This is a genomic window from Streptomyces sp. NPDC058231 (genome assembly GCF_042882275.1).
In the GTDB taxonomy this organism is placed as follows: Bacteria; Actinomycetota; Actinomycetes; order Streptomycetales; family Streptomycetaceae; genus Streptomyces.
This window is the reverse complement of the sequence record NZ_JBHVWN010000034.1, coordinates 1-56,972: the sequence shown is the minus strand read 5'-3', so window position 1 is coordinate 56,972 and position 56,972 is coordinate 1. Positions and strand designations below refer to the sequence as shown.

The 56,972-nt window shown below is 71.5% G+C and carries 53 protein-coding genes and 1 pseudogene (1 of these 54 running past the window's edge); 35 read left to right on the top strand and 19 right to left on the bottom strand.

The window, feature by feature from the left end:
* Positions 1-185: the 3' end of a dienelactone hydrolase family protein gene (locus ACFVXE_RS22475; RefSeq protein WP_389673454.1), read on the top strand. 385 nt of this gene lie to the left of the window's left edge; the window shows 185 of its 570 coding nt (coding positions 386-570); its start codon lies beyond the left edge, outside the window; it ends in the stop codon at positions 183-185.
* 132 nt (positions 186-317) lie between these two features.
* On the opposite strand, the gene ACFVXE_RS22470 is transcribed toward ACFVXE_RS22475, so the two are convergent.
* The 4 genes from ACFVXE_RS22470 to ACFVXE_RS22455 form a co-directional block, all read right to left on the bottom strand.
* On the bottom strand, positions 318-1,979 hold the full coding sequence (locus tag ACFVXE_RS22470; protein ID WP_389673453.1) for an alkaline phosphatase D family protein: 1,662 nt from the start codon (positions 1,977-1,979) through the stop codon (positions 318-320).
* A gap of 85 nt (positions 1,980-2,064) precedes the next feature.
* Positions 2,065-2,880: a DsbA family protein gene (locus ACFVXE_RS22465; protein WP_389673451.1), complete on the bottom strand. Its 816-nt coding sequence runs from the start codon at positions 2,878-2,880 to the stop codon at positions 2,065-2,067.
* A gap of 49 nt (positions 2,881-2,929) precedes the next feature.
* Entirely contained in the window at positions 2,930-3,658 is a 729-nt protein-coding gene (locus ACFVXE_RS22460) for a hypothetical protein (protein ID WP_389673449.1), read from the bottom strand.
* Between the two features lie 65 nt (positions 3,659-3,723).
* Positions 3,724-5,049: a DUF2252 domain-containing protein gene (locus ACFVXE_RS22455; protein ID WP_389673447.1), complete on the bottom strand. Its 1,326-nt coding sequence runs from the start codon at positions 5,047-5,049 to the stop codon at positions 3,724-3,726.
* 168 nt (positions 5,050-5,217) lie between these two features.
* On the opposite strand from ACFVXE_RS22455, the gene dnaE reads away from it, so the two are divergent.
* Positions 5,218-8,754, top strand: coding sequence for a DNA polymerase III subunit alpha (gene dnaE, locus ACFVXE_RS22450; protein ID WP_389673445.1), 3,537 nt, complete (start codon positions 5,218-5,220; stop codon positions 8,752-8,754).
* A gap of 89 nt (positions 8,755-8,843) precedes the next feature.
* On the opposite strand, the gene ACFVXE_RS22445 is transcribed toward dnaE, so the two are convergent.
* Positions 8,844-9,023 (bottom strand): hypothetical protein, encoded by a 180-nt coding sequence (locus ACFVXE_RS22445; RefSeq protein WP_389673443.1) that lies wholly within the window; start codon positions 9,021-9,023, stop codon positions 8,844-8,846.
* Between the two features lie 223 nt (positions 9,024-9,246).
* Here ACFVXE_RS22445 and ACFVXE_RS22440 point away from each other — a divergent pair, with 223 nt between their 5' ends.
* The 4 genes from ACFVXE_RS22440 to ACFVXE_RS22425 all read left to right on the top strand — a co-directional run bounded on the left by ACFVXE_RS22440 (position 9,247) and on the right by ACFVXE_RS22425 (position 13,260).
* Entirely contained in the window at positions 9,247-10,512 is a 1,266-nt protein-coding gene (locus ACFVXE_RS22440) for an NYN domain-containing protein (RefSeq protein ID WP_389673441.1), read from the top strand.
* A gap of 94 nt (positions 10,513-10,606) precedes the next feature.
* Positions 10,607-11,581, top strand: coding sequence for an ABC transporter ATP-binding protein (locus tag ACFVXE_RS22435; RefSeq protein WP_389673493.1), 975 nt, complete (start codon positions 10,607-10,609; stop codon positions 11,579-11,581).
* A 58-nt stretch (positions 11,582-11,639) separates the two neighbouring features.
* Positions 11,640-12,473, top strand: a complete 834-nt coding sequence (locus ACFVXE_RS22430; protein ID WP_389673439.1) for an ABC transporter permease — start codon at positions 11,640-11,642, stop codon at positions 12,471-12,473.
* 34 nt (positions 12,474-12,507) lie between these two features.
* Positions 12,508-13,260: an ABC transporter permease gene (locus ACFVXE_RS22425; RefSeq protein WP_389673437.1), complete on the top strand. Its 753-nt coding sequence runs from the start codon at positions 12,508-12,510 to the stop codon at positions 13,258-13,260.
* 103 nt (positions 13,261-13,363) lie between these two features.
* Here the strand turns inward: ACFVXE_RS22425 and ybaK are convergent, their stop codons facing one another.
* The 4 genes from ybaK to ACFVXE_RS22405 all read right to left on the bottom strand — a co-directional run bounded on the left by ybaK (position 13,364) and on the right by ACFVXE_RS22405 (position 17,515).
* Positions 13,364-13,873 (bottom strand): Cys-tRNA(Pro) deacylase, encoded by a 510-nt coding sequence (ybaK, locus tag ACFVXE_RS22420; RefSeq protein ID WP_389673435.1) that lies wholly within the window; start codon positions 13,871-13,873, stop codon positions 13,364-13,366.
* A 17-nt stretch (positions 13,874-13,890) separates the two neighbouring features.
* Positions 13,891-14,637 carry an LON peptidase substrate-binding domain-containing protein gene (locus tag ACFVXE_RS22415; protein WP_389673434.1) on the bottom strand — a complete coding sequence of 249 codons (747 nt, stop codon included), beginning with the start codon at positions 14,635-14,637 and terminating at the stop codon, positions 13,891-13,893.
* 5 nt (positions 14,638-14,642) lie between these two features.
* Positions 14,643-15,680 carry a hypothetical protein gene (locus tag ACFVXE_RS22410; RefSeq protein ID WP_389673432.1) on the bottom strand — a complete coding sequence of 346 codons (1,038 nt, stop codon included), beginning with the start codon at positions 15,678-15,680 and terminating at the stop codon, positions 14,643-14,645.
* A 233-nt stretch (positions 15,681-15,913) separates the two neighbouring features.
* On the bottom strand, positions 15,914-17,515 hold the full coding sequence (locus ACFVXE_RS22405) for an oxidoreductase (protein ID WP_389673430.1): 1,602 nt from the start codon (positions 17,513-17,515) through the stop codon (positions 15,914-15,916).
* 177 nt (positions 17,516-17,692) lie between these two features.
* On the opposite strand from ACFVXE_RS22405, the gene hisD reads away from it, so the two are divergent.
* The 10 genes and pseudogenes from hisD to ACFVXE_RS22355 all read left to right on the top strand — a co-directional run bounded on the left by hisD (position 17,693) and on the right by ACFVXE_RS22355 (position 25,807).
* A complete protein-coding gene (gene hisD / locus ACFVXE_RS22400) occupies positions 17,693-19,015 on the top strand; it encodes a histidinol dehydrogenase (protein WP_389673428.1) in 1,323 nt (440 codons plus the stop codon).
* A complete protein-coding gene (locus ACFVXE_RS22395) occupies positions 19,012-20,133 on the top strand; it encodes a histidinol-phosphate transaminase (protein WP_389673427.1) in 1,122 nt (373 codons plus the stop codon). Before hisD ends, ACFVXE_RS22395 begins: the two co-directional genes overlap by 4 nt.
* The gene (hisB, locus tag ACFVXE_RS22390) at positions 20,130-20,726 is read left to right on the top strand and encodes an imidazoleglycerol-phosphate dehydratase HisB (RefSeq protein WP_030919430.1); all 597 of its coding nucleotides are present in this window, start codon (positions 20,130-20,132) and stop codon (positions 20,724-20,726) included. The genes ACFVXE_RS22395 and hisB overlap by 4 nt, the downstream gene beginning before the upstream one ends.
* Positions 20,723-20,890 (top strand): hypothetical protein, encoded by a 168-nt coding sequence (locus ACFVXE_RS22385; protein WP_389673425.1) that lies wholly within the window; start codon positions 20,723-20,725, stop codon positions 20,888-20,890. Before hisB ends, ACFVXE_RS22385 begins: the two co-directional genes overlap by 4 nt.
* 9 nt (positions 20,891-20,899) lie before the next feature.
* The gene (gene hisH / locus ACFVXE_RS22380; RefSeq protein ID WP_389673423.1) at positions 20,900-21,541 is read left to right on the top strand and encodes an imidazole glycerol phosphate synthase subunit HisH; all 642 of its coding nucleotides are present in this window, start codon (positions 20,900-20,902) and stop codon (positions 21,539-21,541) included.
* Complete coding sequence (gene priA, locus ACFVXE_RS22375) at positions 21,541-22,269, top strand: bifunctional 1-(5-phosphoribosyl)-5-((5-phosphoribosylamino)methylideneamino)imidazole-4-carboxamide isomerase/phosphoribosylanthranilate isomerase PriA (protein WP_037699035.1); 729 nt, start codon at positions 21,541-21,543, stop codon at positions 22,267-22,269. Before hisH ends, priA begins: the two co-directional genes overlap by 1 nt.
* Positions 22,266-22,664, top strand: a complete 399-nt coding sequence (locus tag ACFVXE_RS22370; protein ID WP_389673421.1) for a RidA family protein — start codon at positions 22,266-22,268, stop codon at positions 22,662-22,664. Before priA ends, ACFVXE_RS22370 begins: the two co-directional genes overlap by 4 nt.
* Positions 22,661-23,416 (top strand): imidazole glycerol phosphate synthase subunit HisF, encoded by a 756-nt coding sequence (gene hisF / locus ACFVXE_RS22365; protein WP_389673419.1) that lies wholly within the window; start codon positions 22,661-22,663, stop codon positions 23,414-23,416. Before ACFVXE_RS22370 ends, hisF begins: the two co-directional genes overlap by 4 nt.
* Positions 23,417-23,728: 312 nt before the next feature.
* A pseudogene (locus ACFVXE_RS22360) lies at positions 23,729-24,199 on the top strand (LuxR C-terminal-related transcriptional regulator); the annotation flags it as partial.
* A 222-nt stretch (positions 24,200-24,421) separates the two neighbouring features.
* Positions 24,422-25,807 (top strand): PucR family transcriptional regulator, encoded by a 1,386-nt coding sequence (locus ACFVXE_RS22355; RefSeq protein ID WP_389673417.1) that lies wholly within the window; start codon positions 24,422-24,424, stop codon positions 25,805-25,807.
* A gap of 118 nt (positions 25,808-25,925) precedes the next feature.
* On the opposite strand, the gene ACFVXE_RS22350 is transcribed toward ACFVXE_RS22355, so the two are convergent.
* Entirely contained in the window at positions 25,926-26,558 is a 633-nt protein-coding gene (locus tag ACFVXE_RS22350; RefSeq protein ID WP_389673415.1) for a TIGR03085 family metal-binding protein, read from the bottom strand.
* A gap of 85 nt (positions 26,559-26,643) precedes the next feature.
* Here ACFVXE_RS22350 and hisI point away from each other — a divergent pair, with 85 nt between their 5' ends.
* The 11 genes from hisI to lgt all read left to right on the top strand — a co-directional run bounded on the left by hisI (position 26,644) and on the right by lgt (position 35,628).
* Positions 26,644-27,024, top strand: coding sequence for a phosphoribosyl-AMP cyclohydrolase (gene hisI / locus ACFVXE_RS22345; protein ID WP_389673414.1), 381 nt, complete (start codon positions 26,644-26,646; stop codon positions 27,022-27,024).
* Positions 27,025-27,035: 11 nt separating this feature from the next.
* The gene (locus ACFVXE_RS22340) at positions 27,036-28,523 is read left to right on the top strand and encodes an anthranilate synthase component I (RefSeq protein WP_389673412.1); all 1,488 of its coding nucleotides are present in this window, start codon (positions 27,036-27,038) and stop codon (positions 28,521-28,523) included.
* A 14-nt stretch (positions 28,524-28,537) separates the two neighbouring features.
* The gene (locus ACFVXE_RS22335) at positions 28,538-29,191 is read left to right on the top strand and encodes a TIGR02234 family membrane protein (RefSeq protein WP_389673410.1); all 654 of its coding nucleotides are present in this window, start codon (positions 28,538-28,540) and stop codon (positions 29,189-29,191) included.
* 173 nt (positions 29,192-29,364) lie between these two features.
* Entirely contained in the window at positions 29,365-29,616 is a 252-nt protein-coding gene (locus ACFVXE_RS22330; protein ID WP_389673408.1) for an HGxxPAAW family protein, read from the top strand.
* A gap of 78 nt (positions 29,617-29,694) precedes the next feature.
* Positions 29,695-30,204, top strand: coding sequence for a DUF2752 domain-containing protein (locus ACFVXE_RS22325; RefSeq protein ID WP_389673407.1), 510 nt, complete (start codon positions 29,695-29,697; stop codon positions 30,202-30,204).
* 115 nt (positions 30,205-30,319) lie between these two features.
* A complete protein-coding gene (gene trpC / locus ACFVXE_RS22320) occupies positions 30,320-31,129 on the top strand; it encodes an indole-3-glycerol phosphate synthase TrpC (RefSeq protein WP_389673405.1) in 810 nt (269 codons plus the stop codon).
* A 47-nt stretch (positions 31,130-31,176) separates the two neighbouring features.
* Positions 31,177-31,356 carry a tryptophan biosynthesis modulator TrpM gene (gene trpM / locus ACFVXE_RS22315; RefSeq protein WP_389673491.1) on the top strand — a complete coding sequence of 60 codons (180 nt, stop codon included), beginning with the start codon at positions 31,177-31,179 and terminating at the stop codon, positions 31,354-31,356.
* Positions 31,357-31,493: 137 nt separating this feature from the next.
* Positions 31,494-32,780, top strand: a complete 1,287-nt coding sequence (trpB, locus tag ACFVXE_RS22310; protein ID WP_389673404.1) for a tryptophan synthase subunit beta — start codon at positions 31,494-31,496, stop codon at positions 32,778-32,780.
* A complete protein-coding gene (trpA, locus tag ACFVXE_RS22305; protein ID WP_389673402.1) occupies positions 32,777-33,589 on the top strand; it encodes a tryptophan synthase subunit alpha in 813 nt (270 codons plus the stop codon). Before trpB ends, trpA begins: the two co-directional genes overlap by 4 nt.
* A gap of 90 nt (positions 33,590-33,679) precedes the next feature.
* Positions 33,680-34,507: a DsbA family protein gene (locus ACFVXE_RS22300; RefSeq protein WP_389673400.1), complete on the top strand. Its 828-nt coding sequence runs from the start codon at positions 33,680-33,682 to the stop codon at positions 34,505-34,507.
* 122 nt (positions 34,508-34,629) lie between these two features.
* On the top strand, positions 34,630-35,628 hold the full coding sequence (gene lgt, locus ACFVXE_RS22295) for a prolipoprotein diacylglyceryl transferase (RefSeq protein ID WP_389673398.1): 999 nt from the start codon (positions 34,630-34,632) through the stop codon (positions 35,626-35,628).
* A gap of 115 nt (positions 35,629-35,743) precedes the next feature.
* On the opposite strand, the gene ACFVXE_RS22290 is transcribed toward lgt, so the two are convergent.
* Genes ACFVXE_RS22290 through ACFVXE_RS22260 form a run of 7 tightly spaced genes read right to left on the bottom strand, consistent with a single transcriptional unit; the run spans position 35,744 to position 43,638 of the window.
* The gene (locus ACFVXE_RS22290) at positions 35,744-36,559 is read right to left on the bottom strand and encodes an HpcH/HpaI aldolase/citrate lyase family protein (RefSeq protein ID WP_389673396.1); all 816 of its coding nucleotides are present in this window, start codon (positions 36,557-36,559) and stop codon (positions 35,744-35,746) included.
* The gene (locus ACFVXE_RS22285) at positions 36,556-37,755 is read right to left on the bottom strand and encodes a CaiB/BaiF CoA transferase family protein (RefSeq protein ID WP_389673394.1); all 1,200 of its coding nucleotides are present in this window, start codon (positions 37,753-37,755) and stop codon (positions 36,556-36,558) included. The genes ACFVXE_RS22290 and ACFVXE_RS22285 overlap by 4 nt, the downstream gene beginning before the upstream one ends.
* Entirely contained in the window at positions 37,752-38,636 is an 885-nt protein-coding gene (gene rbsK, locus ACFVXE_RS22280; protein ID WP_389673392.1) for a ribokinase, read from the bottom strand. Before rbsK ends, ACFVXE_RS22285 begins: the two co-directional genes overlap by 4 nt.
* Entirely contained in the window at positions 38,633-40,021 is a 1,389-nt protein-coding gene (locus tag ACFVXE_RS22275; protein WP_389673390.1) for an ADP-ribosylglycohydrolase family protein, read from the bottom strand. Before ACFVXE_RS22275 ends, rbsK begins: the two co-directional genes overlap by 4 nt.
* Complete coding sequence (locus ACFVXE_RS22270; protein WP_389673389.1) at positions 40,018-41,211, bottom strand: ADP-ribosylglycohydrolase family protein; 1,194 nt, start codon at positions 41,209-41,211, stop codon at positions 40,018-40,020. The genes ACFVXE_RS22275 and ACFVXE_RS22270 overlap by 4 nt, the downstream gene beginning before the upstream one ends.
* Complete coding sequence (locus ACFVXE_RS22265) at positions 41,147-42,412, bottom strand: ADP-ribosylglycohydrolase family protein (RefSeq protein WP_389673387.1); 1,266 nt, start codon at positions 42,410-42,412, stop codon at positions 41,147-41,149. Before ACFVXE_RS22265 ends, ACFVXE_RS22270 begins: the two co-directional genes overlap by 65 nt.
* Positions 42,409-43,638 carry an ADP-ribosylglycohydrolase family protein gene (locus ACFVXE_RS22260; protein WP_389673385.1) on the bottom strand — a complete coding sequence of 410 codons (1,230 nt, stop codon included), beginning with the start codon at positions 43,636-43,638 and terminating at the stop codon, positions 42,409-42,411. Before ACFVXE_RS22260 ends, ACFVXE_RS22265 begins: the two co-directional genes overlap by 4 nt.
* Before the next feature lie 263 nt (positions 43,639-43,901).
* On the opposite strand from ACFVXE_RS22260, the gene ACFVXE_RS22255 reads away from it, so the two are divergent.
* From ACFVXE_RS22255 to ACFVXE_RS22245, 3 genes are all read left to right on the top strand, one after another.
* Positions 43,902-44,636: a VIT1/CCC1 transporter family protein gene (locus tag ACFVXE_RS22255; RefSeq protein ID WP_389673383.1), complete on the top strand. Its 735-nt coding sequence runs from the start codon at positions 43,902-43,904 to the stop codon at positions 44,634-44,636.
* Positions 44,637-45,165: 529 nt separating this feature from the next.
* Complete coding sequence (gltB, locus tag ACFVXE_RS22250; RefSeq protein ID WP_389673381.1) at positions 45,166-49,725, top strand: glutamate synthase large subunit; 4,560 nt, start codon at positions 45,166-45,168, stop codon at positions 49,723-49,725.
* Entirely contained in the window at positions 49,718-51,178 is a 1,461-nt protein-coding gene (locus tag ACFVXE_RS22245) for a glutamate synthase subunit beta (RefSeq protein WP_389673380.1), read from the top strand. The genes gltB and ACFVXE_RS22245 overlap by 8 nt, the downstream gene beginning before the upstream one ends.
* Before the next feature lie 184 nt (positions 51,179-51,362).
* Here the strand turns inward: ACFVXE_RS22245 and ACFVXE_RS22240 are convergent, their stop codons facing one another.
* Positions 51,363-52,295, bottom strand: coding sequence for a rhomboid family intramembrane serine protease (locus ACFVXE_RS22240; protein ID WP_389673379.1), 933 nt, complete (start codon positions 52,293-52,295; stop codon positions 51,363-51,365).
* 183 nt (positions 52,296-52,478) lie between these two features.
* Here ACFVXE_RS22240 and ACFVXE_RS22235 point away from each other — a divergent pair, with 183 nt between their 5' ends.
* Positions 52,479-53,198 carry a vWA domain-containing protein gene (locus ACFVXE_RS22235; RefSeq protein WP_389673378.1) on the top strand — a complete coding sequence of 240 codons (720 nt, stop codon included), beginning with the start codon at positions 52,479-52,481 and terminating at the stop codon, positions 53,196-53,198.
* Positions 53,195-53,761 carry a HutD family protein gene (locus ACFVXE_RS22230; RefSeq protein WP_389673376.1) on the top strand — a complete coding sequence of 189 codons (567 nt, stop codon included), beginning with the start codon at positions 53,195-53,197 and terminating at the stop codon, positions 53,759-53,761. The genes ACFVXE_RS22235 and ACFVXE_RS22230 overlap by 4 nt, the downstream gene beginning before the upstream one ends.
* Here the strand turns inward: ACFVXE_RS22230 and ACFVXE_RS22225 are convergent.
* Positions 53,742-54,056 carry a hypothetical protein gene (locus ACFVXE_RS22225; protein ID WP_389673374.1) on the bottom strand — a complete coding sequence of 105 codons (315 nt, stop codon included), beginning with the start codon at positions 54,054-54,056 and terminating at the stop codon, positions 53,742-53,744. The genes ACFVXE_RS22230 and ACFVXE_RS22225 overlap by 20 nt on opposite strands.
* 160 nt (positions 54,057-54,216) lie before the next feature.
* Between ACFVXE_RS22225 and ACFVXE_RS22220 the strand changes: the two genes are divergently transcribed.
* The 3 genes from ACFVXE_RS22220 to ACFVXE_RS22210 all read left to right on the top strand — a co-directional run.
* On the top strand, positions 54,217-54,687 hold the full coding sequence (locus ACFVXE_RS22220; RefSeq protein WP_389673373.1) for a pyridoxamine 5'-phosphate oxidase family protein: 471 nt from the start codon (positions 54,217-54,219) through the stop codon (positions 54,685-54,687).
* A gap of 317 nt (positions 54,688-55,004) precedes the next feature.
* A complete protein-coding gene (locus ACFVXE_RS22215; RefSeq protein WP_003969786.1) occupies positions 55,005-55,208 on the top strand; it encodes a cold-shock protein in 204 nt (67 codons plus the stop codon).
* Between the two features lie 240 nt (positions 55,209-55,448).
* The coding region (locus tag ACFVXE_RS22210; protein WP_389673372.1) for a DEAD/DEAH box helicase at positions 55,449-56,972 on the top strand (1,524 nt) is incomplete at its 3' end.

Here is a 56,972-nt window from a genome sequence, read left to right as displayed (position 1 = left end):
CGTTCGAGAGCGATGACTGGCTGAACTCCTGGTATCTCCAGATGCAGCGGACCGGCGCCGATGTCGAGGTCTACCGCTACCCCGGCGCGGGCCACCTCTTCACCGACCCGGACCTGCCGGACTACGACGCGACGTCGGCCGACCTGACCTGGAAGGTCGCGCTCGGCTTCCTCGCCACCCTGTAGACGGAGCGGGGCCCCGCACGGTGGACGGACCGGGCCCCCGCACGCCGTGACGGTGTGCGGGGGCCCGGGTCCGTCATGCGCTCCCGGCGCGGCTCCGAGCGGCGGCCACCGGGGGCTCGGCGCACCGGGTGTTCAACGCACCGGCCGGTCGACCCGCTCGACCTTCTGGGTCCCGCTGAGCGTCCGGTACGAACGAGTCCAGGCCGAGCCCGCGTCCCGCTTCGTCCGGTCGGAGACCACGTAGTAGTCCATCTGCGAGCGCTCGGCGGTCACATCGAGCACGCCGTAGCCGTGCGAGTCCATGTCGACCCACTTCACATGGCGGTTGGCGGCCCTCACCGCCGCGGCCGCGACCACCGAGACCGTCTGCGGCGCGACGTGCAGGATGTCGTCGAGGTTGTCCGAGGTCACCGACGTCACCACGAACTCCGTGGCTGCCGAGGCCGACAGCGGATATGTCGCCGCCTTCACCGGTACGTCGTTGGCCCACGCCATGTGGATGTCACCGGTCAGGAAGACCGTGTTGGTGATCGACCGGTCCCGCAGGTGCGAGACGAGTTCCTTGCGGTCGTCGGTGTAGCCGTCCCACTGGTCCACGTTGACCGCGAGCCCCTCCGTGGGCAGCCCCAGCAGTTCGGCCAGCGGCTCCAGCAGATGTGCGGGAACGGAACCGAAGGCGACGGGCGAGATCATCACCGACGTGCCGACCAGCTTCCACGTGGCGTCCGAACCGGCCAGGCCCGTCTTGAGCCAGTCCAGCTGCGCCCGGCCGGTGATGGTGCGGTCCGGGTCGTCGACCGAGCCGTTGCCGACCGTCGACTGCTGGGAGCGGAAGGTACGCAGATCGAGGAGGTGGAGATCGGCCAGCGTGCCGAAGCGCAGCCGCCGGTAGACGGTGCCCTCGGTGGAGGCGCGGACCGGCATCCACTCGAAGTACGCCTGCCTGGCGCCTGCCGCCCGGTCCGCCCAGGCGCCCTCGGTGCCCGGCGTGTGGTTCTCGGCCCCGCCGGACCAGGCGTCGTTGGCGAACTCGTGGTCGTCCCAGATCGCGATCACCGGATGGGCGGCGTGCAGGGACTGCAGATCGGCATCGGTCTTGTAGTGACCGTGCCGGGTCCGGTAGTCGGCGAGCGTGAGGATCTCGTTCCGCGGCTCGTGCTGCCGTACGACGTACTTCGTGTCCGGGTAGCTGCCCGACGCGTACTCGTATATGTAGTCGCCGAGATGGAGGACCGCGTCGAGATCGGCGCGGGCGGCGAGATGCCGGTACGGGGAGAAGTAGCCGGACTCCCAGTTGGCGCACGACACCACACCGAAGCGCACACCCGGCGTGGCCGCCCCGGCCGCGGGGGCCGTCCTGGTGCGGCCGGCCGGGGACCGTACCGCCCCGTCCTCGCCCGCCGAGAAGCGGAACCAGTACGCGGTCGCCGGGGCCAGGCCCCGCACGTCGGCCTTCACGGTGTGGTCGGAGGCGGCCCGCGCGACGGTGGAGCCCTGGGCGACGATCCGGGTGAACTCCCGGTCCTCGGCCATCTCCCAGCGCACCGCCGTGTCGGCGCCGAGACCGGAGCCGGGTACGGCCTCGGGGACGGGGGTGACGCGGGTCCACAGCAGGACCCCGTCGGGCAGCGGATCGCCGGAGGCGACGCCGTGCAGGAAGGCGGGACCGGCGGCGGCGCGGGCGTCGGTCGCGCCGCCGAGCACGGGGGCCGCGACGGCGGTGGCGGCGGCGGCCTTCACCAGGGTGCGGCGGCTGGGAGCGGAGAGGGACGAAGGAAGGTGTCGACTGGTCACGGAAGGAGAAACTACTGACCGGTAGAGCGAACGGGTGGGCGAACCGCGAAAGTTCGCCCACCCGTCGGGAGACCGCTGCCCGCAGTTAGCCCTTCAGCGCCTTGGTGATCGCGGTGTCGAAGTCGGCCACGGTCATCGGGGCGTTCTCGCTGCCCTCGCTGGTGAGGGTCTTGCCGTCCATCTTCAGCGTCGGGGTGCCCTGCACGCCGCTCTTGTCGAACGTCGCGGACATCTTCATCGCCCAGTTGTCGTACGTACCGTCGTTGACGTCCTTCTGGAACGCCTTGTTGTCCTTCAGTTCGGCCACCGTGTCCGCGACCTTGATCAGGTACGAGTCCTTGGCGAACTTGTCGACCGTCTCCTCCGGGTGGTACTTCGTGGAGTAGAGCGCGTACTTGTAGTCGAGGAACGCCTGGGGGCTGACGTTGAGCGCCGCACCCAGCGCGCTCAGCGCGTTCTTGGAGCCCTCACCGCCGCTGCGGTTGTCGATGAACGTCGCGCCGATGTACTTGACCTTGTACTTGCCGGCGTCGACATCCTTGTGGACCGTCTCTCCGACGGTCTGCTCGAACTGGGCGCAGATCGGGCAGCGCGAGTCCTCGTACAGTTCGAGGGTCTTCTTGGCGGTCGACTTGCCGATGACGACGGTCGTGCCGTCGGTGCCCGAGGTGTTCTTCGGCGCGGTGACGCTCTTCGCGTCCTTCGCGGCCTCCCAGTGCCCCGGCTTGTTCAGCTGCATCACGCCGTAGCTGACGCCGCCGGCGATCGCCAGCACGGCGACCACCGAGACGGCGACGACGACCTGCTTGCGTATCTTGGCCTTCTTGGCTTGGCGCTCGCGCTCCGCGCGGAGCCGCTCGCGGGCGGCTGCCTTGTTGGCCTGGCTGTTGCGCTGGCTCATGACTGTTTCTCCGTGGTGAACGAGGTACGTGGTAAGGGACTTTCCGTGCTCAGGCGGTGGCGCAGGCCGAGCGCGGCGGTCCCCTCCGTCCCACGGAGTGCACGAGGAGACGGGCGCGCGCCAGCAGGTGCGGGCGGTACGGGGCGGGCCGCGCGCCACGGCGTACCGCGCGGCGGCCCCCGCCCGCCACGGCCACCGCGGTCAGCAGCGGCCGGAACGCCGTGGCGGCGACCGCCCGCAGCAGACCCGCGAGCGCGGACTCGCCGCGCCGCAGCCACGCCGCGGCGAGCAGACCGACCGACACGTGGGCGGCGAGCAGCAGCCACGGCACCGCGGGGCCGGGGGAGGCCAGCAGCGCGGCCGTGCCGTGCCCGGCACCGGTCACCGAGGCGAGCGGGGTGCCGACGGCTCCGACGCCGCCGAGCCGCGTCCCACCGTCACCCGCCTCGCCGCCGCACAGCACATCGACGCCGACCGAACGCAGGGGGCCCGCGATCGGGCCGCCCGCAGCCCCGTAACAGAGGTGCTGGCCGGTGGTGAAGACGGTGTCGGCGGCCAGCTCCAGCGGAACCAGCAGCCCCGCGATCGCGCCGAAGCCGCGCTCCCGGCCGGCCAGCGCGTACGCCACCGCGAAGACGAGCGCGGCCAGCGCGCCGACGACGGTCAGGGGCAGCGGGACCCGGGAGAGCAGCACATGGGACGCAGCCGAGAGCGTCACGACGAGCGCTGTGAACAGCGCCGCGCGTACGACTCTGAGCTGCGTCCCGGATATGTCCATCGCCCGAGAGTGTGCCATGTGAACCTGTCAGCGCCGCCTAAAGGGGTGCGGCGCCGCGGAAGGACCTACAGCCCCGGGATGCGGCCGTTGCGGAAGAGATCCACGAAGATCTGGTGGTCGGCCCGCGCCCGCGCCCCGTAACTGTGCGCGAAGTCCACCAGGAGTGCGGCGAAGCCCTCCTCGTCCGCCGCGATCGCCGCGTCGATCGCCCGCTCGGTGGAGAACGGCACCAGCGAGTGGCCGCTCTCGTCGTCGGCCGCGGAGTGCATCGTGGCCGTCGCCCGGCCGAGATCGGCGACGACCGCCGCGATCTCGTCGGGCTCGTCGATGTCGGACCAGTCCAGGTCGACCGCGTACGGCGAGACCTCGGCCACCAGCTGCCCGGAGCCGTCCAGCTCGGTCCAGCCGAGCCACGGGTCGGCGTGCGCCTGCAGGGCGCGCTGCGAGATGACCGTGCGGTGTCCCTCGTGCTGGAAGTAGTCCCGCACGGCGGCATCGGTGATGTGCCGGGAGACCGCGGGGGTCTGCGCCTGCTTGAGGTAGATCACCACATCGTTCTCCAGGGCGTCGCTGTTGCCCTCCAGAAGGATGTTGTACGAGGGCAGGCCGGCCGAGCCGATGCCGATGCCGCGACGGCCGACGACGTCCTTCACCCGGTAGGAGTCCGGGCGGGTCAGGCTCGACTCGGGCAGCGTCTCCAGGTAGCCGTCGAACGCGGCCAGCACCTTGTACCGGGTCGCCGCGTCCAGGTCGATCGCGCCGCCGCCCGCCGCGAAGCGGCGCTCGAAGTCCCGGATCTCCGTCATCGAGTCGAGCAGCGAGAACCGGGTCAGCGACCGGGCGTCACGCAGCGCGCCCAGCAGCGGTCCCTCGGCGGTGTCCAGCGTGAACGGCGGTACCTCGTCGTTCTTCGCGCCCGTCGCCAGGGCGTGAATCCGCTCACGGTAGGCGGCCGCGTAGACCCGGACCAGCTCGCTGATCTGGTCGTCGCTCAGCGCCTTGGCGTACCCGATCAGCGCGACGGAGGCGGCGAACCGCTTGATGTCCCAGGTGAAGGGGCCGACGTAGGCCTCGTCGAAGTCGTTGACGTTGAAGACCAGCCGGCCGTTCGCGTCCATGTACGTGCCGAAGTTCTCCGCGTGCAGATCGCCGTGGATCCATACCCGGCCGGTCCGCTCGTCCAGATACGGGCCGCCGTGCCGCTCCCGCTCCAGGTCGTTGTAGAACAGGCACGCGGTGCCCCGGTAGAAGGCGAACGCCGAGCCCGCCATCTTCCGGAACTTCACCCGGAAGGCAGCCGGGTCGGCGGCCAGGAGCTCGCCGAAGGCGGTGTCGAAAACCTCAAGGATCTGCTCCCCGCGCTGCGCTGCGCCGGTCTGCGCTTCCGACATTTCTGGGTGCCTCCTGGTACCTGGCGTTCATGACAAATGGGGCTGGTGTCCCAGCCCTCCAACGCGCGACGGTACCCGTGAGTGCCCCTTGGCTGTCACTGCCGCCGCGTAGACTTCCACGCTGTCCCCCCAGTTCGTCATTGCTTGTTTCCCCGGAGGCCCGGCGCCGTGACCAAGCCGCCTTTCACGCACCTTCACGTCCACACCCAGTACTCGCTGCTGGACGGTGCCGCGCGGCTCAAGGACATGTTCGCTGCCTGCAATGAAATGGGCATGTCGCACATCGCGATGACGGACCACGGCAACCTGCACGGGGCGTACGACTTCTTCCACCAGGCGAAAAAGGCCGGGGTGACGCCGATCATCGGCATCGAGGCGTACGTCGCCCCGGAGTCGCGCAAGCACAAGCGGAAGATCCAGTGGGGCCAGCCGCACCAGAAGCGCGACGACGTCTCGGGCTCGGGCGGCTACACGCACAAGACGATCTGGGCGGCGAACAGCACCGGTCTGCACAATCTCTTCCGGCTCTCCTCGGACGCGTACGCCGAGGGCTGGCTGCAGAAGTGGCCGCGTATGGACAAGGAGACCATCGCCCGGTGGTCCGAGGGCCTGATCGCGTCCACCGGCTGCCCCTCGGGCGAGGTCCAGACCCGGCTGCGGCTCGGCCAGTTCGACGAGGCGGTCCAGGCGGCCTCCGACTACAAGGACATCTTCGGCGAGGGCAAGTACTTCCTGGAGCTCATGGACCACGGCATCGAGATCGAGCGCCGGGTCCGTGACGGGCTCCTCGAAATCGGCAAGAAGCTCGGCATCCCGCCGCTGGTGACCAACGACTCGCACTACACATACGCCAGCGAGGCCACCGCGCACGACGCGCTGCTCTGCATCCAGACCGGCAAGAACCTCTCCGATCCGGACCGCTTCCGCTTCGACGGCACGGGCTACTACCTGAAGACGGCGGACGAGATGTACGCCGTCGACTCCTCCGACGCCTGGCAGCAGGGGTGCGCCAACACCCTCCTGGTGGCCGAGCAGATCGACACCTCCGGGATGTTCGAGAAGCGCGACCTGATGCCGAAGTTCGACATCCCGGACGGCTTCACCGAGGTCACCTGGTTCCAGGAGGAGGTCCGGGTCGGCATGGGCCGGCGCTTCCCGGGCGGCGTCCCCGAGGACCGGCAGAAGCAGGCCGAGTACGAGATGGACGTCATCATCCAGATGGGGTTCCCGGGGTACTTCCTCGTCGTCGCCGACTTCATCATGTGGGCCAAGAACAACGGCATCGCGGTGGGCCCCGGACGTGGCTCCGCGGCCGGCTCGATCGTCGCGTACGCGATGGGCATCACCGACCTCGACCCGATCGAGCACGGACTGATCTTCGAGCGGTTCCTCAACCCCGAGCGTGTCTCCATGCCCGATGTCGACATCGACTTCGACGAGCGCCGGCGCGTCGAGGTGATCAGGTACGTGACGGAGAAGTACGGCGCCGACAAGGTCGCCATGATCGGTACGTACGGCAAGATCAAGGCCAAGAACGCGATCAAGGACTCCGCCCGCGTCCTCGGCTACCCGTACGCCATGGGCGACCGGCTCACCAAGGCCATGCCCGCCGACGTCCTCGGCAAGGGCATCGACCTGTCCGGGATCACCGACCCCAAGCACCCGCGCTACGGGGAGGCGGGCGAGATCCGGGGGATGTACGAGAACGAGCCGGACGTCAAGAAGGTCATCGACACCGCGAAGGGCGTCGAGGGACTGGTCCGGCAGATGGGCGTGCACGCCGCCGGCGTGATCATGTCCAGCGAGCCCATCGTCGACCACGCCCCGGTCTGGGTGCGGCACACCGACGGCGTCACCATCACGCAGTGGGACTACCCGCAGTGCGAGTCGCTCGGCCTGCTGAAGATGGACTTCCTCGGGCTGCGCAACCTCACGATCATGGACGACGCCATCAAGATGGTGAAGGCCAACAAGGGCATCGACCTGGAGATGCTCGCCCTCCCGCTGGACGACCCCAAGACGTACGAACTGCTCTGCCGCGGCGACACGCTCGGCGTCTTCCAGTTCGACGGCGGCCCGATGCGTTCGCTGCTGCGCCAGATGCAGCCCGACAACTTCGAGGACATCTCCGCCGTCTCGGCCCTGTACCGGCCGGGCCCGATGGGCATGAACTCGCACACGAACTACGCCGAGCGCAAGAACGGCCGCCAGGAGATCACCCCGATCCACCCCGAGCTGGCGGAACCGCTCAAGGAGACGCTCGGCCTGACCTACGGCCTGATCGTCTACCAGGAGCAGGTGCAGAAGGCCGCCCAGATCATCGCCGGTTACTCGCTCGGCGAGGCCGACATCCTGCGCCGCGTGATGGGCAAGAAGAAGCCCGACGAGCTGGCGAAGAACTTCGTGCTCTTCCAGGCGGGCGCCAAGAAGAACGGCTTCTCCGACGCGGCGATCCAGGCCCTGTGGGACGTGCTGGTCCCGTTCGCCGGATACGCCTTCAACAAGGCGCACTCCTCCGCGTACGGACTGGTCACCTACTGGACCGCGTACCTCAAGGCGAACTACCCGGCCGAGTACATGGCGGCGCTGCTGACCTCGGTCAAGGACGACAAGGACAAGTCCGCGGTCTACCTCAACGAGTGCCGCCGCATGCGCATCAAGGTGCTCCCGCCGAACGTCAACGAGTCCGAGTCGAACTTCGCCGCCCAGGGCGACGACGTCATCCTCTTCGGGCTGACCGCCATCCGTAACGTCGGTCAGAACGTCGTCGACTCGATCATCCGGTGCCGCAAGGCGAAGGGGAAGTACAGCAGCTTCCCCGACTTCCTCGACAAGGTCGAAGCGGTCGTCTGCAACAAGCGGACCGTCGAATCACTGATCAAGGCCGGCGCCTTCGACGAGATGGGCCACACCCGCAAGGGGCTCGTCGCCCACCACGAGCCGATGATCGACAACGTGGTGCAGGTCAAGCGCAAGGAGGCGGAGGGGCAGTTCGACCTCTTCGGCGGCGGCGAGGAGGACAGCGACGAACCGGGCTTCGGGCTCGACGTCGAGTTCTCCGACATCGAGTGGGAGAAGTCGTACCTGTTGGCCCAGGAGCGCGAAATGCTCGGGCTGTACGTCTCCGACCACCCGCTCTTCGGCATCGAACACGTACTGACCGACAAGTCCGACGCGGCGATCTCCCAGCTCACCGGCGGCGAACACGCCGACGGTGCGATCGTCACCATCGGCGGCATCATCTCCGGCCTCCAGCGGAAGATGACCAAGCAGGGCAACGCCTGGGCCATCGCCACCGTCGAGGACCTCGCCGGCTCCATCGAGTGCATGTTCTTCCCGGCCACCTACCAGCTGGTCTCCACCCAGCTCGTCGAGGACACCGTGGTCTTCGTCAAGGGACGGCTCGACAAGCGCGAGGACGTCCCGCGGCTGGTCGCCATGGAGATGCAGGTCCCCGACCTCTCGTCCGCCGGGACCAATGCACCGGTGGTGCTCACCATCCCCACCGTCAAGATCACGCCGCCGATGGTCGCCCGCCTCGGCGAGGTGCTCAGCAACCACCGCGGCAACACCGAGGTGCGGATCAAGCTCCAGGGCCCCCGGAAGACCACCGTTCTCCGGCTCGACCGGCACCGGGTCCAGCCCGACCCGGCGCTCTTCGGCGATCTGAAGGTGCTGCTCGGCCCGTCCTGCCTGGCCGGCTGAGCGAGCGGTGCACATACGAGAGGGGCGCCCCGCTCAAGCGGGAGCGCCCCTCTCGGTCATCGGCCGGTGGCCGGACCGGAGACGACCGGTCAGTTGTGGCCGAAGCGCCGCTGGTGCTTACGGGCAACATCAGCAGGGCTGCCCTGAGCCTGCGACTGAGGCTGTATGTGCGACTCGTAGGCGGTCGACTTCGCCTCGTCCGCACCACGCTCCGGTGCGGATGTGCGGCTCTGCTGGCTGCTCTGCTTGCGGTTCTTGTTCTTGGCCATGGTGTTCCTCCTGTGTGGAATCTCGGGGCCAGGACCGCTGTCAGACTCACATATGGTGATTTACCCCGCATGTTGGATCATTACCAAGCGTAGTAGGCGGGGTATCATGCGCCGTTTTCTGCATCCGCCACGCCGATGATCGAGTTCCGGCCGTTAACGCCCACGCCGTCGGGCAGACTTCGAGGAACCCTGAGCAGAACCCATTCCCGAATTCTGGAAGAGGGTGGAACGCGTGGACCGTTGCGTCGTCCTGGTGGACGCCGGCTACTTGCTGGGCGCAGCCGCGAGTCTGCTGGCCGGAGAGCCCGCCCGTTCCCGCATCACCGTCGACCACGCGGCCCTGATCCAGGGCCTGCGCGAACGCGCGGAGGCCGATACGGAGCAGCCGCTGCTGCGTATCTACTGGTTCGACGGCGCCCCCGACCGGGTGCCGCAGCCCGAACACCGCAGGCTGCGGGTCATGCCCAGGGTGACCGTACGGCTCGGGGCCCTCACCCGCAGTGACGGCCGATGGGCGCAGAAGGGCGTCGACGCCGCCATGCATGCCGAACTCACCGAACTGGCCAGGAATCGCGCCTGCTCCGATGTCGTCCTGGTGACCGGCGACGGCGATCTGCTGCCCGGCCTGATGTCCGCCAAGGAACACGGTGTCGCCGTCCATCTGTGGGCGGTGCAGGCCGCCGACGGCGACTACAACCAGTCCGAGGACCTGGTCGCCGAGGCCGATGAACGCAGGGTGCTCGACCGGGCCTGGATCACGCAGGCGGTACGGGCCAAGGACAACGCCGGCGCCTGCGCCCCGCCCCCCGCCCCCCGGCCCGAGATCGCCGCGATCCTGTCGGCGCCGCTGCCCGAGGCGGCCCTCGCCGCCTCCGCGGAGCGCGCCTCCGAGGCCCAGGCGGCCGCCGCCCGCAACGGGACGGCCCCGCTGCCCGTCGGGGACACCGCGCACGCCCCGTCCACGCACGCCGGCAAGGGTGTCCCGACCCCCAAGGACCTGGCGGGCAGCCTGCGCGGCCCCGGCACGCCGCTCACCGCGCAGCCGCCGTCCGTGCAGCCCGCGGCCGGCGCCACACTGCGCTGGTCGTCCGACAAGGGGTGGGTCGAGCGCGGCGGACCGCTCGGCGAACCCGCCGAGACCGCCTCGCTGCCCACCCTCGCCCAGCTCACCTCGGCCGAGCAGCGGTGGGCGGACCGCGAGGAGGACATCACCACGGTCGGCGGCGACCCCTTCGAGGTGGGTCAGGTCTTTGCCCGGCGCTGGATGGAACGGCTGCCGGAGACCGTCCATCTGCAGAAACTGTCGACCATGTACCCGCGGATTCCGCACCGCATCGACGGCGAGCTGCTGCGGTACGCGGCGCGGTTCGGCCTGCTCGCCCACAAGGACGACCAGATCGACGAGCACGACCGGTACGCGATCCGGGCGGGTTTCTGGCGCGAGATCGACGTACGGGCGGCGGCCGAACACGCCCCCGCCGTGGAGTAGTCCGGCGCCCCGGGCGCAATACGGGGCATCCGACCCCGTACCCTCGTACCTCGTGAGTACGGGCACAGCACAGGCGCAGACGGCGACCGGCACCGTGTGCGCGGTGCGTGATCTGGTCAAGACCTATCCCGCCGCCCGCGGCCGCCGCGGCGCACCCGCCACCCCCGAGGTGCGAGCCACCGACGGGATCACTCTCGAGGTCGGGCGCGGCGAGATCTTCGGACTGCTCGGGCCCAACGGAGCCGGCAAGTCCACCCTGGTACGGCAGCTCACCGGGCTGATGCGGCCCGACTCCGGCAGTGTCGAGATGCTCGGACACGATCTCGTGCGCCACCCCGAGCGGGCTTCCCGGCTGATCGGTTACCTCGGGCAGGAGTCCACCGCCCTCGACGAGCTGACCGTCTCGCTCGCCGCGGAGACCACAGGACGGCTGCGCGGACTCGCGGTCCGGGAGGCCCGCGCGGCGCGCGACGCCGTACTGGAGGAACTCGGCCTCACCGATCTCGCGGCGCGCCCCCTGAAGAAACTCTCCGGCGGGCAGCGAAGGCTCGCCTGCTTCGCCGCCGCCCTGGTCGGGGAACGGCCGGTCCTGGTACTCGACGAGCCGACCACCGGTATGGACCCCGTCGCCCGGCGCGCCGTCTGGGCCGCTGTCGACCGGCGCCGCGCCGAGTACGGCGCGACGGTGCTGCTGGTCACCCACAACGTGATCGAGGCCGAGACCGTCCTCGACCGGGTCGCCGTCATCGAGCGCGGCAAGGTCATCGCCTGCGACACGCCGGGCGGGCTCAAGGCACGGGTGGCGGGCGAGGTACGGGTCGAGCTGATGTGGCGCGAACGCGCGCCCCTGGACGTCCCCGAGGTGGCCGCGCTGCGGGAGTCGGCCCAGGAGTCCGGCCGCCGCTGGGTGCTCCGGCTCGGGCCGGACGAGGCACGCGCGGCGGTGGCCGCGGTGACCGGCGGGGCCGCGTTCGCCGCGCTCGACGACTTCACCCTGGCGACGCCGAGCCTGGAGGACGTCTACCTGGCGCTCGGCGGGAACGCGAAGCAGGGACTGGTGAAGGCGTGACCGGGGGGAACGGGTGCGGATGCATGGCCGGGCAGGGACCGAACAGGAGCAGTGCCAGGTGACGAGCGTCATTTCTGCGGAGGTGGCCGGCGCCGAGTCGGTGCCCGGAGGCGATGTGCTCGCCGAGAACCGCGATGCCGCGCCCCTCGCGCCGCGCGCCCGGCTGTTCCCCTCACTCGCGGCCGTCTACCGCGCCCAGCTGTCCCGGGCCAGGGTCGCCCGGATCCCGCTGCTCTTCGTGGCGACCTTCCAGTCCGTCGGAATCATGATCCTGATGCGCGGGGTCGTCGACGGCGGCTCCGAGGCGCGGGCCGTCGTCGCCGGATCCAGCGTTCTCGTCGTCGCGTTCGTCGCGCTCAATCTGCTCGCCCAGTACTTCGGCCAGCTGCGGGCCAGCGGCGGGCTCGACCACTACGCCACCCTGCCGGTGCCGCCCGCAGCGGTGGTGCTCGGTGCGGCGGGGGCGTACGCCTCCTTCACCGTGCCCGGCACGATCGTCACCGCGGTCACCGGGAGCGTGCTCTTCCAGCTGCCGATGACCCACCTGTGGGTGCTCGTCGCGGTGATCCCGCTCTCCGGGGCCGCGCTCTCCGGGCTGGGCGCCGCGCTCGGCCTGCTGGCACCCCGGCAGGAGCTGGCCACACTCCTCGGGCAGCTCGGCATGTCGGCGGCGCTGCTGCTCGGCGTGCTGCCCGCCGACCGGATGCCCGCGCCGATCGGCTGGGCCCGCGATCTGCTGCCCTCGACGTACGGGGTCGAGGCGCTGTCCCGGTCGTTCGACGCCCGTCCCGACTGGGCGGTCGTCGCTCTCGATCTCGCCGTCTGCGCCGTCGTCGGAGTCCTCTCGCTGGCCGTGGCGACCTGGGCGTACCGCAGGGCAGCGGTCCGGTGAGGCGTGGCACAGGGACGCCTGGCACGATGGCACGGTGACCGCACCTCTGACGCCGCCTCACCAGCCCTCGCCCGATGACCACTGGCAGACGCCGCCCAAGGGCGGTGGTTCCCCCACAGCGTCCCTCGGGTATCCGGAGGCGGGCGACATGCGGGCCGATGTACGACGGGCGGCCGTCGTCACCGTCCTGCTGGCGGTGGCCGGCGTCGGACTCGGGCTGCTGTGGCTGTGGCTGGCGCCGCGGGTTCCACTGATCTCCGACAGCCAGGCGGTCTTCCTCAACGACAGCGAGGGCGAGGAGGCGATCGGGGGCGACGGCACGTTCGTGCTGCTCGCGCTCGCCTTCGGCGCGGTGGCCGCGGCGCTGGTCTTCTGGTTCCAGCGCCGTGGCGGGATCGCGTCGGTGGTCGGGCTCGCCCTGGGCGGCCTGCTCGGCTCGCTGGTGGCCTGGAGGCTGGGCGTCTGGCTCGGGCCGTCGCAGGACGTGGTCGCCCACGCGCGTGCGGTCGGCAAGGGCGTGGTCTTCGATGCGCCGCTCGCGCTGCACGCCAAGGGGGCGCTGCTGGCGTGGCCGCTGGCGGCCATGGCCGTGCACCTGGCGCTGACCGCAGGATTCGGGCCGCGCGACCCGGAGCCCGAGTGGGTGAACTGGCACGTCCCCGGGGGGCCGGTCGCGGGCCAGGGAGGCGGATTCCCCTCGGGCCCCGCGCCCGCTCCTCCGGCGGCGCCCGCTCCTCCGACGACACCCGCTCCTCCGACGACACCCGCGCCGCCCACGAAGCCGTAGGTGCGGGTACGGGGACAGGGGCGTCCCGTCCGGATCGCCCGGCTCGCGTGCCCCGGTCCCGGGCGCCGCTCCCCGGAATGCGGCCCGGTCCGAACGGAAACCCCTAGGACCGGCCGATTGCCGCGAACACCGCTCCCGTCAGCGAGGCCAGATCCGCCGGGGCGAGTTCCACCTCCAGGCCGCGACGGCCCGCCGACACGCAGATCGTCTCGTGCGCCTGCGCCGATGCGTCCAGCACCGTCGGCAGCCGCTTCCGCTGGCCCAGGGGCGAGATGCCGCCCCGTACGTAGCCCGTCGTGCGTTCGGCGGCCGCCGGGTCCGCCATCGCGGCCCGCTTGCCGCCCACCGCCGAGGCCAGCGCCTTCAGGTCCAGGGAGCCGGCGACCGGGACGACCGCCACCGTCAGGTTCCCGTCCACGTCGGCCACCAGGGTCTTGAAGACCCGGTCGGGGGAGACGCCGAGCGCCTGCGCCGCCTCCTCGCCGTACGAGGGAGAGGCAGGGTCGTGGTCGTAGGCATGCGTCGTGAAGGGCGTGCCCGCCGCGGTCAGGGCGACCGTCGCGGGGGTGCCGCCGGAGCCGGACTGCTGCTGCTTCTTCGGCTTCTTCGCCACGGGGCGGGTTCCTCGGATCAGTTGGGGTGAGTGGGCGCCCTGGTCAGTTCCACCGCGGGCAGGGACGGCAGGTGACGGATGACGGCCGTCTCCGAGCGCAGCAGGGTCAGCTCCTCGCGCAGGCGCGTGGCCGTGTCCGGTGCCTGCAGCAGGCGCTGCTTCGACGGGATGTCGAGGACGGCCGCCGCAGCCACCAGGTACGAGACGACCGACGGCTCGTCCGGCAGGTCCGCGCCCGTGGTCAGGGAACGCTCACTCGCGCCGGCCAGCCGCTTCTGGTAGCTCCGGAAGGCCCGCAGCACACCCTCGGAGAGCGCGCCCGCCTCGTCGCCGGGATCCTCGTCGAGCTCTTCGAGTTCGGCGGTCAGGTAGGGGCCGCTCGCATCGACCGAGAGCAGCTTGACCCGGGTGGTGCCGGTCGCCAGGACCTCGAAGCTGCCGTCCGGCCGCTCCCGGATCTTCGCCGCGTCCGCGATGCAGCCGACCCGGTGGAAGGTCTGGACAGGATCAGGGCCGAAGCCGTCCGCCGGACCGCGTTCGGCGGCGGTCGCGGTGATGGTGTCCGGCATTCCGGCGGCGGTCGGGGCGATCTCGCGGCCGTCGCGGATCGCCACCACGGCGAAGCGGCGCGGTTCGTCCTCATCGGTCTTCAGCAGCTCGCGCATCATGGCGCGATACCGCTCCTCGAAGACGTTGAGCGGCAGCACGAGGCCGGGGAACAGCACCGCGTTCAGCGGGAAGAGGGGCAGGCGAGCGGTGGTCACAACGCTCAAGCGTAATGGCCGCGCGACCCACCGCGGTCGGCCCGGGAGCGCAAAGGCGTTCCGGATGCCACCTGAAGTCGAGCACCGTCCCGCGCATCGAGGAACTGGCCGAGCGGGTCGTCGGACACCATCGACCACGGAAACGACGTCGCGTGCGTGCCGATCAGCCGGAACTGTTCCAGCGCCTCGTCCCAGCGCCCGCGGACGACCAGCACGTACGCGAGCAGATTGCGGACCTCGGCCGGCCACGGATCGCTCGGTCCGTACGCGGCGGACAGGGTGATCGCCAGATCCGCGGCCGCGTCGATACGTTCCTGCATCACCGATGTCGTCGGCACGTCCGGGCCGGCGATCAGCAGGGCGAACGCCGCCCGCACCGGCAGCGCCTGCACCAGCGAGCTGGGCAGTGAGTCCTCGGCGGCCCGCTCGGCGAAGTCGAAGCACTCGCGGTGCGAGCCGTACCAGGCGGCCGAGAGGTACTTCAGCGCCGCGACATGGCAGCCGTAGTGGTGCGAGGAGCGCCGTATCGCCTGCTCCCACAGCGCCTCGAACGCGGTGTGCGAGGCATGGGCGCCGCGGGCGTGGTCGAGCGCGAGCCGCCAGGGCACCGGGTCGCGCGGGTCGCTCTCGGCCGCGGCGGTGATCAGGGGCGCCACGTCGCGCAGCCGTTCGGCGCGGGCGGGCGACTCCCAGGCCCGGCGCACCGCCAGCTCGGCCTTGACGAGCAGCGCGTCCGGATCGTGCGGCGCGGCGGCGAGCCAGTCGTCCAGCCAGCCGTCCCGGTGACGGGCGAAGGTGACGAGGCGGCCGAGATACCGGTCCCGGTCCTCCCACTCGGCAGAGTCCCGGGTGGTGGCAAGGAGCTTGGCGGCCGGTTCGTACTCCCCGAGCGCGGCGGCGACGAGCGCGGGGGAGAGCCGTTCGTCGGGGGCGTCGAGCAGCACCGCATGGTCCGCCGGCAGCCCGGTGGACAGCTGCGGCGAGTACCGGATCATGCGCGCGGTACGGAGCAGAGCGCGAAGGAATGGCATGGTGCAGACCATTGAAAAGCGCTGGTGGAGACCGCGCCAGAGGGGTGCTGTGAAGCTTTGGTGCCGAGTACATGGGTTGCCCTGGGAAGGGTCAATTAAGGGTAAAGGAAATGGTGGAATCTGGCTTGATCCTGCCGCCCCGCTCCTCGGCGCAGATGTCTTGGGCGAAGCGCGGCCGGCCGCCCGGACGCCGGTCCGGGCACAGCCGCCCGGGGCGGTCCGCCTCCGGTCCAGGCCCTGTCCGGTCAGCCGCGGCGCAGCAGCCGGGAAGCGCCCGCCGCCACCGTCGTGGCCAGTATCCAGCCCAGCAGCACCAGGGCTGCCGCCACCCACTGCCAGCCGTTCTCCAGCCGCCAGTACCCGTCCTGCCCGAGGTTGATCACCGGCACCAGCAGATCCAGCGCGTACAGCGCCGCGTTCCACTCCGGATGCTCGTCCCGCTTGATCGGCGCCGGTTCGTACTGCGTGAAGGCCACCGTTCCGGCCGCCCACAGCACCGCCATCCACACCGCGGCCCGCCCCGGCCGGTAGCCGTACGCCACCGTCCAGTCCTGCAGAATCCCCCACAGCTTCGCGGCCGGCGGCAAGGTCTCGCGCCGTCGGCGCTGCTTCGCGAGGAGCACCTCGCGGGCGTCCGCGTCCTCCCCGCAGTTGCGCAGCACCGCCGCCAGCCGTTCGTACGGCTCCGGCACGTACTCCGGGGTCGCCGCCGCCAGCCACTCCAGGCGCCGGGAGAGCGGGAAGTGCCCGTACGGGACCAGGTTCTCGTACACGAAACCACCCATCGCGAGGCCCCCGGGCCCGGGCCAGCTGGTCGACACGTCGATCAGGGTGACGACCCTCGCGCCGTTCAGCACCACCCGGCCCTCCTCCGGGCGTTCCGCGTTGAACCGCAGTTCGGGGACGACGATCCGGCGCAGCGACAGCTCCTCGCTGGGCGCCAGCACGAATCTGGCCCGGTGCAGGTCGACCGCGTCGCCGAACCGCCCGTCGTCCAGCCGCACCCCGCCGCGGCACTCGAAGATCTGCGACCGGGTGCCGTGCGCCGGGGTCGGGGCCATGACGATGCCGTACGGGGGAGTCGTGCCCTGGTTGCCCGTGTCGACGCTGACCCACGCCTCGGACATGTACAGCGTCCGCTCCACCGTCAGCTGCGGGGCGTTCAGCGCGCGCCGTCCCCGCCCGGCCCGCAGCCGGCTGCCGCGCAGGCTCAGCGAACCGCCCACCTTCGCGCCACGCAGACTCAGCTCGCCGCGCGCCTCGACCATCTCCGCCTGCAGGTCCTGGGCGACCGTCAGCCCGTCCCCGGCCAGGGCGCGGCCCTGCCGGTCGGAACCCAGCTCGATCTGATTGAGCAGCAGATCGGTGCCGATGTGGGCGTCGGTGAGCCGGATCCCGCGGGTGATGCGGCAGCGCGGCAGATGCAGGTCACCCTCGGTGTGCAGCCGGGCCGCCTCCAGCCGCGGCATGGCGCACCCGACCATCCGCAACGTCGTGAAGTGACACTCGGGCAGCACCACCTCCTGCTCGAAACGGCAGCCCGTCAGCTCCACGTACGGCGCGACACGCCCGCCCGCGAGATCGAGTGTCCCGGTGATCCGCACGCCCCGGAGCTTCAGTGCCGCGACCCGGCCGGGTCGCGCGGGCGGCCCGCTCAACAGCAGCCGGGCGAGGACCCGCGCGTCCACACTGCGCTCGGCGCCCCAGACCGCCGGCGCGAACGGATCGTCCCGCACCGGATCGCGGGCGCGCAGATCGTAGGTGCTGCCGCTCCGGAACGCCCGCCACATACCCGCTTCCGCCGCGCTGAGACTGTCCGGAATGCCACCGTCCTGCGGTTCGGTCACCGGGGCCCCTTCCGCTTGCAGTCGTTATTCCCTCTGTGTTCCCTCAGCGTGACGAGGTGAACACCGATGGTCAGCAGTGGCCGGGAGTGGTCGGCCGGGACGGCCGGGACGCCGGGGTAAGTATCAGTCGGTGATACGGGCGGACCGGCGCCGTAGGCGGTCTGAGAGAATTGCGGTGTGATCTCTCGAATCGATCTGCGCGGTAAGGCCCTCCCCGAGGGCGGCGACCTGCGCGACCTGCTGCCCCGAGCCGAGTTCGACGTGGAAGCCGCACTGGAGACGGTGCGTCCCATCTGCGAGGACGTACGCCATCGTGGCTCCGCGGCAGTGATCGAGTGGGGGGAGAAGTTCGACGGCGTACGGATCGACTCGATCCGGGTCCCTGGCCGGGCCGTCGCCGAGGCGCTGGAACGGCTCGATCCCGCCGTGCGCGCCGCCCTCGAGGAGTCGATCCGCCGTGCCCGCCTCGTCCACCACGAGCAGCGCCGCACCACGCACACCACCCAGGTCGTTCCCGGCGGCACGGTCACCGAGAAGTGGGTGCCGGTCGAGCGCGTCGGGCTGTACGTGCCGGGCGGACGCTCCGTCTACCCGTCCTCCGTGGTCATGAACGTCGTGCCGGCCCAGGAGGCGGGCGTCGAGGGCATCGCCGTCGCCTCCCCGCCGCAGAAGGAGTTCGGCGGCCTGCCGCACCCCACCATCCTCGCCGCCTGCGCCCTGCTCGGCGTCGACGAGGTGTACGCGGCCGGCGGCGCACAGGCCGTCGCGATGTTTGCGTACGGAACGGCCGACTGTCTCCCGGTCGACCTCGTCACCGGCCCCGGCAACATCTACGTCGCCGCGGCCAAGCGGCTCCTCAAGGGCCGCATCGGCATCGACGCCGAGGCCGGGCCCACCGAGATCGCGATCCTCGCCGACTCCACCGCCGACCCGGTGCACGTCGCTGCCGACCTGATCAGCCAGGCCGAGCACGACCCGATGGCAGCCGCGGTCCTCGTCACCGACTCCGAGGAGCTGGCCGCCGCCACCGAGGCCGAGCTGAAGCCGCAGGTCGCCGCGACCAAGCACGTCACCGACCGGATCGAGCCCGCGCTCGGCGGCCGCCAGTCCGCGATCGTCCTGGTCAACGACATGGAGGACGGCCTCAAGGTCGTCGACGCATACGCCGCCGAGCACCTGGAGATCCAGACCGCCGACGCCGCCGCCGTCGCCGACCGGGTCCGCAACGCCGGAGCGATCTTCGTCGGGCCGTGGGCCCCGGTCTCGCTCGGCGACTACTGCGCCGGCTCCAACCACGTACTGCCCACCGGCGGGTGCGCCTGCCACTCCTCGGGACTCTCCGTGCAGTCCTTCCTGCGTGGCATCCACATCGTCGACTACACGCGCGACGCACTCGCCGAGGTCACCCATCACGTCGTGACCCTCGCCGAGGCGGAGGACCTCCCCGCCCACGGCGCCGCACTCAAGGCCCGGTTCGGCTGGAAGGTTCCGCAGCAGTGACGAACAGCAGCACCACCCGTATCGACGACCTGCCGATCCGGGACGAGCTCCGCGGGCAGTCCCCGTACGGCGCGCCCCAGCTCGACGTGGCCGTACGGCTCAACACCAACGAGAACCCGTACCCGCTCCCCGAGGCACTCGTCGACCGGATCGCCGAACGCGTCCGCGAGGCCGCCCGCGACCTCAACCGCTACCCCGACCGGGACGCCGTCGAGCTCCGGACCGAGCTGGCCCGCTACCTCACCCGCACCGCCGGGCACGAGGTCGCCCTCGCCAACGTCTGGGCGGCCAACGGCTCCAACGAGGTGCTGCAGCAGCTGCTGCAGACCTTCGGCGGACCGGGTCGCACGGCCATCGGCTTCGAGCCCTCGTACTCGATGCACGCCCTCATCGCCCGGGGCACCGGCACCGGGTGGATCTCCGGACCGCGCAACGACGACTTCACGATCGATGTCGCGGCGGCCCGCGAGGCCATCGCCGAGCACCGGCCGGACGTCGTCTTCATCACCTCGCCCAACAACCCCACCGGCACCGCCGTCGAAGCCGACACCGTCCTCGCGCTGTACGACGCGGCCCAGGCCGCCGGGCCCTCGATGGTCGTCGTCGACGAGGCGTACGGCGAATTCAGCCACCACCCCTCGCTGCTCCCGCTGATCGAGGGCCGGCCGAACCTGGTGCTCTCGCGCACCATGTCGAAGGCGTTCGGCGCCGCCGGTCTGCGGCTCGGCTACCTCGCCGCCGACCCGGCCGTGGTGGACGCCGTCCAGCTGGTGCGGCTGCCGTACCACCTGTCGTCCGTCACCCAGGCCACCGCGCTCGCCGCCCTGGAGCACACCGACACGCTCCTCGGATACGTCGCGCAGCTCAAGAGCGAGCGCGACCGGATCGTCACCGAGCTGCGCGCACTCGGCTTCGACGTGACCGACTCGGACGCCAACTTCGTCCAGTTCGGACGCTTCGCCGACAGCCACACCGCCTGGCAGCAGATCCTCGACCGGGGCGTCCTGGTCCGGGACAACGGCGTACCGGGATGGCTGCGGGTCTCCGCAGGAACCCCGGAAGAGAACGACGCGTTCCTCGCTGCGGTACGCGAACTCAAGAAGGAGCACGACGCATGAGCCCCCGCGTAGGCCGCGTGGAACGCACCACCAAGGAGACATCGGTCCTCGTCGAGGTCAACCTCGACGGCACCGGAAAGGTCGATGTGTCGACCGGGGTCGGCTTCTACGACCACATGCTCGACCAGCTCGGCCGCCACGGCCTCTTCGACCTCACGGTCAAGACCGAGGGCGACCTGCACATCGACACGCACCACACCATCGAGGACACCGCCCTCGCCCTGGGTGCCGCCTTCAAGCAGGCGCTCGGCGACAAGGTCGGCATCTACCGCTTCGGCAACTGCACCGTGCCCCTGGACGAGTCGCTCGCCCAGGTCACCGTCGACCTCTCCGGCCGCCCCTACCTGGTGCACACCGAGCCGGAGAACATCGCGCCGATGATCGGCTCGTACGACACGACGATGACCCGGCACATCCTGGAGTCCTTCGTCGCCCAGGCGCAGATCGCCCTGCACGTCCACGTCCCGTACGGCCGCAACGCCCACCACATCGTGGAGTGCCAGTTCAAGGCGCTCGCCCGCGCCCTGCGGTACGCCTGCGAGCACGACCCGCGCGCCGCCGGAATCCTTCCTTCCACCAAGGGTGCCCTGTGACCGGCCTCAACTCCGTCCTGATCGTCCTCGGCCTCTTCCTGGCCGGCGGCGTCTACTCCTTCTCGAAGCAGAAGATGCCCAAGGGCTTCATCCTGCTCCTCGGGATCGCATCCGTGATGTGCCTGGTGGCAGGCGTCATGCGGATCCAGGGACTGTGGAGCTGAGGAGCGGCTGTGAGTGAGAAGAAGAAGGTCGTCGTCTTCGACTACGGCTTCGGCAACATCCGTTCCGCCGAGCGCGCCCTCGCCCACGTCGGCGCGGACGTCGAGATCACCCGTGACTTCGACCGGGCGATGAACGCCGACGGGCTGCTGGTGCCCGGCGTCGGCGCGTTCTCCGCCTGCATGGAGGGGTTGAAGAAGGCCCGCGGCGAATGGGTCATCGGCCGCAGGCTCGCCGGCGGCCGGCCCGTCATGGGCATCTGCGTGGGCATGCAGATCCTCTTCGAGCGCGGCATCGAGCACGGTGTGGAGACGGAGGGCCTCGACGAGTGGCCCGGCACCGTCACCCCGCTGCAGGCGCCGGTCGTGCCGCACATGGGCTGGAACACCGTGCAGGCCCCCGAGGACTCCGAGCTCTTCGCCGGCCTCGGCCCCGACGACCGGTACTACTTCGTGCACTCGTACGCGGTGCACGACTGGACCCTCGAAGTCACCAACCCGAAGATCCGTGCCCCCCGGGTCACCTGGGCCACCCACGGCGAGCCGTTCGTCGCCGCCGTGGAGAACGGCGCCCTGTGGGCCACCCAGTTCCACCCCGAGAAGTCCGGCGATGCCGGCGCCCAGCTGCTGACCAACTGGATCGGAACACTCTGATGTCCACCACGCTTGAGCTCCTCCCCGCCGTCGACGTCCGCGACGGCCAGGCCGTCCGCCTCGTGCACGGCGAGTCCGGCTCCGAGACCTCGTACGGAGACCCCCTGCAGGCCGCCCTCGCCTGGCAGCGGGCGGGTGCCGAATGGCTGCATCTCGTCGACCTGGACGCCGCGTTCGGCACCGGCGACAACCGGGCGCAGATCGCCGAGGTCGCCCGCTCCATGGACATCAAGGTCGAGCTGTCCGGCGGAATCCGTGACGACGCCTCGCTCGCCGCTGCCCTCGCCACCGGCTGCACCCGCGTCAACCTCGGCACCGCCGCCCTGGAGACCCCCGAGTGGGTCGCCAAGGTCATCGCCGAGCACGGCGACAAGATCGCCGTCGGTCTCGACGTCCGCGGCACGACGCTCCGCGGACGCGGCTGGACCCGCGACGGCGGTGACCTCTACGAGACGCTCGCCCGCCTCGACTCCGAGGGCTGCGCCCGCTACGTCGTCACCGACATCGCCAAGGACGGCACGCTCCAGGGTCCCAACCTGGAACTCCTGAAGAACGTCTGCGCCGCCACCGACAAGCCCGTGGTCGCCTCCGGCGGCGTCTCCTCGCTGGACGACCTGCGGGCGATCGCCTCGCTCGTGCCGGACGGCGTCGAGGGTGCGATCGTCGGCAAGGCGCTGTACGCGAAGGCGTTCACCCTCGAAGAGGCGCTTCAGGTGGTCTCCGGATGACCGCCTCCGTCAACCGCATCTTCTCCGGAGCCCCCTGGGAGGAGAAGTTCGGCTACTCGCGTGCGGTGGAACTCCCGAACGGACTGGTCCTGGTCGCCGGCTGCACGTCGGTGGTGGGTGGACAGATCTCCGCGGGCGGTCCGTACGAGCAGGCCGTCACCTCGTTCAACGTCGCCTTCGACGCGCTGAAGCAGGTGGGTCTGGGCCGTGAGGACGTCGTCCGCACCCGGATGTACATCACGCACGCCCGGGACGTCGACGAGGTCGGCCGTGCCCACAAGGAGTTGTTCGACGACGTCCGTCCCGCCGCTTCCATGATCATCGTGTCTGGTTTCGTCGACCCCAGCCTGGTCGTCGAGGTCGAGATCGAGGCCTACCGGGCAGGTGCGCGATGAGTCTCGCGGTACGTGTCATCCCGTGCCTGGACGTCGACAAGGGCCGGGTCGTCAAGGGCGTCAACTTCCAGAACCTGCGCGACGCGGGCGACCCCGTCGAGATGGCCAAGCTGTACGACGCCGAAGGCGCCGACGAGCTGACCTTCCTCGACATCACCGCATCGAGCGGCGACCGGGAGACGACCTACGACGTGGTGCGCCGCACCGCCGAGCAGGTCTTCATCCCGCTCACCGTCGGCGGCGGCGTCCGTACCGCCGACGACGTCGACAAGCTGCTGCGGGCCGGTGCCGACAAGGTCGGCGTCAACACCGCGGCCATCGCCCGCCCGGAACTCATCCGGGAGATCGCCGAACGCTTCGGCCGGCAGGTCCTCGTGCTGTCCGTGGACGCCCGGCGCACCCCTGAGGGCACCTTCGAGGTCACCACGCACGGCGGCCGCAAGGGCACCGGCATCGACGCCGTCGAATGGGCGCACCGGGCCGCCGAGCTGGGTGCGGGCGAGATCCTGCTCAACTCGATGGACGCCGACGGCACGAAGGACGGCTACGACACCGAGATGATCGCGGCGGTACGGACCCATGTGACCGTGCCCGTGATCGCCTCCGGTGGCGCCGGCCGGCTCGCGGACTTCGCCCCGGCCATCGCGGCAGGTGCCGACGCGGTGCTCGCCGCGTCCGTCTTCCACTTCGGCGATCTGCGGATCTCCGAGGTCAAGGGCGCTCTGCGGGAGGCCGGACACCCGGTCCGCTGACGTTCCCGGCGGGGGAGCCGGCCGCGAAGACCGGTGAACTCGCCGATGTGTGCCACCGGGGTGCACCGCAAGAGTGGCGACCGCCGAAGACAACGGCGGTTCCGCACGGTGCACCCCGCAGGCCCCAGGTGACGACGGGCTCTCGGTCCTGCCCGGCGCGGTCCGCCACGACCGAGAGGACCCCCCTCGTGCAGCAGTACCTCCCCTCCGGCGACACCGCCCCGCGCCACCGGGTCTCCCGGAGCCGCTCCCGCATCCTCAAGGGACTTCTGGCCGCCACGGTCTCCGCCGCCGCTCCGGGCACCGCACTGATGCCGGGCCCTGCTGGCACCGCCGGCGGAAGCGGCCGCGCGCTACGAGGAGGCGCTCGCCCACCACGACCGGGCGGCCGGCGACTTCGAACGTGCCCGGACCCAGTTGCTGTACGGGCAGTGGCTGCGCCGTCGCCGCCGCACCAGGGAGGCACGCGGGCCGCTGCGGGACGCCCTGGTCGCGTTCGAGCGGTGCGGGGCACGGGCCCGGGCGGACCGCGCCGCGGGTGAACTGCGCGCTGCCGGGGCGTCGGTGGACGGGCCGGCCGGGGCCGGTGACGCGCCAGTGCTCGCCGCGCTGACCCCGCAGCAGCAGCGGATCGCCCGCTGTGTGGCGGAGGGGGCGACCAACCGTGAGGTGGCGGCCCGGCTGTCTGTGAGCCCGCGGACGGTCGACCACCATCTGCGCAATGTCTTCGCGGCGTTGGGCGTACGGTCCCGGACCGAGCTCGCCGGACTGCTCAACCGGTAGCGGCCCTCGACCCGTCCCCGGTGCCTCCCGCGCCCTTCGGATTCCCTCCGATTCCCTTTTCGGCGGCGGGAGTTGCAGGACCGTGATGAGAAGAACCACGCAGACCCCTAGGTACCGACTGGGCGGTATGTCATTCTGCGGACGTCAGGATCATTCGGTGCGCTCATGCCCCACGCCGGGCCCGGGCGAACCGGAGCCGGCCGAATCCCGGTGGAGGCCGCCATGCCACAGGTCGTACGTTCACGGGTCAGGGCGGTGCACGGGCCGCCCCCGGCCGCTCCGGCGCCGCGCCGCTTCCGTTCGCTGGCCGACCGCGACGCCGTCGCCGTGCTGCACCGGGCCGCCCGGGTGCTGGTCGAGGCGCTGCCACAGCTCACCGACCGGCTCGTCGAGGCGCTGCGCGAACGGGAACCCGCCTACCGCACGGCGATCGACGCCGACGCGGCGGAGATCTGGCAGGAGGTGCACAACTCGCTGCGGCACAGCGTGGGTTCGCTCATCCAGCCCCGGGAGTTCCGGGAGGCCGCCCACCGCACCTCCCGGCGGATCGGTGAGACGCGGGCCGAGCAGGGGCTGCCGCTCGACGCGGTGCTGCACGCCTTCCGGATGGGCGGCGCGATGGTGTGGCAGGGGCTCGTCGACGAGACCGCCCGCTGCCACCCGGAGGACGTCCGGCTGCTCGTCCATGTCGCCGCGGACGTATGGAACTTCGTTGACGAGCACTGCGGGATCGTCGCCGACGCCTACCGGCGGACGGAACACCGGCTGGCCTGGCGCCGCGAGAACCGCCAGCGCCTGATGGTGGCCGCGCTGCTGGACGGCACGGTCCAGATCGCCGAACTGCCCGACGCCGCCGCGATGCTCGGGATGCCGGAGAACGGCCGGTACGCGGTACTGGCGATCACCGCACCGCGCCGCGCCCCGCACGGCACGGTCCGTCCGGCGGTGACGCTGCCCGCGGGCACCGACGCGCTCTGGCACCCGGGCGCGGACACCGAGTTCGCCGTGCTGCCGCTGACATCGGGGCCGGGCCGACCGTCCGTCCCGCCGTCCGAGGCAGCCGTACCGCTCGGGCGGTCGGTGCCGACGGAACCGGCGGAACCTGTCACGCCGACCGTCGCCGGGCCGGTGTCCGGCGACACCGGACTCGCCGCGCTGGCCGCCGGGTTGACGGCCCCGCCCGGTGCCCGGATCGGAATCAGTTCCGTCGTCGAGGGGCTGGCCGCCGTCGGTGACGCCCGGCGGCTCGCCGAGACCGCCCTGCGGGCCTGCCCGGCCGACGGGGGCGTCGTCCTGCTCGACGAACAGCTGCCCGCCGCACTCGTCGTGTCGTCCCCGGGGCTCGGCGCGGCTCTCGCGGACCGGGTGCTGGGGCCGCTGGACCGGCTCGACCCGGCCGACCGGGACGTGCTCATCGGGACGCTCACGGCATGGCTCGACTCCGACGGGTCGGCGCAGCGCGCCGGTGCCCGCCTGTACTGCCACCGCAACACCGTTCTCAACCGGTTGCGCCGCTTCGAGCAGCTGACGGGGCGCTGCCTGACCCGGCCGTCCGACGCGGTGGAGATCGCCCTCGCCCTCGCAGCCCGCCGCCTGCTGGGCGGCTGACCCGGCCGCGCTCGCGGCCGGCGGCGCGGACCCGGCCTGCGGGCCTCGCGCCGGGGCCGCCGGACCCACCGTGCTCGCGCGGCGCGCAATCCCGGCGCCGGCGGCCGTTCCGCCCGCGCTACATCCCCAGCTCGGCCTTGGTCACCCGGACCACCGCCTCCTTGTCGCCCTCGACCTCCACCCGCGCCGCGTCCTGCCGTCCGGACGCGAACAGCAGCAGTTCTCCCGGCTCACCGGTGACCGTCACCACCGGAGTGCCCTTGTGCGCCACCGCCGTCTGCCCGTCCGGACGGCGCAGCACCAGCCCCACCGGCGCCTTGCGCCCCATCAGCCGCGCCGCCTTCTCCATGCGGGACCAGAGCGCGTCGGCGAAGACCGGGTCCAGCTCCCGCTGCGACCAGTCGGGCTGCGCCCGGCGCACGTCCTCCGCGTGGATGTAGAACTCCACGGTGTTGGCCGCCTCGTCCAGCTGCTTCACCCCGAACGGCGACATCCGGGGCGGCCCCGTACGGATCAGCTGAATGAGTTCCTCGTACGGCTTCGCGGCGAATTCGGCCTGCACCCGTTGGAGCCGGTTCTTCAGCGGTCCCAGCAGCACCCCGGCCGCCGCGTCGGGACGCCGTTCGCGTACCACCACATGGGCGGCCAGGTCCCGGGTCGTCCAGCCCCGGCACAGGGTAGCGGCCTCGGGGCCCGCCGCCTCCAACAGGTCGGCAAGCAGAAGTCGTTCGCGCTTCGCATGGGTCGACATGCCCGCCAGCGTAAGGCCGGGTCGCGCGGTCCGCCCAGTGGACGCCCGCCGGAACCGCCCCCGCGGCCACGGCACAATGGAGTCCATGACCAGTACGCCCGCGCCCAGCACCCCGCCCGCCAGCAACCTGGACCCCGCCGTCGCCGCCCGCCTCAAGCGCGGCGCCGACGGACTGGTCCCGGCCATCGCCCAGCAGTACGACACCGGCGAGGTGCTGATGCTCGGCTGGATGGACGACGAGGCCCTGCACCGCACCCTGACCACCGGCCGCTGCACCTACTGGTCGCGCAGCCGCCAGGAGTACTGGGTCAAGGGCGACACCTCCGGCCACACCCAGCTGGTCAAGTCCGTCGCCCTCGACTGCGACGCGGACACCGTCCTGGTCAAGGTCGACCAGACGGGTGCCGCCTGCCACACCGGCGACCGGACCTGCTTCGACGCCGACGTACTCCCGCTCGGGCAGTAGGGTCAGCCGCCATGGATCTTGAGACCTTCCGCAAGCTGGCCGCCGACCGGCGCGTCATCCCCGTCAGCCGCCGGCTCCTCGCGGACGGCGACACCCCGGTCGCGCTCTACCGCAGACTGGCGGGCGAGCGCACCGGCACGTTCCTCCTCGAATCCGCGGAGAACGGCCGCACCTGGTCCCGCTACTCCTTCATCGGCGTCCGCAGCGCCGCCACCCTCACCGTCCGCGACGGGCAGGCGCACTGGCTCGGCACCCCGCCCGTCGGCGTCCCCGTCGACGGGGATCCGCTGGACGCCCTGCGCGCGACCATCGAGGCCCTGCACACCCCGCGCGACCTGCACTCCGGCATGCCGCCGTTCACCGGCGGCATGGTCGGCTATCTGGGTTACGACATCGTGCGCAGGCTGGAGCGGATCGGTGAGCACGGCGGCGACGACCTGCGGCTCCCCGAGCTGACCATGCTGCTCACCTCGGACCTGGCGGTCCTCGACCACTGGGACGGCAGCGTCCTGCTGATCGCCAACGCGATCAACCACAACGACCTGGAGACCGGGGTCGACGAGGCGTACGCCGACGCCGTCGCCCGGCTCGACGCCATGGAGGCGGACCTCTCCCGTCCGGTCGAGAGCGCCCCGGCGACCCTGCCGCCGTCCGAACTCCCGCCGTACACCGCGCTCTGGGGCGGCCAGGCGTTCCAGGACGCCGTCGAGGACGTGAAGGAGCGCATCAGGGCCGGTGAGGCCTTCCAGGTCGTCCCCTCGCAGCGCTTCGAGACGCCGTGCACGGCGAGCGCACTGGACGTCTACCGGGTGCTGCGGGCCACCAACCCTTCGCCGTACATGTACCTCTTCCGGTTCGACGGCTTCGACGTCGCGGGCTCCAGCCCCGAAGCCCTGGTCAAGGTCGAGGACGGCCGCGCCATGGTCCATCCGATCGCCGGGACCCGGCACCGCGGCGCCACCCCGCAGGAGGACCAGGCCCTCGCCGACGAACTCCTCGCCGACCCGAAGGAACGCGCTGAGCACCTGATGCTCGTCGACCTCGGCCGCAACGACCTGGGACGGGTCTGTGTGCCCGGCAGCGTCGAGGTCGTCGACTTCATGTCGATCGAGCGGTACTCGCACGTGATGCACATCGTCTCCACCGTCACCGGCCGCGTCGCCGAAGGCCGTACCGCCTTCGACGTACTCACCGCCTGCTTCCCGGCCGGCACCCTCTCCGGCGCCCCCAAGCCCCGCGCCATGCAGATCATCGAGGAACTCGAACCCACCCGCCGCGGCCTGTACGGAGGCTGCGTCGGCTACCTCGACTTCGCCGGGGACTCCGACACCGCGATCGCGATCCGTACCGCGCTGCTCCGCGACGGCACGGCGTACGTCCAGGCCGGAGCGGGAATCGTCGCCGACTCCGACCCCCGGTCCGAGGACACCGAATGCCGCAACAAGGCCGCCGCCGTCCTCCGCGCGGTGCATACCGCCAACCGCCTCCACGCACACTGAGGCGGTAAGGGATAGTGGAGTACGTGAGTGCTGTCCCCGTACCCCAGCCCCGTGCCCAAGCCGCCTCCGCGCCCGACGCCACGGGAAGCCGCCGCAGCCTGGCAGCCGGCCTGCTTCTCGGGGCGGTCGGCGCCGCCGTCGTACTCCTCGCCTCCGGCCAGACCTGGGCCGAGGGCAAGGCGGCCGTCGGCGGCGGCTTCCTGCCGTTGACCGCCGACGGACAGGACGTCACCGGACTTCCGGCGGCCCTCGCCATCGTCGGTCTGGCCGCCCTCGTCGCCGTCTTCGCCGTCCGCAGCGCCGGCCGGCTCCTCGTCGCCGGGCTCCTCGCCCTCAGCGGCCTCGGTGCCGGGCTCAGCGCCTGCCTCGGCGCATCCGACAGCGCGGCCCTCGACGAGAAGGCGGCCGAGACCACCGGAAACACCTCCGCCACCATCGGCGCCCTCAGCCACACCCCGTGGCCGTACGTCACCGCCGCCGGCGGCCTGCTGATCCTCCTCGCCGGGCTGCTCGCCCTGCGGTACGGGAAGCTCTGGCCGACCATGTCGGGACGGTACGAGCGCGACGGCACCCCGCGCCCCCGCAGGGCCCCCCGCACCGCCCCGGACCCGGACCGGCCCGAGGACCTGTGGAAGGCCCTGGACCGGGGCGAGGACCCGACGCACTGATGCGGCGGGGCGTGACCGGCGGGACACGCCCCGGGTACGACCCCCAGCTCACGCCGTACCCGTCCGTACGGGACAATGGTGGTCAGCGCTCCGCAGAGCGGCACCACGGCGCCACAGCTCTGCGGACAGCGACACAGCGATACCCACAGCGCAACACCAACGAGGAGCAACTCATGGCGGGCAGCAGCCACGGACACACCCCGGCCGCCTGGACCGGTGTCATCATCTCGTTCATCGGCTTCTGCATCGCAGGCGTCTTCATGGTCGCGGCCAACCCGCTCGGCTTCTGGGCCGGTATCGCGGTCGTCCTCGTCGGCGGGATCGTCGGTCTCGCGATGAAGGCCGCCGGCCTGGGAATGCCGAAGGAGTCTGCCGAGCTGGCCGCCGCGCGGGCACGCGCCGGACAGGCCCAGACGTCCTCCTGACCCCGGTCCGGATCATCACGCGGAGGCGCGGCCCGACCCCGGGCTGCGCCTCCACGCGTCAGCAGGGACAATCACCCCGTGGACGCCTCGCCTTCCCCCGCAGCCGCACCGGGCCCCTCCGGCCGCCAGCCGGCGCCGGTCCCCGTACCCGGAGCGCACGCGCCGGCCTTCCCGCCGACGCCCGTACCCGCGTCACGCCTCCGGCGGCTCGCCTCCCCCGTGGCCTCCATGGCCGCCGTCCTCGCGGCCTTCGGCTACGTGGGCGCCGTCGACCCCAACCAGCCGGGTCACTACCCGGTCTGCCCGATGTTCCGGCTGACCGGCCTGTACTGCCCCGGCTGCGGCGGGCTGCGCAGCGCCCACGCCGTCGCCCACGGTGACATCGTCGCCGCTCTCGGCTCCAACGCACCCGCCGTCGTCGGCTACGGGATCTTCGCCGTCGTCTGGGTGGTCTGGATGGTCCGCGCGAGCAGAGGGCTGCCCCTGCGGATCCGTCTGACGCCGGTCCACTGGTGGGCGATCGGGGCGGTCCTGCTGACCTTCACGATCGTCCGGAACCTGCCGTTCGGATCGGTACTGGCGCCATGAATGCCCAGGTAGTGGGACATTCGTCGGCCGGATGCGAGCCCACGGCCATCCTGCGGATACCATCGAGATGGCTGATCCTGTTCCCTTGTCACCGTCCCGGAAGGGGGCCGCTCGCGTGAGTGTGCTCGACGAGATCATCGACGGCGTCCGCGCCGACCTCGCAGAGCGGCAGGCGCGCGTCAGCCTCGACGAGCTCAAGGAACGCGCGGCGCGCGCTCCCGCGGCCAAGGACGGAGTCGCCGCCCTGCGCGGCGAGGGCGTGACCGTCATCTGCGAGGTAAAGCGCTCCAGCCCCTCCAAGGGGGCCCTGGCCGCTATCGCCGACCCGGCCGCGCTCGCCGCGGACTACGAGGCCGGCGGTGCGTCCGTCATCTCCGTCCTGACCGAGCAGCGCCGCTTCGGCGGATCGCTCGCCGACCTGGAGGCCGTCCGCGCGAAGGTCGACATCCCGATCCTGCGCAAGGACTTCATCGTCACCTCGTACCAGCTCTGGGAGGCACGCGCCTACGGCGCGGACCTCGCCCTGCTGATCGTCGCCGCCCTCGACCAGGAGGCCCTCGTCTCCCTCATCGAGCGCGCCGAGTCCATCGGCCTGACGCCGTTGGTCGAGGCGCACGACGAGGAGGAGGCGGAGCGTGCCGTCGACGCCGGAGCGAAGATCATCGGTGTCAACGCGCGCAACCTGAAGGACCTCAAGGTCGACCGCTCCACCTTCGAGCGCGTCGCCCCCGAGATCCCGGCCGGCATCGTCAAGGTCGCCGAGTCCGGTGTCCGCGGCCCGCACGACCTCATCGCCTACGCGAACGCGGGTGCCGACGCCGTGCTCGTCGGCGAATCCCTGGTCACCGGCCGCGACCCGCGGGCCGCCGTGGCCGACCTGGTCGCCGCGGGTGCGCACCCCGCGCTCCGGCACGGACGGGGCTGACCCGACCCGTGACCGCCGACCGTTCCGCGCTCCGCACCCGGCCGGGCCTGCGCCCGGCCGCGGTGACGGCTGCCCGGGACCCGCACGCGCCGCTGGCGCGCGGCTGCCGCCCCCGCGGCTGCCGCGCCCCCGCGCGCCGGGTGCACGGCCGGCGCGTGCGGTACGTGATCGGTGACGAACCCGGTCAGGTCAACGGCATGCGATGGCGCACGGGGACCGCGCCGTAGCGAGCCCCGGCCGACGTACCCGCACCACCCCTTTCGTACGTACGACCGCACCGCCCGACCGCCCACCGGCCGCGGCGGCACTCCGCTCACGGCGCATACGGTGAACCCACCCGTTGCCACAACGAGGAGCACGTCGGATGTCATCTGACTTCTTCATTCCGGACCCCGAGGGTCTGATCCCCAGCGCCGAGGGCTACTTCGGCGCGTTCGGCGGCAAGTTCATCCCGGAGGCGCTCGTCGCCGCGGTGGACGAGGTCGCCGTCGAGTACGACAAGGCGAAGGCCGATCCTGCCTTCGCCGCCGAGCTCAACGAGCTCATGGTCAACTACACCGGCCGGCCCAGCGCGCTGACCGAGGTCCCGCGCTTCGCCGAGCACGCCGGCGGCGCCCGGGTCTTCCTCAAGCGCGAGGACCTGAACCACACCGGCTCGCACAAGATCAACAACGTGCTGGGTCAGGCGCTGCTCACCAAGCGGATGGGCAAGACCCGGGTCATCGCCGAGACCGGCGCGGGCCAGCACGGCGTCGCCACCGCGACCGCCTGCGCGCTCTTCGGCCTCGAATGCACCATCTACATGGGTGAGATCGACACCGAGCGGCAGGCGCTGAACGTGGCGCGCATGCGGATGCTCGGCGCCGAGGTCGTCTCCGTGAAGTCCGGCTCCCGCACGCTCAAGGACGCCATCAACGAGGCGTTCCGCGACTGGGTCGCCAACGTGGACCGCACGCACTACCTCTTCGGCACGGTCGCGGGCCCGCACCCCTTCCCGGCGATGGTCCGTGACTTCCACCGCGTCATCGGGGTCGAGGCACGGCGGCAGATCCTGGAGCGGACCGGCCGGCTGCCGGACGTCGCGATCGCCTGTGTCGGTGGTGGCTCCAACGCCATCGGGCTCTTCCACGCCTTCATCCCGGACGCGGGCGTCCGGCTGATCGGCTGCGAGCCCGCCGGACACGGAGTGGAGACCGGCGAACACGCGGCGACGCTGACCGCAGGCGAGCCCGGCATCCTGCACGGCTCGCGCAGCTACGTCCTCCAGGACGAGGAGGGCCAGATCACCGAGCCCTACTCCATCTCGGCCGGTCTGGACTACCCGGGCATCGGCCCGGAGCACTCCTACCTCAAGGACATCGGCCGTGGCGAGTACCGCGCGGTCACCGACGACGCCGCCATGCAGGCACTGCTGCTGCTCTCCCGTACCGAGGGGATCATCCCGGCCATCGAGAGCGCCCACGCGCTGGCCGGAGCCCTGGAGGTCGGCAAGGAGCTCGGCAAGGACGGGCTGCTCGTGGTCAACCTCTCCGGCCGCGGCGACAAGGACATGGACACGGCGGCCCGCTACTTCGGGCTGTACGACACGGACGCGACCGTCGAGGCGGACGCGGCCCACGGCAGCGCCGAGATCGAGGGGGACGCCAAGTGAGCGGCAACATCGAGCTGTTGAGCACCACCCTCGCGGCCGCCAAGGCGGAGGACCGGGCCGCGCTGATCGCGTACCTGCCCGCCGGCTTCCCGACCGTCGACGGCGGCATCGAGGCCGTCAAGGCAGTCGTCGCCGGAGGCGCCGACGTCGTCGAGGTGGGCCTGCCGCACAGTGACCCGGTGCTCGACGGACCGGTCATCCAGACCGCCGACGACATCGCCCTGCGCGGCGGCGTGAAGATCGCCGACGTGATGCGTATGGTCCGCGAGGCGTACGAGGCGACCGGTGCCCCGATCCTCGTCATGACGTACTGGAACCCCATCGACCGGTACGGCATCGAGCGGTTCACCGCCGAGCTCGCCGAGGCGGGCGGCGCCGGGTGCATCCTGCCCGACCTGCCGGTCCAGGAGTCCGCGGTCTGGCGCGAGCACGCCGACAAGCACGGTCTCGCGACCGTCTTCGTCGTCGCGCCGAGCAGCAAGGACGAGCGCCTCGCCACCATCACCGCGGCGGGCTCCGGCTTCGTCTACGCGGCCTCGCTGATGGGGGTCACCGGCACCCGCGAATCGGTCGGCGAGCAGGCCCAGGAGCTGGTGCGGCGCACCCGTGCCACGACCGAACTCCCGGTCTGCGTCGGTCTCGGCGTCTCCAACGCCCGGCAGGCGGCCGAGGTCGCTGCCTTCGCCGACGGCGTGATCGTCGGCTCCGCCTTCGTCAAGCGGATCCTGGACGCCCCGGACGAGGAGGCCGGCCTCGCCGCCGTCCGCTCGCTCGCGGGCGAACTGGCCGAGGGCGTTCGAAAGCGCTGATTCGAATACGCCACGATCGGGCGTAACCCGTACGGGTGGTCCTGGGACCGGGGAGGCACGCAGGTGCCTCCCCGGTTCGTTGCTGCGGGTGTGAGCGAGAAGAACGAAGAGGGAAAAAGGGCCGCGCGCGACCGGCTCGTCCAGCAGCGCGAGCAGGAGAGGGCGCGTGAGCGCCGTCGCCGCACGATGATCGTCTCGGCGGCCGTGGTCGGTGTGCTGGGTCTGGCTGCCGTCGTCGGCGTGATCGCCGCGAATTCGGGCGGCAAGGGCAACAAGGCGAGCGGCTCGGGACCCGCCGTCGCACCGTCGGGGGCCACCGGCAAGGACAGCCTGGCCATCCGGGTGGGCGCCGATGACGCACCGTCCACGCTCACGATCTGGGAGGACTTCCGCTGCCCGGTCTGCGCCCAGTTCGAGAACGCGTTCCGGGACACGATTCACGGGCTGCAGAACAGCGGACAGCTGAAGGTCGAGTACCACCTGGTCACGCTCATCGACGGCAACCTCGGGGGCAGTGGATCACTGGACGCGGCCAACGCCGCCGCCTGTGCCCAGGACGCCGGCAAGTTCTCCGCGTACCACGACATCCTGTACCGCAACCAGCCGCAGGAGACCGATGACGCCTTCGGGCAGAGCAGCAAGCTGATCGAGCTGGGGGGCAAGGTCCCGGGCCTGGACACGCCCGCCTTCCGCAGCTGTGTGAAGGACGGCACACACGACACCTGGGTCAAGAAATCCAACACCGCCTTCCAGAACGGCGGATTCCAGGGCACGCCGACCGCGCTCCTCAACGGTGAGTCGATCTTCCCGAAGAAGGGGAGCGAACCGATCACCGCGGCGAACCTGAAGAAGTGGGTCGCCGAGGCGAACAAGGGCAAGCAGCCGGGGAAGGTCACCCCGTCCCCGTCCGCTTCCTGAGCTGCCCCGCGGACGCTGCCGGCGGGCTCACCGGAGTGGGGAATCGACGACCGGCTCGTTACCCAGACGTTGTCGGGCGGATTGCCGCACCTCCCGCCCGGCAGGGTAGCGTCGACCCTGCCATGGACCTTGCCTACATTCCCAGCCCGTCGACCGGCGTGATCAATCTCGGCCCGATCCCGCTTCGCGGCTACGCGTTCTGCATCATCATCGGTGTGTTTGTCGCCGTCTGGTTCGGCAACAAGCGCTGGATCGCCCGGGGCGGCAGAGCCGGGACGGTGGCCGACATCGCCGTCTGGGCCGTGCCCTTCGGTCTCGTCGGTGGCCGGCTCTACCACGTCATCACCGACTACGAGCTGTACTTCAGCGAGGGTGAGAACTGGGTCGACGCCTTCAAGATCTGGCAGGGCGGCCTCGGTATCTGGGGTGCGATCGCGCTCGGCGCGGTCGGGGCCTGGATCGGCTGCCGCCGTCGCGGGATCCCGCTGCCCGCCTGGGCCGACGCGCTCGCACCCGGTATCGCCATCGCCCAGGCGTTCGGCCGCTGGGGCAACTGGTTCAACCAGGAGCTGTACGGCAGGCCGACGGATCTGCCGTGGGCCCTGAAGATCAGCGAGGCCCCCAACCGGGTCGCCGGCACGTACCACCCCACGTTCCTGTACGAGTCGCTGTGGTGCGTGGGCGTCGCCCTGCTGGTGATCTGGGCGGACCGCCGGTTCAAGCTCGGACACGGACGGGCGTTCGCGCTGTACGTCGCGGCGTACTGCTCGGGCCGCGCCTGGATCGAGTACATGCGGGTCGACGAGGCGCACCACATCCTGGGCCTGCGCCTGAACGTGTGGACCGCGCTCATCATGTTCGTGCTGGCGGTGACGTACTTCATCATCTCGGCGAAGGTGCGGCCGGGGCGTGAGGAGATCGTCGAGCCGGACGACACCGCAAAGTCCGCCGAAGGCGCCCAGGACGCGGCGCCGGATGCGGAAGCTGCCGGTGACGCCGAGGCGGACGCGGACGCGGAGCCGGTCACCGAGGATGCCGACGCGGACCATGACGGGGAGCCCGTCGGCGACGCACGGGCGACGGAGAAGAACGGCACCGCGGAGGCGGCCGCGAACGGCTGATGCCGACAAGAGCCCGCACGAGGGGCCCGGACCACGCAGCAGCGTTCTCCGGGCCCCTCGCTCCGTCTCCGGCCGGCCTCCGTGGCGCCCCTGCCCCTCCGGCGGGCCCACTCCCTCACCGCACCCGGTCGGCCAGTGCCAGGGTCCGCCGGGCCGCCGCCACCACCGCCGCGTCCACGAAGCGGCCGTCCGGCAGCGCCAGCGCCCCCTGGTCCGTGAGCGCCGCCTCGACGATCTCCTGCGCCGCGTCGATCTCCTCGGCGGCGGGCAGGAACGCCCTTTCGATGACCGGCAGCTGCCGGGGGTGGATCGCCGCCCGGCCGACGAACCCCAGCGTCCGCCCGTGCCCGCAGGACTGCCACAGCCCGTCCAGGTCCCGGACGTCGGGGAACACCGACTGGGCCGGCGGTACGAGACCGGCGGCGCGTGCGGCGACCACCACCCGGCTGCGCGACCAGTCCAGGCCCGCGTCGTCCCGCACTCCCAGATCGGCCCGTAGATCCGCTTCACCGAGGGCGATGGAGCGTACCTGCGGATGAGAGGCCGCGACCGTGTACGCGTGCTCGATGCCGAGCGCCGATTCCAGCAGCGGACAGAGCGCGACACCCGGGGCCAGCGCCGCGATGTGGTGGACGGTCGCGGCGTGCGTGATCTTCGGCAGCCGCAGCTCGGCCAGGCCCGGCAGCCCGGCCAGGGCCAGTACGTCGGCCTCGGTGTGGACCCGGACGTGCACCGGTACGGCGTCCGTCTCCCCGACCGGTTCGGCGAGCAGTTCGGCGGTGGCGGACCGCGCGTACTCCTTCCGGTCAGGTGCGACCGCGTCCTCCAGGTCGACGATCACCACGTCGGCGCCGGAATCACGCGCCTTGCGCACCACCTCAGGCCGGTCCCCGGGGACGTACAGCCAGGTCAGGGGCACCGCCGCGGTCACAGTACGCGCTCCGCCCGGAGCGCGGCGATCTCCGCTCCCGTCAGGCCGAGCCCGGTCAGGATCTCGTCGGTGTCCGCGCCGTGCGGACGTCCGGCCCAGCGGATCGCGCCGGGCGTCCGGGAGAGCCGGAAGAGGACGTTCTGCATCCGCAGCGGACCCAGCTCCGGGTCCGGGACCTCGGTGACGGAGTCCAGGGCCCGGTACTGCGGGTCCTCCATCACGTCCTGGATGTCATGGATGGGAGCGATGGCCGCCTCCGCCTTCTCGAAGACGCTGATCGCCTCGTCGCGGGTGTGCCGGGCGATCCAGTGGCCGACCGCCTCGTCGAGCTCGTCGGAGTGTTCGGCGCGGGTGGCGCCGGACGTGAACCACGGTTCGTCGATCAGCTCCGCGCGGCCGACCAGACGCATCACCCGTTCGGCGATGGACTGGGCGGACGTGGAGACGGCGACCCACTGGCCGTCCGACGTGCGGTACGTGTTGCGCGGGGCGTTGTTGCGCGAACGGTTGCCGGTGCGCTCCTGCACGTATCCGAGCTGGTCGTACCAGAGCGGCTGCGGGCCGAGCACGGTCAGGATCGGCTCGATGATCGCCATGTCGATGACCTGCCCCTCCCCGGTGCGGTCCCGTCCGGCCAGGGCTGCCATCACGGCGTACGCGGTGGCCAGCGCCGCGATCGAGTCGGCGAGCCCGAACGGCGGCAGTGTCGGCGGCCCGTCCGGTTCCCCGGTGATCGCGGCGAACCCGCTCATCGCCTCGGCGAGGGTGCCGAAACCGGGACGGTGCGCGTACGGACCGAACTGGCCGAAGGCGGTGACCCGGGTGAGTACCAGCCGTGGGTTGACGGCGCGCAGCTCCTCCCAGCCGATGCCCCACCGTTCCAGCGTCCCCGGCCGGAAGTTCTCGATGACCACGTCGGTGGAGGCGGCCAGCCGGAGCAGGACGTCGCGGCCGCCCGGACTGGAGAGGTCGAGGGTGAGATTGCGCTTGTTGCGGCCGAGCAGTTTCCACCACAGGCCGATGCCGTCCTTCGCCGGGCCGTGCCCGCGCGACGGGTCGGGTTTGCTCGGATGCTCGACCTTGATCACCTCGGCGCCGAAGTCGCCGAGCAGGGTGGCCGCGAGAGGGCCCGCGAAGAGCGTGGCGAGGTCCAGGACCCGCAGACCGGAGAGGGGTGTCTCCGTGGGCTCGGTCATGCGCCGTCGATCTCGCTGCGGTACGGCATGGACGTCGAGGCGCCGGGCCGCTGCACGCAGAGCGCGGCGGCCGACGACGCCCAGGCCAACGCCTCCGGTACGGGCCGTCCCTCGCCGAACGCCACGGAGAGGGCGCCGACGAAGGTGTCCCCGGCGCCGGTGGTGTCGACGGCTTCGACCTCGGGGGCGGGAAAGAGTACGGCCTCGGCGTCCCGGGCCGCGTACAGGCAGCCCTTCGCGCCCAGCGTGATCACGACCTCGGGGACCCGGTGGAGCAGCACCTCCGCCGCCGCGTGCGGCTCGGAACAGCCGGAGAGCGCGGCGGCCTCGTGCTCGTTGGGTACCAGCACGTCCACCACCGCGAGGAGTTCGGGTGGCAGCTCCTGCACGGGGGACGGGGTGAGGATCGTCCGTACACCGTGGGCGCGGGCCGCCTGCGCCCCGGCGACCACCGCGGACAGCGGCAGCTCCAGCTGAAGGAGCAGCAGATCGGCGCCTGCGATGGCGGCGACCTCGCCGGGGCCGATGGAGGTGATGGTGCCGTTGGCGCCCGGGATCACCACGATCGCGTTGCCGCCCGTGTCGTCGACGACGATGTGCGCGGTGCCGCTGGGGCCCTCGACGGTGTGCAGCAGGTCGGTGTCGACGCCCGCGTGCTCCAGTCCGGCCCGCAGTTCGGCGCCGTACTCGTCGTCGCCGACCGCACCGATCATCATGACGTCGCCGCCGGCCCGGGCGGCGGCGACGGCCTGGTTGGCGCCCTTGCCGCCGGGGACGGTGCGGAACTCTCTTCCGGTGACGGTCTCCCCGAGCTCCGGAGCCCGTGCGACGTATGTGACAAGGTCCATGTTGGTGCTGCCGAGCACCGCGATGCCGGTCATGGGCGGAGTGCCTCCTCGTGGGTGAGCCGGGGGACGAGCCGGTGGGTCTGTTCGGCGAGTGCGTCGAAGCCGATGGAGTCGAAGCCGGCGACGGACGTGGCGAGACGGTTCTTCAGCGGGGCGGTCCACCGCTCGGGCAGGGCGTCGGGCCGGCCGGCCAGCAGACCGGCCAGCGAACCGGCGGTCGCACCGTTGGAGTCGGTGTCCCAGCCGCCCGACACCGCCCGGCAGACGGAGCCGGAGAAGTCGCCGTCGGCGTGGGTGAGGGCGGCGGCGAGCAGTGCGGCGTTCGGCAGCGCGTGCACCCAGTGGTACGTGCCGAATGCGGCGTGCAGCCGGTCGACGGCCGTGTCGAAGTCCGGCTCGTCGCGGGCCGTGGCGATCCCGGTGCGGACGGCGTGCGCGAACCGGGAGCGGGGCGGCACGACGCGCAGTCCGGCCGCCAGACAGCCGTGCACGTCGGCCTCGCCGCCCGCCGCCTCGGCGAGCGCCGCCGCGATGAACATCGCCCCGTACACCCCGTTGCCGGTGTGGGTGAGGACCGCGTCCCGGTGCGCCTGCTCGGCCGCCGCCGCGGGGTCGCCCGGATGGGTCCAGCCGTGTACGTCGGCGCGGATCCCGGCGCCGATCCACTCCCGGAACGGGTTGCGGTGCCGGGCGGTGTCCGGTGGCTCGATGCCGTCGAGCAGATTGCGGTACGCGACCCGCTCGGCGGTGAAGGTCCGGCCCGCCGGGAGTTCGTCGAGCCAGAGCCGGGCCAGATCGGCGGTGCTGAAGGACGGTCCGTACCGCTGGAGCAGCAGCACGGTCAGGAGGGGGTGGTTGAGGTCGTCGTCCTCCGGCATCCCGTCGATGTTCTCGGCGAGCGAGGTGGCCGCGGAGCGACGGTTCCAGGGGTACGCGGCGGCGAGCTCGGCGGGTACCCCCCTGGCGGTGAACCAGGTGCTGAGCGGCCAGTTGCCGGTGGTGCGGGCCAGCGCGCGGATCCCCGCCAGGGGCAGCTTCTCGACGGGTTTGCCGAGCAGGCAGCCGGCGGCGCGCCCCAGCCAGGCCGCCTCCAACCGGTCCGTACCGACCGATGGGGGGTGTGTGCGGGGCGTCGGCCAGTGGGGACAGGACACCCGGATCGAGGCCAGATCCGTCGGCTCGTCGGCGGCCGACGGTGCGGTGAGCCCGGCGAGCTCGTCGAGCAGGCGCTCGGCGAGCGCCCGCAGGGCGGGAGGCGCGGGGTGCTCCGACGCGCCGGCCCGCTCGGGTGCGGGCGCACCGCCCGCCGCGTACCACCGGCGCCCGATGTCCCGTGCGTCCCGGCCGTCCTCGGCCGCCTGCCGCAGTTCGTGCCCGACCAGGTCCTCGGGCTGGACCCAGGTGACCCGTACGGTCATGGCGTACCCGCCAGCGTCGCGAACGCCGTCTCGTGCGCACGTCGCCGGGCGGTGTCCCGTACGAACACCTCGCGGGCGACGTCCGTCAGCGTCCGGGCCGGGGCGTGCAGATCGAGACGGCTGGCCTCGGCGACCGTTTTCACCCAGCCGGCGGGGATCGCCGTCTCGCCGTGCAGTGCGCCCGCGAGCGCGCCGCTCATCGTGGCGATCGAATCGCAGTCCCGGCCGTAGTTGACCGAGCCCAGCACCGCGTGCCGGTAGTCGCCGTCCGCGACGAGCAGCATCCCGAGGGCGACCGGCAGCTCCTCGATGGCGTGCAGCCGGGACGGCCGGCGGGCGCCGAGGGACGGCGCCCGGTAATCGGGGCCGACGGTGTCGAACGGGGCGACCGCGGCACGCAGCGGTGCCAGCGCCGACTCGAAGTCCTGGTGCCTGACGGCCACTTCGCACACCGCCTCGATGGCGGCCCGGGTGCCGTCCTTGGCGAGCGACAGGCAGGCGTCGACCACGGTGGCGGGGGTCGCGTCCGGGGCGCAGGCGGCCGCGACGGCCGCCGCGAAGACTCCGGCCGCCTCCCTTCCGTACGACGACTGATGGGCGCCCGCGACGTCCAGCGCCTCGGCGTACGCGGCCCGTGGATGCGCGGCGTTGACCAGGCCGACCGGCGCCATGTACATCGCCGCGCCGCAGTTCACGATGTTCCCGGAGCCCGCCTCGCGCGGATCGACGTGGCCGTAGTGCAGCCGGGCCACGATCCACTTCTCGGCGAGGAAGATCCGCTGCAACGGCAGCGCCTCGGCCTCCAGTTCCGGAATCCAGCGGGGGTTCGTGATCAGCTCCGGCACGAGGTGGTCGGCGACGGAGTACGCGTCGAGGTGGTCCCGTACGGAGTCGTACACCCGCACCAGCGCATGGGTCATCAAGGTGTCGTCGGTGACGTGTCCGTCACCCTTGTGGTACGGGGCGATGGGGCGGGCGGTGCGCCAGTCGTCGCCGTCCCACGGGCCGACGATGCCGGTGATCCGGCCGCCGTGGCGTTCGACGATCTGCTCGGGGGGCCGGCCCTCGACCGGACCGCCGAGGGCGTCGCCGACCGCGGCGCCGACGAGGGCACCGCTGATCCGTTCATCGAGGGCGAGTGTCCTGGGTGGCCTGTTCGACGTGACCATCGTGGGCGTTGTGGGCGTCATGCCCGAATTGTCCACCCGAAGGGTCCGGTTCCGTGTCTGCGAGCAGCCCGGCGAGTTCGATCAGATCGGTGCCCGCGAGCCGGGGCAGCGCGCACCCCGCGAGCGTGCGGCAGGCCTCGCGCCAGCCGTCCGGGACGGAGCCGATGCCGCCGAGCGCGCCGGTCAGCGCACCGGCCAGGGCGGGCGCCGAGTCCGCGACCCGCGACAGACACGCCGCCGCCGGAACGGCCTGCGCGATCTCGCCGCGGGCCGCGGTGGTCAGGGCGAGGGCCACCGGGATGGTCTCGGCGGCGGCGATCCCGTAGCTGTAGACGTGGTCGACGATCTGATGCTCCAGCACCGGTACGAGGGCGAAGGCGCCCGCTGCCTCGCCGACGAAGTCCCGGGCGATCCGGACCGCATGGGCGGCATTGCGGGCGATCTCGGTGCCGTCGGGGAGCTGGGCGAGGGCGGCGTTCACCGCGGTGTCGACGTCCGCCCCGCCCAGCGCCTCCGCGATCGCGGCGGCCATCGCCCGGGCACCGTGCACTCCGTCGCCGTCCTGGGTGTAGCGCGCATCGAACTCGGCGAGTTCGGCGGCCGCCCCGGGGCGGCCGGGGTGGACGACCGCCAGCACGGCGGCCCGGACGCAGGCCGCGTCGTCGAAGTAGTGCGGATTGTCGTGGCCGGTGGCCGGCGGTCGCAGTCCGGCGGCGAGATTGCCGAGTCCGGCCCGCACCGAGATGCGGGCACGCAGCGGCAGGACCGCCGACTCGACCTCCGGTGCCCGCGCGGCAGCCGCCGCGACCTCCGCGGCCAGCGCGTTCCAGGCGATGTCGACGGCGGCCCGCATCCGGCGCTCGGGGGAGAGCCGGTGCAACTGGCCCGCCGCCGAGGCGAGTACCGTCCCGGCGGCGAACGCCGCCCATTCGGCGTCGTCCGACGGCCCGAGCCGGAGCGGTTCGGGCGGCTGGTTGAGCGCGATCGGCACGGGCAGGGTGGTGGTGGCGTTCTGCTCGGCGAAGGTGTCGAGCTCCCGGGTGAGCCGCCGGGTCCACTCCGGCATCCGGGCCGCCCGGTGGCGCGCGGCGGGCCACCCGGCGGCGTCCCCCGAGGCGAGCCCGAGCAGCAGCCCCTCGATCCGGGCGCGGCGACCGGGCCGCGACCGGGCGCCGAGGGGCGCCGGGCGGGAGCCGCTATGGGTGTCGCGTGCAGTGGTCATGACACCACCACCCCCGTTCCGTCCGTGCCGCCGCGCGCGCCCCCGCCCGTACGGCCGAGCCCACCGGCCCGTCCGCCGCCCACCCCGACGGTCTCGTCGCTCCCGTCGGTCTCGTCCGGGGTGAGCAGTTCCGCGATGTCCAGGACGTGATAACCGCGCATGGACGGCAGGCAACTGCCGCGGACCGGCCCGATCGCCTCGGCCCAGTTCCGCGGGATCGCGGACGCCCCGTGCACCGCGCCGGCCAGGGCGCCCGCCACCGCCGCCGTCGTGTCCGCGTCGCGCCCCATGTTGACGGCTGTCAGCACCGCCGTGCGGAAGTCCCCACGGGCCGCGGCGAACGCACCGAACGCCAGCCCCACCGCCTCCGGCGCCAGATCGGTCCACGGGTACCCGCCGATCACCACCGCGGAGCGGACCGCGCGTTCCCGGGTGAGGCGGTCGGGGTGCGTGCGCTGCGCGGCCGTCACCGCGCGCCGCAGCGATCGCGCCGTCCAGGAGTCCATCGGCACGACGGACAGCGCCGCCGCGATCACGGACGCGACCCCCGCGCCGACCATCGCGGCGGCCACCCCGGCCGCCACCGCCTGGCCGCCGTAGATGCCCTCCCCGTCGTGGCTGACCCGCCCGTCGACCGCGACCAGACGGGCGGCCTCCGCGGGCCGTCCCGCCGCGAAGACGCCGAACGGCGCCGCCCGCATCGCCAGTCCGTCGCTCCAGGCGTGCCGGTGCTGGGCGGAGATCGGGGCGGCGAGGCCCCGTCGCAGGTTCTCCAGCGTGCCGCGCTCGCTGAACCCGGCGCCACGGAACGGCCCCTCGTCCAGGTCGGCGATCCACAGGTGCCAGGCCCGCTCGACGTGCGTGACGGTCAGCGCCGAACCGTGCCGGGCGAGCAGCAGGCCGGAGAAGATCGCGTACTCGGTGTCGTCGGTACCCGCGGGGTCGTCGCTGACGAAGCCCTCGATCCGGCCCCAGCGGCGGCGGATCTCGGACGGCCGCATGTTCTCGGCCGGAGCGCCCAGGGCGTCGCCGACCGCGAGACCGAGGAGCGCGCCCCGGGCCCGGTCGGCACGGTCGGGGTGTCCGGAGGGGTGGGCGCGGTCCGCGTCGGGCCGGTCCGTGTCGTCCCCGACCGTCTTCGCCGGCCCAGCCGCACCCGGCCCGTTCGTGCCCGCGCCTGTGCCGCCCGTCCGCGGCTCTGCCGGATTGCCTGCAATCAGCTCCATCGCGTCGACCCTTCGCTCGTACCGAGCCAGTTCTCGTCCCTGTCCGATCTGTGCCACGCGGAGCCTCGACAGAGGCCGATTATCACAACAAAAGGGCCACTCGGATGAAGGGGATCCCCTCGTAAGCCAGGCCGTACTTACCTGGTCAGAGGGCAGGTAAGTACGGCCTGGCTTGCTGGCGGGGGCTTGTTTTCGTGGGTACTTTCGATGATGTCCAGCGGGGGCGGAGCGAGTGATTTCCGCTGGTGGAGAAGGGGAGAGCTGTGGCCATCATCGAGACCGACGCCGTACTGCACGAGGCACACCGCGACAACCACACCCACCGTGATGTGAACGGCGGCTGGCTGCGCCCCGCGGTCTTCGGCGCGATGGACGGGCTGGTGTCCAACCTGGCACTGATGACCGGCGTCGCGGGCGGCGCGGTCTCCCAGCAGACTCTGGTGATCACCGGCCTGGCCGGTCTGGCCGCCGGGGCCTTCTCCATGGCGGCCGGCGAGTACACCTCCGTCGCCTCGCAGCGCGAGCTCGTCGAGGCGGAACTCGACGTCGAACGCCGCGAGTTGCGCAAGCACCCGTCGGACGAGATGGAGGAGCTCGCCGCGCTCTACGAATCCCGCGGTGTCGAGGCCGGCCTCGCCCGCGAGGTCGCCCGCCAGCTGTCCCGCGACCCCGAACAGGCTCTGGAGATACACGCCCGCGAGGAACTCGGCATCGACCCCGGCGACCTGCCGTCGCCGCTCGTCGCGGCAGTCTCGTCGTTCGGCGCCTTCGCGCTGGGCGCGCTGCTGCCCGTACTTCCGTACCTGCTCGGTGCGAGCGCCATGTGGCCCGCGGTACTGCTGGCGCTGTTCGGCCTCTTCGGCTGCGGCGCGGTGGTGGCCAGGGTGACGGCGCGCAGCTGGTGGTTCAGCGGGCTGCGGCAGCTGGTGCTCGGTGGGGCGGCGGCCGCGATCACCTACGGGCTGGGCACGCTGTTCGGCGTGGCGGTCGGGGGTTAGGGCCCGCCGTTCGGATCATGCCGGGTTCAGCGGGATCGCCGGGTTCGAGCGGGTCCCGGAACGCCCGGCCCGGTGTTCTGCGCCGTCACGAGGGCCGGCGCGGCCGACCCCGTGCGTGACAGGGCCCTGCGTCCGCCGCGCCCCGGGTGGACCGCGCCCGTAACATGTGCGCCATCCGTGTGACGTACGTCTTGGTCGCTGCCTCTGGGCGGAACCGCTGCGCGCACGTAAAATGAGTCGCTATACAGCGCTACACATAAGTAGCCATTACTCGGCGGTTTCGATTGCTTTTCCGCCGGGCATGAGCCGTAGACACCGCAGGCAACGACGCCTGCTCTCTGCGGTCCCCCCGGGCGCCGATCTTCCGACTGCGACCCAGACCTCCATCGCTCCACGAGCGGTGTCCGCATGTTGGAACGATCTATCCGCTTCCTGAGAAGCGCCCCATTATGTAACCTGCATGAAATTTCGCAGAGGGCCAACGTCGTCCCTCGGCACTGCATATGCCACGACGACGACGGGAGAGCCGATGCGTTCCGACGCCTGGTCGCCCATGGACGGTCGCCCCGCCCAGCAGGGGATGTACGACCCCCGTAACGAGCACGACGCCTGCGGCGTCGGGTTCGTGGCCACTCTGACCGGTGTGGCCAGCCATGAGCTGGTCGAGCAGGCGCTCACCGTTCTGCGCAATCTTGAACACCGCGGCGCCACCGGATCCGAGCCCGACTCCGGCGACGGCGCCGGAATACTGCTCCAGGTCCCTGACGCCTTCCTGCGTGAAGAGGTCCCCTTCGACCTCCCCGAGGCCGGCGCCTACGCCGTAGGCATCGCCTTCCTGCCCGCGGACGGCTCCACCGAGGCCGTCCAGAAGCTCGAGAAGATCGCGGCCGAGGAGAACCTCAAGGTCCTCGGCTGGCGCGACGTCCCGGTCACCCCCGACTTCCTCGGCAACGGCGCCCGCGCCACCATGCCCGAGTTCCGCCAGCTCTTCGTCGCGGACGGCGAGAGCGCCGGCATCGTCCTGGACCGCAAGGCCTTCGTGCTGCGCAAGCGCGCCGAGCGCGAGGCCGGGGTGTACTTCCCCTCGCTCTCCGCCCGCACGATCGTCTACAAGGGCATGCTCACCACCGGGCAGCTGGAGCCGTTCTTCCCGGACCTCTCCGACCGCCGCTTCGCCACCACCGTCGCGCTGGTCCACTCGCGCTTCTCCACGAACACCTTCCCGAGCTGGCCGCTCGCACACCCGTACCGCTTCGTCGCGCACAACGGCGAGATCAACACGGTCAAGGGCAACCGCAACTGGATGAAGGCCCGCGAGTCCCAGCTCGCGTCCAGCCTCTTCGGCGGCGAGCAGCTCGACCGGATCTTCCCCGTCTGCACCCCGGACGCCTCCGACTCGGCCTCCTTCGACGAGGTCCTGGAGCTGCTCCACCTCGGCGGCCGCTCGCTGCCGCACTCGGTGCTGATGATGGTCCCCGAGGCGTGGGAGAACCACGACTCCATGGACCCGGCCCGCCGCGCCTTCTACCAGTACCACTCCACGATGATGGAGCCCTGGGACGGTCCGGCCTGCGTCACCTTCACCGACGGCACCCAGGTCGGCGCGGTCCTCGACCGCAACGGTCTGCGTCCGGGCCGCTACTGGGTCACCGACGACGGCCTCGTCGTCCTCTCCTCCGAGGTCGGTGTCCTGGACATCGCCCCCGCGAAGGTCGTCCGCAAGGGCCGCCTCCAGCCCGGCAAGATGTTCCTCGTCGACACCGCCGAGGGCCGCATCATCGAGGACGACGAGATCAAGGCGGGCCTCGCCGCCGAGCAGCCGTACCAGGAGTGGCTGGAGACCGGCGAGATCGAGCTGGAGGATCTCCCCGAGCGCGAGCACATCGTGCACACGCACGCCTCCGTCACCCGTCGCCAGCAGACCTTCGGCTACACCGAGGAAGAGCTCCGCGTCATCCTCGCGCCGATGGCCCGCACCGCCGGCGAGCCGCTCGGCTCCATGGGCACGGACTCGCCGATCGCCGCGCTGTCCGAGCGCCCCCGGCTGCTCTTCGACTACTTCACCCAGCTGTTCGCGCAGGTCACCAACCCGCCGCTGGACGCCATCCGCGAGGAGCTCGTCACCTCGCTGCGCTCCTCGCTCGGCCCGCAGGGCAACCTGCTGGAGCCGACCGCCGCGTCGTGCCGCAGCGTCACGCTGCCGTTCCCGGTGATCGACAACGACGAGCTGGCCAAGCTGATACACATCAATGCCGACGGCGACATGCCGGGCATGAAGGCCGCCACGCTCTCCGGCCTCTACCGGGTCAGCGGCGGCGGCGACGCCCTCGCCGCCCGCATCGAGCAGATCTGTACCGAGGTCGACGCCGCCATAGAGGACGGCGCCCGCCTGATCGTCCTGTCCGACCGGCACTCCGACGCCGAGCACGCGCCGATCCCCTCGCTGCTGCTCACCTCGGCCGTCCACCACCACCTCATCCGCACCAAGCAGCGCACCCAGGTGGGTCTGCTGGTCGAGGCCGGGGACGTCCGCGAGGTCCACCACGTCGCGCTGCTGATCGGCTACGGCGCCGCCGCGGTCAATCCGTACCTGGCGATGGAGTCCGTCGAGGACCTGGTCCGCGCCGGCACGTTCATCGAGGGCATCGAGGCCGAGCAGGCCATCCGGAACCTGATCTACGCGCTGGGCAAGGGCGTCCTGAAGGTCATGTCCAAGATGGGCATCTCCACCGTCGCCTCCTACCGCGGCGCCCAGGTCTTCGAGGCCGTCGGCCTGGACGAGACCTTCGTCTCGAAGTACTTCAACGGCACCGCCACCAAGATCGGCGGCGCCGGACTCGACGTCGTCGCCAAGGAGGTCGCCGCCCGGCACACCAAGGCGTACCCGGCCTCCGGCATCTCCGCGTCGCACCGCGCGCTGGAGATCGGCGGCGAGTACCAGTGGCGCCGCGAGGGTGAACCGCACCTGTTCGACCCGGAGACGGTCTTCCGCCTCCAGCACGCCACCCGCAACCGCCGGTACGACATCTTCAAGAAGTACACGGACCGGGTGAACGAGCAGTCCGAGCGCCTGATGACGCTCCGCGGCCTGTTCGGCTTCAAGTCGGACCGCGAGTCGATCCCGGTCGACGAGGTCGAGTCCGTCGCCGACATCGTCAAGCGGTTCTCCACCGGTGCCATGTCGTACGGCTCGATCTCCCGCGAGGCGCACGAGACCCTCGCCATCGCCATGAACCAGCTGGGCGGCAAGTCCAACACCGGTGAGGGCGGCGAGGACGCCGACCGTCTCTACGACCCGGCACGCCGCTCCGCCATCAAGCAGGTCGCCTCCGGCCGCTTCGGTGTGACCAGCGAGTACCTGGTCAACGCGGACGACATCCAGATCAAGATGGCGCAGGGCGCCAAGCCCGGCGAGGGCGGCCAGCTGCCCGGCCACAAGGTCTACCCGTGGGTCGCCAAGACCCGGCACTCCACCCCGGGTGTCGGCCTGATCTCCCCGCCGCCGCACCACGACATCTACTCCATCGAGGACCTGGCTCAGCTGATCCACGACCTCAAGAACGCCAACCCGGCGGCCCGCATCCACGTGAAGCTGGTCTCCGAGGTCGGCGTCGGAACGGTCGCCGCGGGTGTCTCCAAGGCACACGCGGACGTCGTCCTGATCTCCGGCCACGACGGCGGAACGGGCGCCTCCCCGCTCACCTCGCTGAAGCACGCGGGCGGCCCCTGGGAGCTCGGCCTCGCCGAGACCCAGCAGACCCTGCTGCTCAACGGTCTGCGCGACCGCATCGTCGTGCAGACCGACGGCCAGCTGAAGACCGGCCGCGACGTCGTCATCGCCGCGCTGCTCGGCGCCGAGGAGTTCGGTTTCGCGACCGCGCCGCTCGTCGTCTCCGGCTGCGTCATGATGCGCGTCTGTCACCTCGACACCTGCCCGGTCGGCATCGCCACCCAGAACCCGGTCCTGCGTGACCGGTTCTCCGGCAAGGCCGAGTACGTCGTCAACTTCTTCGAGTTCATCGCGCAGGAGGTCCGCGAGCTCCTCGCCGAGCTCGGCTTCCGCACCATCGAGGAGGCCGTCGGCCACGCCGAGCTGCTGGACACCGACCGTGCGGTCACGCACTGGAAGGCGCAGGGCCTCGACCTGCAGCCCCTGTTCTACGTCCCGGAGCTGCCCGAGGGCGCGGTCCGTCACCAGCGGGCCGAGCAGGACCACGGCCTCGCCAAGGCGCTCGACAACGAGCTGATCAAGCTCGCCGCCGACGCCCTGAAGGCGGACAGCGCCGAGTCCGCCCAGCCGGTCCGGGCCCAGATCGCGATCCGGAACATCAACCGGACCGCCGGCACCATGCTGGGTCACGAGGTGACGAAGAAGTTCGGCGGCGCGGGACTGCCGCAGGACACCATCGACATCACCTTCACCGGTTCCGCGGGCCAGTCCTTCGGTGCCTTCCTGCCGAACGGTGTGACGCTGCGCCTGGAGGGCGACGCCAACGACTACGTCGGCAAGGGCCTCTCCGGCGGCCGCATCGTCGTCCGCCCGGACCGCGGCGCCGACCACCTCGCCGAGTACTCGACCATCGCGGGCAACACCATCGGCTACGGCGCCACCGGCGGCGAGCTGTTCCTGCGCGGCCGCACCGGTGAGCGGTTCTGCGTCCGCAACTCCGGTGCGACGGTCGTCTCGGAAGGCGTGGGCGACCACGGCTGCGAGTACATGACCGGCGGCCACGCCGTCGTACTCGGCGAGACCGGACGCAACTTCGCCGCCGGTATGTCGGGCGGCGTCGCGTACGTCATCGACCTGAACCGCGACAACGTCAACATCGGGAACCTCGGCGCGGTCGAGACGCTCTCCGACAGCGACAAGCAGTGGCTGCACGACGTCGTGCGCCGCCACCAGGAGGAGACGGGCTCCACCGTCGCCGAGAAGCTGCTTGCCGAGTGGGACACCGCGGTGACCCGCTTCAGCAAGATCATCCCGTCCACCTACAAGGCAGTGCTCGCCGCCAAGGACGCCGCTGAGCTCGCCGGTCTCTCCGAGCAGGAGACCACCGAGAAGATGATGGAGGCGGCGACCAATGGCTGACCCCAAGGGCTTCCTGACCACCGGGCGCGAGGTCGCCAAGACCCGCCCCGTCGGCGAGCGCGTCAAGGACTGGAACGAGGTCTACGTTCCGGGCTCGCTGCTCCCGGTCATCAGCAAGCAGGCCGGCCGCTGCATGGACTGCGGCATCCCCTTCTGCCACAACGGCTGCCCGCTCGGGAACCTCATCCCCGAGTGGAACGACTACGCCTACCGCGAGGACTGGACGGCCGCGTCCGAGCGCCTGCACGCCACGAACAACTTCCCGGAGTTCACCGGGCGGCTGTGCCCGGCTCCCTGCGAGTCGGCGTGCGTGCTCGGCATCAACCAGCCGGCCGTCACCATCAAGAACGTCGAAGTCTCGATCATCGACAAGGCGTGGGACAGCGGCGACGTCACCCCGCAGCCGCCCGAGCGGCTCTCCGGCAAGACGGTCGCGGTCATCGGCTCGGGCCCGGCGGGCCTCGCCGCCGCCCAGCAGCTGACCCGGGCCGGCCACACGGTCGTCGTCTACGAGCGGGCGGACCGCATCGGAGGCCTTCTCCGGTACGGCATCCCCGAGTTCAAGATGGAGAAGTCGCACATCAACCGCCGCATCGAGCAGATGCGCGCGGAAGGCACCAAGTTCCGCACCGAGACGGAGGTCGGCAAGGACATCGACGCCGCCAAGCTCCGCCGCCGGTACGACGCGGTCGTCATCGCCGCCGGTGCCACCGTCTCCCGCGACCTGCCCGTCCCGGGCCGTGAGCTGAACGGCGTGCACTTCGCGATGGAGTACCTGCCGCTCGCCAACAAGGTGCAGGAGGGCGACCTCACGGTCTCCCCGATCAGCGCCGAGGGCAAGCACGTCGTCGTCATCGGCGGCGGCGACACCGGCGCCGACTGCGTCGGCACCGCCCACCGGCAGGGCGCGGCCTCCGTCACCCAGCTGGAGATCATGCCGAAGCCGGGCGAGGAGCGGAACGCCAACCAGCCCTGGCCGACCTTCCCGATGCTCTACAAGGTCACCTCCGCGCACGAGGAGGGCGGCGAACGGGTCTACTCCGTCTCCACCACCCACTTCGAGGGCGACGAGGACGGCAACGTCCAGGCCCTGCACCTGGTCGAGGTGGAGTTCAAGGACGGCAAGCTGGAGCAGAAGGCCGGCACCGAGCGGCGGATCCCCGCCCAGCTCGTCACCCTCGCCATGGGCTTCACCGGCACCGACCAGGCCAACGGCCTGGTCCAGCAGTTCGGCCTGGAGCTCGACGGGCGCGGCAACGTGGCACGCGACGCGGACTACGCCACCAACGTCGGCGGCGTGTTCGTCGCCGGTGACGCGGGCCGCGGCCAGTCCCTCATCGTGTGGGCCATCGCCGAGGGCCGCTCCGCGGCACGCGGCGTGGACCGCTTCCTGACCGGGACCAGCGCACTGCCGGCCCCGATCCGTCCCACGGACCGTTCCCTGATGGTCTGAGGAGCGCACAGCACCACCCCAACAGACGTCCCGTACAACGGCGTACGGAACTGAACGCGGCGCCTGCCCGTCCCCGACCGGACGATTCGGCAGGCGCCGTGGCGCGTCCCGGGACGGTGCGCACCGTCCCCGCGGAGGCTGTCCCGCGCGGTGGACCAGCCGCCCCGCCGGACCGGCGGAACGCTCAGGCCGCACCGCCGGTCAGCTGCGAGGTCTTGAGGACCACCAGCGCGACCAGCACCACGAACAGCACCGCGCACCCGGCGATCTGTACGGCGGTACGGCGCTTCGCCGGCGCGTACGCGAGCGCGGCCATCACGACGGCGCCCGTCAGGAGCCCGCCCAGGTGCCCCTGCCACGAGGTGAACCACGCGGAGATCAGCATCCAGACGAGGAAACCGGCCAGGAACCGGTTGACCGCCTGCATGTCCCGGCCGAGCCGCCGGTTGATGACGTAGAACGCCCCCGCGAGACCGAAGACCGCCCCCGAGGCTCCGATCGTCAGGACGTCCGGGGCGATCAGATACACCAGCACCGAACCGCCGAGCGCGGACAGCAGGTACAGGGCGAGGTAGCGCACGCGCCCGAGCTGCGCCTCGACGACCCGGCCCAGATTCCACAGCCCGTACATGTTGAAGAGGATGTGCACCATCCCGAACGGCAGCGCCCCGAACGACGCGTCGCCCGGAGGGAGATGGAGGAACGCCCCGGTCAGCAACCGGTACCACTCGCCGTCCACCACACCGATCGCATGGAACCCGGCTATGTTCCCGCTCTCGTACATGTACTGGCCGCCATGGGGGCCGACCAGACCCGCGCCGAGCATCCCGAACCGGTCGACGATCCCGGGCCGGACCAACTCGCCCAGGTACGCCAGGATGTTCAGCCCCATCAGCACATACGTCATCAGGGGCACCGCCGTCCGAGGCACCGAACCGCCGAAGACCGTGCGGGCCTGCCGGACCGAGCGCTGCCCCTCCTTCACGCACTCCACGCAGTGGTGGCCGACCGCGGCCTCACGCATGCAGTCCGGGCAGATGTAGCGGTCGCAGCGGGTGCAGCGCACATACGTCTCGTACGACGGGTGGCGGTAGCACGTGGTGACGGAGGCCTCCATGGCCGGCTCCTTCACGGGGGGACGGTGGCGAGCGGCCGGTGGGGCGGCGGCGATCAACATAGCGAATCCCGCCCGGGAGGCAGCGGCCGGGTGGCGGCGCCCGCCGGGTGCGTCACCGACGCCGCGGCCGGCCCGGCACGGTGCCGTAACCTCGTGACTCCGCCGTCAGGAACGGAGTCCCGCATGGCCGGCATCAGTCTCCGCAAGGTCGAGCAGACGGCGCCCGCGCTCGTCAGCCTGTACAGGAGCGCCGGAGCCAGTCTGCACAAGCACCGGCTGAGCGGGGAACGTGCGGCCGTCTATCTCGTGCTCGACTACTCCGGATCCATGAAGGAGTACTACGAGGACGGCAGTGTCCAGGCACTCGCCGACCGGGTACTCGGTCTCTCGGCCCATTTCGACGACGACGGGCGGGTGCCGGTCGTGTTCTTCTCCACGGACATCGACGCCGTCACCGACATAGCCCTCGACAACCACCGCGGGCGCGTCGACGAGATCGTCGCCGGACTCGGACACATGGGCCGGACCAGCTACCACCTGGCCATGGACGCGGTCATCGACCACTACATCGACAGCGGCTCGACCGCGCCCGCGCTCGTCGTCTTCCAGACCGACGGCGGTCCGGTCAGCAAACCGGCGGCCGAACGCTATCTCTGCAAGGCGGCGAAACTGCCGCTGTTCTGGCAGTTCATCGGCTTCGGCGACAGACGCAGCTCGCAGTTCGACTTCCTGCGCAAGCTCGACGAGCTCGCCGTCCCCGCACAGCGCCCCGTCGACAACGCGGGCTTCTTCCACGCCGGACCCGACCCGCGGCAGGTACCGGACAGCGAGCTGTACGACCGGCTCGTCGCCGAGTTCCCGCTCTGGCTCGCGGCCGCACGGGCGGAAGGGATCGTCGCATGACGTACCGAGTACTGAGGGCGGCCGGCCGGACGGCCGTGCCCTGGAAGAACGGCGGGGGAGTCACCCGGGAGATCGCCGCGTCGCCCGAGGGCGCCCCGCTGGACGCCTTCGACTGGCGTGTCAGCCTCGCCGACGTGACGGCGGACGGGCCGTTCTCCTCGTTCCCCGGGGTCGACCGCACGCTGACCGTGGTCGAGGGCGCCGGCATGGACCTGATGGTGGGCGGCGAGCACCACATCGTCGACGAACCGTACTGGCCCCACGACTTCCCCGGGGACCTGGAGACGGACGGCCGGCTCCTCGGCGGCCCCGTGGTGAACCTCAACGTGATGTACCGCAGGGAACGCACCGCGGCGGAGACCGCGGTGGTACGCGGCACCCTACGGCTGCGGGCACCGCAGGGCGGCGCGGTCCTCGCCGTGGCGCTGGAGGACGGCGCGGCCGTCGAGGGCCAGGACACCGGACTCGACTGCTACGACGCGGTGCTGGTGGAGGACGGCGCGGCGCCCGTCGTGCTCAGGACCCAGGGCTACGCACTGGTGGTCACCGTGTCCGGCCGGTAGTCCGCGGCCGGACACCGGGTATCCAGTGGCTGTGGGTCTCCACGGTCCGCGGCGGTCCGGACGTCATGGGCAGGCCCAGCCTCCCGGCCACCGGCAGCATCACCCTGCCGAACTTCTCCACGGCCTCGGGCGACTCCCACAGGTCGAAGAGCTCCACGCCCGATTCGGTCGCCGCGCAGACGCGCGAGAGGCAGCCGTCGAAGTGGTCGCCGGGCAGCGCGCGGAGCTCCTTGTCGAGAGCGTCGTACTGCTCCGCCGTCACTCCCGGCAGAGTGGCATGCACGAAGACGGCCATCGTCAAATCACCTCGGGTCGCGGGATCAGGCCCCCCGCCGCCACGGTGACGGCCATGTGCCTCGTACAGCACACCACGATCATGACGGGACGGCATCCGAACGAGTGACAGCCCGTAAAACCCGACAGAAGATGTCCGGTTTCCGCGCTTCGATGGACCCATGACCACGCATTCATGGGCAGAGTTCCAGTCGGCCGAGCCGGGCTTCGCCGAGACCGTCCAGGCCCGTTTCGGGCAGTACAAGCACCACATCCTGGCCACTCTCCGCAAGGACGGATCGCCGCGTGTGACCGGCCTGGAGGCGGATTTCCGCTTCGGTGAGCTGTTGCTCGGCATGATGCCGAACTCGCGCAAGGCGCTGGACCTGCTGCGTGATCCGCGGTTCGCGATGCATGCCAACCCGGGGCCGGACGACAAGATGGCGTACGCCGACGTACGGGTCGCCGGCCGCGCGGTGGAGGTGACCGACCCCGAGATCCTGGGCCGCTTCGTCGCCGAGGCGAAGCCGCCGGAGCCGTTCCACCTGTTCCGCGCCGAACTGACGGAGGTGGTCAGTACGGGGGTGGAGGACGACAAGCTGGTCGTACAGGTCTGGCGCCCGGGCCGGGCGCTGCGCACGATCCGGCGCTGAAAGGGGGCGCGCACCCTCGCGGCGCCCCGGTCGGCGGACTGATGCCGACGAGTGTCGAACGGCTCCGAACCAGTCCCTCCAAGGGTTTCGGGCCGATCCACCGACCCGCGGCGCGACAAGATCCACCACTGGTCGGCAGGACGTGCTACGGTGGTCCGGTTGCAGTTTTGGTACCCATGAACTTTATGTGCGCCTGACGGGAATGCTTCCTCAGGCGCATTATTGTTTTCCGGCTTTCTCCGGATGGGGCTCAATGCGGCGACTTGGAATTCGTAAAGTGCGGATTTCCGGCACTGCACCTCTTTTAGGAGAATGACATGGCTACTGGAACCGTGAAGTGGTTCAACTCGGAAAAGGGCTTCGGCTTCATCGAGCAGGACGGCGGCGGCGCCGACGTCTTCGCCCACTACTCCAACATCGCCACCTCGGGCTTCCGTGAGCTCCAGGAGGGTCAGAAGGTCTCCTTCGACGTCACGCAGGGCCAGAAGGGCCCGCAGGCGGAGAACATCGTCCCGGCCTAATTGCCGCGACGCGTACCTCGCAGCCGGGGCCCGCACCGTGAAGGTGCGGGCCCCGGCTTGTGCTGTCCCGGGGAAGTGCACGCGAGAAGTCGCACGCGCACACGTGTGCCCATGAAGGCGCCGACCGGAATTCGCGCAGGTTCGCCGGAGTCACCGGCCGGTATGCGGGCTCCGTGAAGTCCCCCGCAGTCCCCAGCAGTCCCAAGTAGTTCCCAGGAATCCCCAGGAGGGCAATTCCGTATGACCCGCTCCGAACGCCAGGACCGACCCGCCCGCACTCGCCCGTCGAGGGGGCGCGGCACGGCCCCGGCACAGGCAACCGCCAAGGGTTCCGGCAAGGGATCCGGCAAGGCGTCGCCCCGTCGCAGGGCCACGCCGCCGCAGGGTGAGTTCGCCCTGCCCGAAACCATGACCCCCGCACTGCCCGCCGTCGAGGCGTTCGCCGAGCTGGACATGCCCGCAGCCCTGCTGAAAACCCTTGCCGCGCAGGGCGTCACCGACCCGTTCCCGATCCAGGGCGCCACCCTGCCGAACTCGCTCGCCGGCCGGGACATCCTCGGCCGCGGCCGCACCGGCTCCGGCAAGACCCTGGCCTTCGGCCTCGCGCTGCTCGCCCGCACCGCCGGACGCCGCTCCGAGCCGCACGCCCCGCTGGCACTCGTCCTGGTCCCGACCCGGGAGCTCGCCCAGCAGGTCACCGACGCGCTGACGCCGTACGCGACGTCCGTGAACCTGCGCCTCGCCACCGTCGTCGGCGGCATGTCGATCAGCAAGCAGGCCGGCACGCTGCGCCGCGGTGCCGAGGTCGTCGTCGCCACACCGGGACGGCTCAAGGACCTCATCGAGCGCGGCGACGCCCGTCTCGACCAGGTCTCCATCACGGTCCTCGACGAGGCCGACCAGATGGCCGACATGGGCTTCATGCCGCAGGTCGTCGCGCTGCTCAAGCAGGTCGAGCCGGACGGGCAGCGGATGCTGTTCTCCGCGACCCTGGACAAGAACATCGACCGGCTGGTCAAGATGTTCCTCACCGACCCGGTCGTGCACTCGGTCGACCCGTCCGCGGGCGCCGTCACCACGATGGAGCACCACGTGCTGCACGTGGCCGACGAGACCGACAAGAAGGCCGTCGCCACCCGGATCGCCGCCCGCGAGGGCCGGGTGATCATGTTCGTGGACACCAAGCGCGCCGCCGACCGCTTCGCCAAGCGGCTGCTGGCCAGCGGGGTACGGGCTGCCGCGCTGCACGGCGGCCGGTCCCAGCCGCAGCGCAACCGGACGCTCGACCAGTTCAAGAACGGACAGGTCACCGCGCTGGTCGCGACGAACGTGGCGGCGCGCGGCATTCACGTCGACGACCTCGACCTGGTCGTGAACGTGGATCCGCCGACGGACCACAAGGACTACCTCCACCGCGGCGGGCGCACGGCGCGCGCCGGGGAGTCCGGCAGCGTCGTCACGCTGGTACTGCCGGAGGAGAAGCGCGAGATGACCCGGCTGATGGCGGATGCGGGGATCGCCCCGCGGACCACCCGGATCACCTCCAGCGACGAGGAACTCGTCCGGATCACCGGGGCCCGCGAGCCTTCCGGTGTCGCGGTCGTCGTCGAGGTCCCCCAGCCGACCCAGCCGAAGCCGCGCACGCGGTCGGCCGGCAGCGGCGGCGGGGCGGCCGGCGGCGGCGCGTTCCGCTCGGGCAGCCGGGGCCGGGGACGTCGTGGCGGCGCCGGCGCGGCGCAGGGCGGCGGCGAGGCGCGGGCGGGC

What these genes read in the sequence shown, in the direction of transcription:
- rbsK (WP_389673392.1), bottom strand. Translation starts at nt 38,636, where the DNA reads ATGACCGGCATCGCGGTGCTCGGCAGCACCAACATGGACCTTGTCACA.
- trpB (WP_389673404.1), top strand. Translation starts at nt 31,494, where the DNA reads ATGTCATCTGACTTCTTCATTCCGGACCCCGAGGGTCTGATCCCCAGC.
- ACFVXE_RS22270 (WP_389673389.1), bottom strand. Translation starts at nt 41,211, where the DNA reads ATGACGCCCACAACGCCCACGATGGTCACGTCGAACAGGCCACCCAGG.
- hisB (WP_030919430.1), top strand. Translation starts at nt 20,130, where the DNA reads ATGAGCCCCCGCGTAGGCCGCGTGGAACGCACCACCAAGGAGACATCG.
- ACFVXE_RS22355 (WP_389673417.1), top strand. Translation starts at nt 24,422, where the DNA reads ATGCCACAGGTCGTACGTTCACGGGTCAGGGCGGTGCACGGGCCGCCC.
- ACFVXE_RS22260 (WP_389673385.1), bottom strand. Translation starts at nt 43,638, where the DNA reads ATGGAGCTGATTGCAGGCAATCCGGCAGAGCCGCGGACGGGCGGCACA.
- ACFVXE_RS22220 (WP_389673373.1), top strand. Translation starts at nt 54,217, where the DNA reads ATGACCACGCATTCATGGGCAGAGTTCCAGTCGGCCGAGCCGGGCTTC.
- ACFVXE_RS22460 (WP_389673449.1), bottom strand. Translation starts at nt 3,658, where the DNA reads ATGGACATATCCGGGACGCAGCTCAGAGTCGTACGCGCGGCGCTGTTC.
- ACFVXE_RS22455 (WP_389673447.1), bottom strand. Translation starts at nt 5,049, where the DNA reads ATGTCGGAAGCGCAGACCGGCGCAGCGCAGCGCGGGGAGCAGATCCTT.
- hisI (WP_389673414.1), top strand. Translation starts at nt 26,644, where the DNA reads ATGACCAGTACGCCCGCGCCCAGCACCCCGCCCGCCAGCAACCTGGAC.
- lgt (WP_389673398.1), top strand. Translation starts at nt 34,630, where the DNA reads ATGGACCTTGCCTACATTCCCAGCCCGTCGACCGGCGTGATCAATCTC.
- ACFVXE_RS22330 (WP_389673408.1), top strand. Translation starts at nt 29,365, where the DNA reads ATGGCGGGCAGCAGCCACGGACACACCCCGGCCGCCTGGACCGGTGTC.
- ACFVXE_RS22445 (WP_389673443.1), bottom strand. Translation starts at nt 9,023, where the DNA reads ATGGCCAAGAACAAGAACCGCAAGCAGAGCAGCCAGCAGAGCCGCACA.
- ACFVXE_RS22225 (WP_389673374.1), bottom strand. Translation starts at nt 54,056, where the DNA reads ATGGCCGTCTTCGTGCATGCCACTCTGCCGGGAGTGACGGCGGAGCAG.
- ACFVXE_RS22265 (WP_389673387.1), bottom strand. Translation starts at nt 42,412, where the DNA reads ATGACCACTGCACGCGACACCCATAGCGGCTCCCGCCCGGCGCCCCTC.
- ACFVXE_RS22410 (WP_389673432.1), bottom strand. Translation starts at nt 15,680, where the DNA reads ATGGTCTGCACCATGCCATTCCTTCGCGCTCTGCTCCGTACCGCGCGC.
- ACFVXE_RS22215 (WP_003969786.1), top strand. Translation starts at nt 55,005, where the DNA reads ATGGCTACTGGAACCGTGAAGTGGTTCAACTCGGAAAAGGGCTTCGGC.
- hisF (WP_389673419.1), top strand. Translation starts at nt 22,661, where the DNA reads ATGAGTCTCGCGGTACGTGTCATCCCGTGCCTGGACGTCGACAAGGGC.
- ACFVXE_RS22340 (WP_389673412.1), top strand. Translation starts at nt 27,036, where the DNA reads ATGGATCTTGAGACCTTCCGCAAGCTGGCCGCCGACCGGCGCGTCATC.
- gltB (WP_389673381.1), top strand. Translation starts at nt 45,166, where the DNA reads ATGCGTTCCGACGCCTGGTCGCCCATGGACGGTCGCCCCGCCCAGCAG.
- ACFVXE_RS22285 (WP_389673394.1), bottom strand. Translation starts at nt 37,755, where the DNA reads ATGACCGAGCCCACGGAGACACCCCTCTCCGGTCTGCGGGTCCTGGAC.
- ACFVXE_RS22230 (WP_389673376.1), top strand. Translation starts at nt 53,195, where the DNA reads ATGACGTACCGAGTACTGAGGGCGGCCGGCCGGACGGCCGTGCCCTGG.
- ACFVXE_RS22350 (WP_389673415.1), bottom strand. Translation starts at nt 26,558, where the DNA reads ATGTCGACCCATGCGAAGCGCGAACGACTTCTGCTTGCCGACCTGTTG.
- ACFVXE_RS22235 (WP_389673378.1), top strand. Translation starts at nt 52,479, where the DNA reads ATGGCCGGCATCAGTCTCCGCAAGGTCGAGCAGACGGCGCCCGCGCTC.
- ACFVXE_RS22245 (WP_389673380.1), top strand. Translation starts at nt 49,718, where the DNA reads ATGGCTGACCCCAAGGGCTTCCTGACCACCGGGCGCGAGGTCGCCAAG.
- ACFVXE_RS22275 (WP_389673390.1), bottom strand. Translation starts at nt 40,021, where the DNA reads ATGACCGTACGGGTCACCTGGGTCCAGCCCGAGGACCTGGTCGGGCAC.
- ACFVXE_RS22370 (WP_389673421.1), top strand. Translation starts at nt 22,266, where the DNA reads ATGACCGCCTCCGTCAACCGCATCTTCTCCGGAGCCCCCTGGGAGGAG.
- ACFVXE_RS22240 (WP_389673379.1), bottom strand. Translation starts at nt 52,295, where the DNA reads ATGGAGGCCTCCGTCACCACGTGCTACCGCCACCCGTCGTACGAGACG.
- priA (WP_037699035.1), top strand. Translation starts at nt 21,541, where the DNA reads ATGTCCACCACGCTTGAGCTCCTCCCCGCCGTCGACGTCCGCGACGGC.
- ACFVXE_RS22465 (WP_389673451.1), bottom strand. Translation starts at nt 2,880, where the DNA reads ATGAGCCAGCGCAACAGCCAGGCCAACAAGGCAGCCGCCCGCGAGCGG.